The organism is Pseudomonas sp. MF09156 (genome assembly GCF_059862305.1).
In genome coordinates this window covers 111,967-167,301 of sequence record NZ_JCBCUR010000012.1, presented here as the reverse complement: position 1 = coordinate 167,301, position 55,335 = coordinate 111,967, and the positions used below count along the sequence as shown (strand labels likewise).

Genomic DNA, 55,335 nt, shown 5'->3' with positions numbered 1-55,335 from the left:
AGTGAAACGATGCATCGCCGATGGTAGTGTGGGGTTTCCCCATGTGAGAGTAGGTCATCGTCAAGATTAAATTCCGAAACCCCAATTGCGAAAGCAGTTGGGGTTTTGTTTTGGGCGGTCGAAAAGGTTCTGGCATAACACCATTGTTCATCCCGACAAATTTGCACAGTTATTTCCCAACCAGAACACTAGAATAGACGCCTGATCATTTTAGACTTAGAGCCCTATATGTCCGACCCGGTTGATACCACCCAGGTGTCCGACCTACCGCTGGAGGACCTGGTTGCCTGCCACGAGTGCGACTTGCTGATGCGCAAGCCAGAGCTTGCGCACGGTGAAAAGGCCCAATGCCCGCGCTGTGGTTATGAGATGTACGCCCACCGCTACAATGTCGTCGAGCGCAGCCTGGCCTTGGTGATCGCCGCGTTATTGCTGTACATCCCGGCGAACTTTTTACCCATCATGCAGCTCAATCTACTCGGGCAGTCTTCTGAAGACACGGTCTGGAGCGGTGTAGTCGCCCTGTTCAATACCGGGATGCAAGGCGTCGCAGTGGTGGTGTTCCTGTGCAGCATGGGCATCCCGTTGCTCAAGCTGCTGTGCCAACTGGCGGTGCTGCTGAGTATTCGCTGGAACATAGGCCGCAGCTACGGCCTGTTGCTCTACCGTATTTATCACCATATGCGCGATTGGGGGATGCTTGAGGTCTACCTGATGGGCGTGCTGGTGGCGATTGTAAAGCTGGCCGACATGGCTGCCCTCAGCGTAGGCCTGGGGCTGGCCTGCTTTGTCAGCCTGTTGATGGTTCAGGTGCTGCTGGAGGTGGTCATGTCACCGCACCAAATCTGGCAGGCATTGTCCGGGGAGGACGAACATGCGGGCGATTGATGCTGGCATTCTGATCTGTACCGAATGCCACGAACTGAACAGGCAGGACCCGGAGACCGACGAGCAGACCTGTACCCGTTGCGGTGCGTTGGTCCATGCCCGCCGCCCGAACAGCCTGATGCGCACCTGGGCTTTGCTGATTACTGCGGCAATTCTGTACATTCCGGCTAACCTGTTGCCAATCATGACGATCAACTCCCTGGGGCAGGGTGCGCCGAGCACTATCATGGCGGGCGTGATCGAACTGGTTCAGCACGGTATGTTCCCGATTGCCGCCGTGGTGTTTATTGCCAGTATCCTGGTGCCGACCTTCAAGCTGGTGGGCATCGCCCTGTTGCTATTCTCGGTGCAGCGTCACCAGCCGCTTTCCGCCCGACAACGCATTATCATGTACCGTTTTATCGAATTCATCGGTCGCTGGTCCATGCTGGATATCTTCGTGATCGCCATTCTGGTGGCGGTCGTTAACTTTGGGCGACTTGCCAGTATCGAGGCCAATCTCGGTGCCGTGGCGTTCGCCAGTGTGGTGATCTTGACGATGTTTGCCGCAGTAACTTTCGATCCCCGACTGATTTGGGATAACACGGAGTCGGACGACGACCATGACTGATTTGCCAAAGGCTAAAACCCGCCCCGCTTCGAACTGGTCGGCCATTTGGGTACTGCCGTTGATCGCCCTGGTGATTGGCGGCTGGCTCGGATGGCGTGCCTACACCCAGACGGGCATCGAGATCCAGGTTCGCTTTGAAAGCGGTGAAGGCATCCAGGCCAACAAGACCGAAGTGGTCTACAAAGGCATGCCCGTGGGCAAGGTCAAGACCCTGGCCCTGGATGACGAGGGCAGCAATCGCGGGGTGATTGCCACCATCGAGATGAACAAGGATGTCGAGCAATACCTCAAGGCCAATACGCGCTTCTGGCTGGTCAAGCCCAGCGTGAGCCTGGCCGGGATCACCGGCCTCGAAACCCTGGTCTCGGGCAATTACATCGCCGCGAGCCCAGGTGACGGCGAGCCTACGCGCAAATTCAAGGCGCTCTCCGAAGAGCCGCCATTATCCGACGCCAAGCCCGGCCTGCACCTGACCGTCAAGGCCGAGCGGCTCGGCTCGCTCGACCGTGGCAGCCCGGTCTTCTACAAACAGATCCAGGTCGGCCAGGTCAAAAGCTACCTGCTGTCAGCCGATCAAAACACCGTCGAGATAAAAGTCTATATCGAGCCGACCTACGCCAACCTGGTGCGCAAACATACGCGTTTCTGGAACGCCAGCGGCATCAGCATCGACGCCAACCTGTCCGGGGTCAAAGTGCGCAGCGAGTCCCTGGCCAGCATCGTCTCCGGGGGGATTGCCTTCGCCACGCCGGAAAACCGCAAGGACAGCCCGCCCACCGACCCAAGCCTGCCGTTCCGTCTGTACGAAGACTTCGACGCCGCCGCCGCGGGCATTCGCATCAAGGTCAAGCTCAGTGACTTCGAGGGCCTGCAAGCCGGGCGTACGCCGGTGATGTACAAAGGCATCCAGGTCGGCAGTCTCAAGGCCCTCAAGGTCGACTCCGACCTGTCCAGCGCCAGCGCCGACCTGACCCTCGACCCATTGGCCGAAGATTACCTGGTGGAAGGCACACAATTCTGGGTAGTCAAGCCGTCCATCTCCCTGGCCGGTATCACCGGCCTGGAAGCCCTGGTCAAGGGCAATTACATTGCCATCCGTCCCGGCGACAAAGGCGCCAGTCCCCAACGTGAGTTCGTCGCCCGGCCCAAGGCGCCACCGCTGGACCTGCGCTCCCCAGGCCTGCACCTGGTCCTGCTCACAGAAAACCTCGGCTCCCTGGAGGTTGGCAGCCCGATCCTCTACAAACAGGTCAAGGTCGGTTCGGTCCAGAGCTATCAGTTCTCGCGCAAGCGCAAGCAACTGGTGATCGGTGTGCATATCGAGAAGGAATACGAAGGCCTGGTCAACGGCTCGACGCGCTTCTGGAACGCCAGTGGCGTGACCCTGACCGGCGGCCTCACCGGCGGCATCCAGGTCAAAAGCGAATCCCTGCAGAGCCTGATGGCCGGTGGCATCGCCTTTGAGACCCCAGAGCCAAACGTACCGCTGAGAAATCGCATCCCGCGTTTCCGCCTGTTTGCCGATCACGAAGCCTCCACCCAGCGTGGCACCCTCATCACGATCAAGGTCGACCGCGCCGACGGCCTGCGCCCCGGTACGCCGATTCGCTTCAAAGGCCTGGACGTGGGCAAGATCGAAAGCGTCGACCTGAGCGCCGACATGCAGTCAGTGATGCTTAGTGCACGCATCACCGAAGTGCCTGAGCGGATCGCCCGCACCGGCAGCCAGTTCTGGGTGGTCAAGCCCGAGTTGGGCTTGATGAAGACCGCCAACCTGGAAACCCTGGTCACCGGCCAGTACATCGAAGTCTTGCCGGCGGTGAAAAGCACCGGGGCACAAAAGAACTTCGTGGCCCTGGCCCAACCGCCCGAGGCTAACGTGCAGGAAGCCGGCTTGAGCCTGGTTCTCAGCGCGGCTCGCCGCGGCTCGTTGAAAGTCGGCGTGCCGGTTACCTACCGCGAAGTCACGGTGGGCAAGGTCACCGGCTACGAGTTGGGCAAGACGGCCGACCGTGTGCTGATTCATGTGCTGATCGAGCCCAAGTACGCCCCGCTGGTGCGTGGCGGCAGCCGTTTCTGGAACAGCAGTGGCTTTGGCCTGGACTTTGGCCTGTTCAAGGGCGCGACAGTGCGTACCGAATCCCTGGAAACCCTGGTCCAGGGCGGCATCGCCTTTGCGACGCCGGATGGCGAGCGCATGGGCAACCCGGCACTGCCCGAGCAGACCTTCCCGTTGTTCGACAAGTTTGAAGACGAGTGGCTGATCTGGGCGCCGAAGATTCCCCTGGGTAAATAAATCCAGGAGTCACAAAAAAGGCCGCGATCCAAAAGATCGCGGCCTTTTTAATGCCCTGCTAGGCGCCGATCAGACCTCATCCAACTGCGGCTCATCCGCCTGCACATTGATCGTCGCCTTCACCACATCATGGCGGCGAATGTACTTCCAGTCCGCCTCATCGATGTAGATCCCGTTCGGCCCACTGCCGCCCTCCAGGTCGATCGCCACCTGGGCGGAAACCTGCGGCTTCACACTGGCCAGGATCGGCACAAAGCCCAGTTGCAGGCTGGTCTCCAGCAGTGCTGCCTGGTTTTTCTCGTCGATATCCGCCGCCTCGTCGAGGTAGTACGGCAGGCGCACGCGACCGGCCTGGTCGCGGTCCATCAAGTGCAGCAACAAGTACATGTTGGTCAGCGCCTTGATGGTCATGGTGGTGCCGTTGGACGCAGCGCCATCGATGTCGGTGTGAATGATCGGCTGGCCGTTGACCTTGGTAATCTCGAACGCCAGTTCGAACAGGTCCTTGAGCCCCAACTGGTTGTGGTTGGCGGCCACCAGGCGTGCCAGGTATTCCTTGGCCTCTTCGTTTTTGTTGTCCTGCTCGGCGCTTTGGCTGAGGTCGAACACCGAGAGGGTTTCGCCTTCCTCATACTGACCGGCACTGTGAATGATCTGGTCGATATGCTTGAGCGCTTCCTTGTTCGGCGCCAACACGATACGGAAGCTCTGCAGGTTGGATACCTGGCGCTTGTTGATCTCGCGGTTGAACAGGGCCAACTGGTGCTCGAGGCTGTCGTAGTCGCTGCGGATATTGCGCAAGGTCCGCGCGATATCAGTCACCGCCGCGCGGCGCGCCTTGCCCAGGGTCAGGGCTTCGTCGGTGCGGTGCGCGTAAGCATTGATCAACAGATGCAGGCGGCGCTCCATATCGTCTTCGCTGTCGAACTTGGCCACGCCCTTGAGGCGCACCTGGGCGTACAGCGCGTCGATCTGCCCGTCGGCGCGCAGCAACCCCTGCCAGCTGTCCTGATAGTCATTGAGCAGCGGTAGCAGGTTGTCCATGGAATCGTCGACCGGATCCATGAACGGCGTGCCAAACGGCAAGTCGGCCGGCAACAACTGGCGACGGCGCAGGGCGTCATCCAGGGTGCGCTGCTTGGCTTCCATATCGCCGATCTGGCGGCCGACCAGTTGCAGCTTGGCCGACAGCTGCTGCACACGTTCGGTAAACGCATCGCTGGAGCGCTTGAGTTCATCCTGGGCGGCTTCCATCTGCGCCAGGTTTTCCAGCTTCTCGCCTTCCTCGGCACTGAGGGTCTGGGCGCGACGGTAGTCTTCCAGGGCTTTCTGCGCATCGAGTACCTGCTGGTACAGCGCTTCGGTCTGGGTCTTGCTTGCCGCGCGGTCAGAGGCCACCGCCTGCTGGGTCTTGAGTTGCTTGAGTTCTTTTTCCAGGCGCTCCTTCTGGTCGCGCAAAGCCGCGCGATCCGCCAGGGCCTGCAAGGCAGGGGGCTCGATGTGCGAGATGTCGATGGACAGCCCCGGTACTTCAAAGCGCTCGCCCTTGAAGCCATCGAGGATCAGCTCCAGGGATTTGACCCACTGGCCGTCTTCATCGAGGGTGATGCCATGCTCGCCCAGCGGCAGGCTGAACAACGAACTGTTGAACAGACGCATCAGACGCTCGACGTCCTGCTGTGAGAATTCTTCCCGCAGCTTGGCGTAGCTGTTGTTGTCGGCGTGATCGAGTTGTTGCTTGACCGACTTCAGGCGCTTTTCCAGGTCGCGCAGGCGCTCATCCAGGTCCTCGGCGCTGAACTGTCGCGATTGCGCCAGGGCGCCGGCCAGTTCGTCGTGGGCATCCTTGGCCGCCAGCAGTTGCTGCTCCAGGACCTTGACGTCATCCACCAGGGCAAAGCGATGCTTGAGCACCGACAACTCGCCCAGCCAGCGCTGGATGCCGCTGATTTCCCGCTCCAGGCGCATCAGCTCCTGGGTGCCGCCGCGCTGATCGTTCTGCAGCGCGTCCTGCTCGTTGCGGTAGTGTTCGGCCTGGATTGTCAGCTCTTCCTTGCGCGCGCTGGCGTAGTCCGACCAGGTACCCAGCAGCGAATCGAGCAACGGCGACAGGCGATGCAGTTTGCCGCGCAGAATGTCGCGCTGTTTCACGCCATTGGCCAAGGCCTCGACCAATGGGCCGGCGGCTACCAGTGAGTTGTAGTCCTGCTCCATGCGTCGCACATCGCGGAACGCTTCTTCACACGCCGCAATGTAATCCACACTGCCCGAGCGCAGGCTGTGCTCGAACGCATCGAGGAACAACTGCTTGAGTTTGGCCGCGGTGATTTCGCGCATGTGCAGCAGGTTGATAAACAGTGCGCGGAAGGTCTTCAGGCTCTGCTCGCTGGTGGAGCGCAGCGGAATCAGGGTCAGGTCCAGCGGGATCGAGGTATGGCCACCCACCAGCAAGCGCCGCAGCTCGTCGGGCTTGAGCTCATAGGCCTTCAGGCCCTCGCGCTCAAGGTTGGTGAACAGCTCTTTCTGGCGCAGGCAGGTGTCGTTCTTCTGATAGTGGGCCAGGTCCAGCTTGCCGGCGTAGGCAAAGAACTGGTGACCGAAACCGCCCCCCGGGCCGCGCCCGACCACGCCAATCACGTGCGGGCCGTGGGGCAGGGAGACTTCGACGAGGATGTAGCTGGTGTCGGTGGCGAAGTAGAAGCGCCGCGACTGTTCCAGGGTGTACTTGCCGAAGCTCATGTCCGACATGCGCGCCAGGATCGGGAACTGCAAGGCGTTGATCGAAGCCGATTTACCGAGGTTGTTTGCGCCATACACCGACAGCGGCTCTTCCAGCGGGAACAGGCCCAGGCTGTAGCCGGCGGTGTTCAATAGGGCGAAGCGGCGAATGCCATAACGTTCCTTGCTCATGCATCGGTCTCCTGTTCTTCGGCAATGGCACGGGCGAGGGCATCTTCTTCGCTTTCAAACTCACTCAAGTCCAGCGGGTCATCGGTCTGCAGCAGCTTTTCATCACTGTCTTCGTCGATGATCACCGGCGCCGGCAACGGCAGCACACTGTGGACGCTGGCCGCCAGGTCGCGGTCGGCCTGGACCGACAGGCACACGTCGAGGAAACGGTGCATCGGTGGCAGGAAGCGGTAAACACCGTTGTCTTCACCGGCAAAGCCGAGCTGGGTCATGCGGCGCATGATTTTTTCTTCCAGCTCCTCAACGGTCTGTACTTCGGCCTGGATAAACAGGTCGCGGTACTTCTCCAGCAACGAGGGCAGCTCATCGCGGCCCAGGCTGCCACCGTCGAGCACGGCAATCGGGTCGCGGCCCTGGTCGGCCAGGTGCTCGACGATGATGAAGGTGAACAACGCCAGGCGCTGCGCGGTCTTGTTCACCTGCGCGGCGGCCACGGCGGTGTCCGGCACGAAGTAATAGAAGCCACGGGTGTCGCATACCAGCTCAAAGCCCAGGGCCTTGAACAGCGTGCGGTACTGGTCCTGGAAGTTCGACAATTGCGCGTACAGCTCCGGGTCGCGGCGGCTGACGTGGTAACCCTTGAACAGCTCGCGAAAGATCGGCGCCAGCTGGGACAGTTCGGATAGATCAAGATGCATAGGGTGTGCTCGCAGAATTCTCGGCTACGTCGGTGCTGGCCGGGAGCAGGGCGAATGAGCGCAGGCTGACCTGGTGCTCGTGAGTGTGGTAATCCCGGCGTTCCAGGCGCTCGCGCTTGAAACGCTTCTCCCGCGACAAACGCGAGAACCAGTACAGCAACTCGTCGGTGGCCCCGTCCGGTTCCTGTTCCAGCAGCCAGGTCATCAGGTCCGGCATCGGCAGCGCGTCTTCGCAACGCTCCAGCATCTCCTTGACCGTGCGTGGCGCACGCTGGGCTTGGCCCTTGTGGGATTTGTGGGCCTTGGGGAACCGCGCAGGCTTGGGTTCGAAGTTCGCCAGGGCATACACATAGGCTTCGACCTGGCTGGCACTACCGAGGAAGGTACTTTGTGGCCGGGTGAACATCGGCATCGCCGCTTGCGGCACCGCGTCCAGGCCCTTGCGCCGGATCGCCGAGAGGGCCAGCGCCGCGCCACGGGTCACGGCGTTGTGCCGGCGTGCCTCTTCGCGCAGCGGCAGCAGCAGCTCGCGGGCATGACGCAGGGTCAGTTGGGCGCTGGTCTGCATTTCGAGGATGCGCGCGTGGGTGCGCAGCAACATATCGTCATCCACCAGGTGGCCCAGGCGCTGCTGTTCGGTGAGCATGCGCAGCAGCACGTTCTCAACCTTGCGCACGCCTTGCTCGAAGGCACCGTCGGCGTTCACCAGTTGGATCATCGGCTCGACGTACTCGTCCCAGGTCGCCAGGACCTCGGCATAGCGCTGGCGCAACGGGATCTGCCGGTCGCTGGTCTTGGCGCGGTCGGCCACGGCCGCGAGGGCCTGTTCGTCATTGGCGAGTTTTTTCAGCACGTCGCGCACGCGCATGTCCAGCAGCCGCAGTTGGCGAGCCAGGTCATGGCCGTCGCGGATGTCGAAGGCGTCCTGGATATAACCGGCCAGGCGCTCGAGGTGGCGCAGGTAGGCTTCGATTTCCAGGCACAGGCCTAGCCGGTGCTCCTTGCGAAGATAGGCCAGGAAGTCATGGATCTGCGCGTTGAGCTCGAAACGGTTCGGGCTCTTGGCGACAGGCACCAGGATATCCAGGCGAATCCACACGTCCAGCAGGCTGGTGATGTCCTGTGGCGTGCTGTCCAGTTGTTGGGCGGCCAGTTGCGCGCGCAACTCGCCAAGGCTCAGGGTGCCTTGGTCGAAGTGTTCGCACAGTGGCTCAAGCAGGGCCCAGTGTTCGGCGAGGGCGCGCAAGACGCGCTTGGGTTCGATCATCGGAATGGCCGGCTGGTTGGCGAATTAAAAGCAGCGATTGTACTGCATCAGGCGCGGGATTTATCCACAGCCGGTCAGGGCGCGTTCGCGATGGGCGGTCAGCAATGCAGAGAAAATCATCAACGGTGGGCGATCGTCGTCGAAGGGCGGTAGAATCTGCGCTCTTTAGTTATCCACAAGTGGTCGCGCCTTGCTTATCGAGTCCCGACGTCGCGCTTACTTGACCGCCATGCAGGTGGTCAACTGGCTGCCGCGCACCGAATTGCCCTTTGCCGCCCCGTCGCGGCCCGAACTGCTGCAGCCGCTGGAACCGTTCGAGCCATTCGACGCCTCGGGCGAGGAAGCGGCGCCGCCGGTTGCGCTGGTAAAGCCTGTGGCCGAGGTGCCTGTGCGGCCATCGGAGCGGGTCAAGATCGAAGTGCCACGCCCTTCGGCGGCGCCCAAGCCCGCTGCAGTGGCCGACGCTGCCCCGGTGGCCAAGGCCCCGGTGGTGCCGCCACCGCGTTTTGCCTTGCAATTGCTGCGGGCCGGGCGCTGCCTGTTGCTGGTCGAGCTGCCCACCGGCGAACGTTTCCAGGCGCGTGACCCGGCCTACCTGCTGCTCAAGGACATGCTGCGCGCTGCCGGCCTGCCCGACAGCCCGCAGATCGTCGGCGAGCCGGTGCGCTGGCCGCTGCTGGTGCGCGGCAATATGGACCAGGGGCCGGACGCCGCGCGTGACTTCGTGCAGGGCTTTGTCTCGGCCCGCCTGGAAGATGAACCCTGTGTGTGCCTGTGGCTGATCGGCCTGCCGGCCGTGCGATTTGCCGGCGAAGCCAACGCCGAGGCCTGGTACCGCGAACTGCAGGTCGAAGGCCTGGGTTCGGTCTGGGCCTTGCCGGGCCTGGAATTATTAATGGAAGAGCCACAGCGTAAGGCTGATGTCTGGCAAGCCATGCGCCGGCTGATGGCGCGCTGGAAAACAACCGATGAGTGAGGCTTTATCCTTCCGCCCGATGACCGAGGCTGACCTCGACGCCGTGCTGAAAATCGAATATGCGGCGTTCAGCCACCCCTGGACCCGTGGCATCTTTCTCGACGGGCTGGGCAAGTACCAGATCTGGTTGATGTTCGAAGGCGAGCAGCAGGTGGGCCACGGCGTGGTGCAAATCATCCTCGATGAAGCGCATTTGCTGAACATCACCGTCAAACCTGAAAACCAGGGCCGTGGCCTGGGCCTGGCGCTGCTGGAGCACCTGATGTCCCGGGCCTATGCCGCCAGTGCGCGGGAATGCTTCCTGGAAGTGCGCGATAGCAATACCGGGGCATTCCGCCTGTATGAGCGCTACGGTTTCAACGAAATCGGCCGTCGCCGCGATTACTACCCGGCCGTCGGTGGTCGCGAAGACGCCGTCGTCATGGCCTGCACCCTGGTCGACTAAAACACACGATCCCGTGTGGGAGCAGTCTTATGTGGGAGCTGGCTTGCCTGCGATAGCGGTGGTGAATCCTGCGCCGCTATCGCAGGCAAGCCAGCTCCCGCACCGCCATGCTTCACCATAAGTCAGGCGCTGTGTCAGCGGTTACCGTCGACCGGATCAATGTCCGCCAACTCAGCCTCATCCAACCCATTACCGCCGCCAATCTCGTCCTCATCGACGATACTCAGGTCCCAATCCGCCTGCTCGCCTTCACCTTCTTCGCGGGCATCGCGCGCGCCATCTTCATGGATCAGGGTTTCGGGGCTCATATCATCATCCGTGGGCTCATGATCCGCCGTCGAAGCGCCGGTCATTCCGGCCTCGCGCACCCGCTCGTCGGGCATCAGGTGCTCGCGCTCTCCACGCGGGATCTCCTCGCCGATTTCCGCCGTTGGCTCTTGCTCGTCAAAATCCAGCTCGCGCATCGAGCCCATGCGATCTTCGTTGTCATCAATCGGTGCCGGCGTCGGGGCGCCGTAGGGACGTCGTGATTGCGTCATGGCCAATCCTCATACTGTGGGGCTTATAGTGTGTGGACAGGCCCGGCCTCCCAAAGATTCAAGCTAATTTGCGTGGGGCGTGACCTGGGCGAGAGGTTGTCAGTCACAAAACTGCGCATCATTCCTGAGGCTTTCCTGATGAACGAACTACAAGACCTGCTTGATAACAACGAACGCTGGGCGGATGCGATCAAACAGGAAGATCCCGAATTCTTCGCCAAGCTTGCCCGCCAGCAGACCCCGGAATACCTGTGGATCGGCTGTTCGGACGCCCGGGTACCGGCCAACGAGATCGTCGGCATGCTGCCGGGCGACCTGTTTGTGCACCGCAACGTGGCCAATGTGGTGCTGCACACCGACCTCAACTGCCTGTCGGTGATCCAGTACGCGGTGGATGTGCTCAAGGTCAAACATATCCTGGTCACCGGCCATTATGGCTGCGGCGGCGTGCGTGCTTCGATGCAGGACCGCCAGTTCGGCCTGATCGACGGCTGGCTGCGTACGATCCGTGACCTGTACTACGAGAACCGCGAAGTACTGGCCCAGTTGCCCACGGAAGAAGAACGCGTCGATCGCCTGTGTGAACTCAACGTCATCCAGCAAGTGGCCAATGTCGGTCACACCAGCATTGTGCAGAACGCCTGGCATCGTGGGCAGAGCCTGTCGATCCACGGTTGCATCTACGGGATCAAGGACGGCCGCTGGAAGAGCCTCAACGCCACCATCACCGGGTTCGAGCAACTGCCGCCGCAGTACCGCCTGCGCCCGATCGAGGCCATTTAATAGCGTTTGCGCTGGCGCCACTGTTCCATGAACAGTTGGCCCTCGGCGTTCAAGGGCTCTTTCATGCCGGTGATCCAGCCTCGGCAGTTGCCGGCGCCGCAACGGCACGGGAACTGCCGGAACAGCACGTCCTCGGTGCTGGCGTAATCCATGGTCAGCAGCGCGCCGGGGCGGATCGCCTGGATCGACCACAGCTCCAGTTCGCTGATATCGAGGAACACATTCGGGTCGCATGAATGCAGGAGCAAGCCGCTGAACCAGGGGTCGTACAAGTGGATGCGCGAAGACACCTGCAGCGTGTGCAAGCGCCGTTCGCTCAGGGCGTGCCCGGAAATCTTGGCGATACGCACTCGGCTGTCGAAGGCGACCTTGGCCTTGATCCCGGTTCCACGTCCGTTGCGGGTGCGCACCACCTCGAAGTCACGACGCGAGGGGTAACCTTTTTTCGCCAGCAGTGTTGCGAAGGGATACAGACAGTCACTCGCGGCCGCAGGTGCTTCTTCCATGACTTGGGTTTTCATAGGGCTCCTTGTCGGGCTGCATCGACCTCCTGATATTGATTAGACTGCCGGTCTTGCAGCAAATGGGCACCGTCCAAGATTTACGCAAAAAAACGCCGATAGCTACTGTCAAATCTGACAGTAGCTATCGGCGTTTTTTCGCGTAAGACAATGCTGATAAAGCCAGGAACCTACAGGGCCGGCGCCGGCACAGAGGCTTCTGGCATGGGGCTTTTCAGGCGCTTGAGCTGGGCCTTGATCGACGCGTTGCTACATTTTTCCTTGGCCTGCTCGGCGGGCAGCTCTCGCACCGAGGTATAGAACAATTCACAGGTCTGCTCCTTGCGCGTCACCTGCCAGGTATTCATGCAACCCTTGAGCAGCACATTGGGGTCGCTGGCGGGCTGCTGGCCCATTCCAGCCTGCCAGCAGGCGGCGCTCAAGTCCTGGCCCATGACTTTCAAGCCGGCCTCGTCGGCTTTCTGTTCGTCACCGCCGTAGCTGGCCGGGTCGGCGGCGTACCAGATGTAACTGGGGTGATTGGCCCCCAGTACGGCGACATAGCTGCCCTCGGCCGGGCTGATCTGCCCCAGGCCCAATACCCCGAGAGTTTGCCCGTACTGTTGCTGGATCCAACTGCGTACCGGTGCGCCGAAGGCGACCATGGGCAATGAGCCTGTGGGGTGCAGGCTCAACTCGCGGACTATCCGGGTCTGGTACTCGGTGAAGTAGCCATAGACCCCTTCCAGGTCCTTGCCAGCCGTGGAGGGCGCGGCAATCGGCGCAATATCGATGATGGTCTGGTATTCCGGGGTCTGGGCCGCCGCTATGCCATTGGCGGTCAATAACGTGGCCCAACGGTCGGTGGTGGCCGACTCCAGGTAGTCCTGGTAATGGGTCAGGGAGTAGTCGGGCGGGAAATGCATCAACTCGATGCTCTTGCGGTTCTCCAGGGCCATGCCCAGCGGCAGGAACAGGTACCAGCTAAATTGCCATTTGCCATCGCGGTTCAACTGGCTGGCGCCTTCATAGGCCAGGTCGGCGGTATGCAACAACGCGGTCAAGGGCTGGCCATAGCCATCGGGTACACCCGTAAAGTGCGCGCGCACCTGATCCTGCTGGGTTTTCACACTGACCCTGGCCCGACTGTAGCCATCACGTTGCAAACTCTGGGTCAGGTAGTGTTCAACTGTCTGTTCCAACGTCAGCGGCCGAAAGCAGATCACACTGCAATTGTTGGGGTAGGCGAACAATTGCCTGACCCGTTGCGCAGTGCCCAGGTCGAGTTCGACATCGGCTTGTACGACCGTGCTCACACTAAGTGCGACAAGGGTGAAGGACAGCCTGGTCAGTTTAAACATGCGTGTTTCCTTGTCAGCTAAAGCCCGTCTGCGCGGGATGAATGCCTACCCTCACACAGTAGCGGCTGACCGGGAAAATGCGTCGGCAAATGCGGTTTTTTTGTAGGGCTTGGCCGCCTCTCATATATCGTGACGTGCAACGCATTGCTTCGGTTATCCATGGGATTGCAATTAGACCCGAGGTAGTTGCAACACTTGTAAGTGTTCAATATGGGCTGCGAAGCCGGAATGCTTGCTGAGAAGTTAGCCTTTAAACGATACAACAGGCTTGAAAAGATTTTTGTTAGGGTTTGACTCTGCAAAGACTATTCTTCCCGCCGGTTGGCCGAAAGCCGATTTGAACTGTTTGAATTTTTTTAGCTGGGGGTTTTGCTGTTGGCTGGCTTCTTGGGTGTTGCCCGTTTGAGCACTGTTTTGAGAGGCAGGCATGGTAGTTGTAGGCGTGATATTCATGGGCGCTCCAGTTATAGCTCTAAATAATTTAGTGGTGGTCTCTTAGTTAAGTTGAAGATTGTCTGGTGCTACTAAAAGACACCATGTAGGTGGTTTTACAGTAGTGGTGGGTTCCCTCCTTGAAATGTTCAGTGAGGGAAAAAGGCGCTCAATGTCGGCCTGGCTGCACCCGCCACAACGACGGGCGCAACATCCAATGACTAAGGCATCACCGGCGGCATGTACTTCAAGGTCGTCCCCAGCGCCCACAGTAAAAACAGCACCAGCGGCGTGTGCACCAGCAGTTGCACAAACGAGAAACCAATCAAGTCCCGTGCCTTGAGTCCCAGTACGCCGAGTAATGGCAGCATGTAGAACGGGTTGATCAGGTTCGGCAGGGCCTCGGCGGCGTTGTAGATCTGCACGGCCCAGCCCAGGTGATATTGCAGGTCATTGGCCACCTGCATCACGTACGGCGCCTCGATGATCCATTTGCCGCCGCCCGATGGGATAAAGAACCCCAGCACCGCCGAATACACGCCCATCAGCAGCGCATAGGTGTCGTGGGAGGCGATGGAGGTGAAGAAGGTCGAGATATGGTGGGCCAGGGTCTGGCCGTCACCGCCCTTGACCACGGTCATCAGCGCCGCGATGGAGCCGTACAGCGGGAACTGGATCAGCACCCCGGTGGTGGTCGGCACCGCGCGGGCCACGGCGTCGAGGAAGCTGCGCGGGCGCCAGTGCAGCAAGGCGCCGGCCATGATGAACAGGAAGTTATAGGTGTTGAGCCCCGAGATCGCGCTGATCGCCGGCTTGGTCGAGAACTCATGGAACAGCCAGCCGGCAGCCAGCAGCGCCAGCAAAATGGTCAGCAGCGGGCTGTGTTCCAGCCATTCTCCCGGACGGCTTGGCGGTTGTGGCTTGGGCAGGTTGAATGCCGGGTCTACGCCACACGCCTTGGCGTCACGGGCCGAGTTGGGGCCCGGTGCGGTGACGTAGGCGATGATCAGCGACACCACGATCAGCGCCAGCAACAGCACCCCCGATTGCCACAAAAAGATGGTGTCGGTGAAGGGAATGGTCCCGGTGATCGCCAGGATCGAAGGCGGCAGGCTGGCCGGGTTGGCCTGCAATTGTGCGGCCGATGACGACAACCCCAGCGCCCACACGGCGCCCAGGCCTAGATAGGCCGCCGCGCCGGCCGCGCGATAGTCCATGCGCAAATCCGTGCGCCGGGCCAGGGCTCGCACCAGCAACCCGCCGAACACCAGGGACAGGCCCCAGTTGAGCAACGAGGCGACCATCGAGATCAATGCCACCCACGCCACGGCCGAGCGGCCGTTTTTCGGGATGCGCGCCAGGCGGTCAATCAACTTCACGGCGGGCGGCGAGCTGGCGACTACATAGCCGCCAATCACCACGAAGGCCATTTGCATGGTGAACGGGATCAGGCTCCAGAAACCATCGCCGAAGGCCCTGGCTGCTTCGGTGGGCGCGGCGCCCATGCCCAGGGTCGCCACGGTGACAATGATCACGGCGAGGGCGGCAAACACCCAGGAGTCAGGAAACCAGCGTTCGGCGAAATTCGAGCAACGCAGGGCGAAGCGGGCATAACGGCTATCTTCGATAGGATCGGCCACGTGGGATTACCTCTTGTAGTTATTTTGGCAAGGTATCGCCGCATCTTGGCCCACGGCCATTTATTTGGGAATGTTGTTATTTTCATGGATCAATGAGTAAACCCAATATATCCGCGGCGATTGCCAGGATCCGGTGCAGCTCATAACCTGCACGCCATTTTGTCTGTCTGCCGAGCTTCTTTCATGACTGCCAGCACTTATCCACAGGCGCAGCGTTTTTCCCGCTCCGACTACAAGACCCTAGGCCTGGCCGCCTTGGGCGGTGCCCTGGAAATCTACGACTTCATCATTTTCGTATTTTTCGCCCTGACCTTGAGCCAGCTGTTTTTCCCCCCGGAAATGCCCGAATGGCTGCGCCTGCTGCAAAGCTTCGGGATTTTCGTCACCGGCTACCTGGCGCGGCCATTGGGCGGGATCCTGATGGCGCACTTTGCCGATCACCTGGGGCGCAAGCGCGTGTTCAGCCTGAGCATTCTGATGATGGCCCTGCCGTGCCTGCTGATCGGGATCATGCCGACCTACGCACAGATCGGCTATTTCGCGCCGCTGATCCTACTGGCGCTGCGGGTCTTGCAGGGCGCGGCGGTGGGTGGTGAAGTGCCCAGCGCCTGGGTCTTCGTCGCCGAACACGCGCCGGCCAACCACCGCGGTTATGCCTTGGGTTTCCTGCAAGCCGGGCTGACCTTCGGTTACCTGCTGGGGGCATTGACGGCGACCTTGCTGGCGCAGATGTTCACCGCAGAACAAATCCTGGATTACGCCTGGCGCTTCCCGTTTCTGTTGGGTGGGGTGTTTGGCGTGATCGGTGTCTGGCTGCGGCGTTGGCTGAGTGAAACCCCGGTGTTTTTGGCCATGCAGGCGCGCCGCCAGGCCGACGCCGAACTACCGCTGCGCACGGTGTTGCGCGACCATCGCCAGGCGTTGCTGCCGGCCATGTTGCTGACCTGTGTGCTCACCTCGGCGGTGGTGGTGCTGGTGGTGATCACGCCGACCATGATGCAGAAAACCTTCGGCATGAGCCCCAGCCACACCTTCGCCCTGAGCGCACTGGGCATCGTCTTCCTGAACATCGGTTGCGTACTGGCCGGCCTGCTGGTGGACCGCATCGGCGCCTGGCGCGCGGTACTGGTCTACAGTCTGCTGTTGCCGGTGGGCATCGCCGTGCTCTACGCCAGCCTGATCGCCGGCGGCGTGTGGCTGGGCGCGGCCTATGCCATTGCGGGGTTGAGCTGCGGAGTGGTGGGCGCGGTGCCATCGGTGATGGTCAGCCTGTTTCCAGCGCAGATTCGTGTGTCGGGTATTTCCTTTACCTACAACATTGCCTACGCGCTGTGGGCGAGTACTACGCCTTTGATGCTGATTGCATTGATGCCCAGCAGCCCGTGGATCTGCGTTTTTTACTGTGGGGTGATGGGCGCGGTCGGCGTGGCCAGTGCATTGCGGTTTGGCCGGCGCCCGGTGTTTTAAAGCCGCCGCATTCCCCCTGTGGGAGCGGGCTTGCTCGCGAAAGCAGTGGGTCAGTCAACATCAATGTTTGCTGGGCCGACGTCTTCGCGAGCAAGCCCGCTCCCACAGGGGATCTGCGCTTAACTGACTGGCATTGGGGCTTGAGGGTGTACCGCTATCCCAGGCAAGCCAGCTCCCCCATGTGGTTAACACCCCGCTGGCAGCGTTATGACAATTGTGAAATCCATACCAAAGGTTTCCCCTTATCGCTCTATGATCAGCGCACATCCCCCCACGAGGAAACGCCATGAGTGCAGGACACAGCCACGCCACCGTACGCGCCGGCCACGAACGCAAGTTATGGCTAGCCCTGGGCCTGACCGGCAGTTTCATGATTGCCGAAGTGATCGGCGCCTTTGTCACCGGCAGCCTGGCGCTGTTGTCCGACGCCGCGCACATGATGACCGACACCCTGGCCCTGGCCATCTCCCTGGTAGCCATCCAGGTCGCCAAGCGCGCCGCTGACCGCAAGCGCACCTTCGGTTATGCGCGTTTCGAAATCCTCGCCGCCGCGTTCAACGCGTTGCTGCTGTTCGGGGTGGCGTTCTACATCCTCTACGAGGCTTACCTGCGCCTGCAGGCTCCGGCCGAGATCCAGTCCACTGGCATGCTGGTGATTGCGGTGCTGGGGCTGATCGTCAACCTGATCTCCATGCGCCTGCTCAGCGCGGCCAGTGGCGAGAGCCTGAACGTCAAGGGTGCCTACCTGGAGGTCTGGAGCGACATGCTCGGCTCCATCGGCGTGATCATTGCGGCCGTGGTGATCATGCTCACTGGCTGGGCCTGGGTCGACTCGGTGGTGGCCGCGGTGATTGGCTTCTGGGTCGTGCCCAGAACCTGGACCCTGCTCAAGGCCAGCATGAATGTGCTGCTGCAAGGCGTGCCGGACGGCATCGATATCGACGCGGTCGAGCAGGCCATCTGCGCGGTGCCTGGGGTCAAGGAGGTGCATGACTTGCATATCTGGGCCCTGACCAGCGGCAAGAACGTGCTCAGCAGCCATCTAGTGGTGGAGCCGGCGCTGGGCAGCGAGCAGCAGATCCTCGCCCAGGTGACCGAGTTACTGCACGAACAATTCGATATTTCCCACGTCACCATCCAGATCGAAGGCGAGGGTTTTCATCCGGAACCGATCGCGCACTGACCGCTATTCGCGGTCTTCCAGCACGTAGCCAACCCCGCGCAAGGTGTGGATCAACTTGCGCTCGAACGGGTCGTCGATCTTCGCCCGCAGGCGGCGGATCGAGACCTCGACCACGTTGGTGTCGCAATCGAAGTTCATGTCCCACACAAACGAGATGATTTGCGTGCGTGACAGCACCACGCCGCTCTGGCGCATCAGCAGGTGCAACAGGGCGAATTCCTTGGTGGTCAGGTCAATGCGCTGGTTGCCGCGAAAGGCCCGGTGGCGACCCTGGTCCAGTTCCAGGTCGGCCACCCGCAGCACGTCCGGCACCGCCGCCTCGACGCTGCGGCGCATCAGGGTGCGGACCCTGGCCAGCAGTTCGGGAAACTCGAAAGGCTTGACCAGGTAGTCGTCGGCGCCCAGTTCCAGGCCTTTGATTTTGTCGGCCAGGCGGCCTTGGGCGGTGAGCATCATGATTCGCGTGTTGCTGGTCTGGCGGATCCGCTGCAGCACATCCCACCCGTCCATGAGCGGTAGGTTCACATCCAGAATCACCAGGTCATAGGTGTGTTGCCGCGCCAGGTGTACGCCGTCGGCGCCGCTGGCCGCGCAATCGACCACATAGCCACTTTCGCTCAGTCCCTGATGCAAGTACTCGGCTGTTTTCAGTTCATCTTCGATAACCAGGATGCGCATGTCGAGGGTGCCTCGGTGCAAGGGAAAGTATCTGCAATCGCCGCGAAGGTTAAAGCAAAAGCCCGGACCAGAGCCTTTGCTAACGGATTTGTAATGTTTCGGCCACCCCTCTGATAAGTAGCGAAAGTTACATTGCCCCTGCTTGGATTTGTCCGCCAACTCATGGGTGTGGAACGCTTGTTATGCCAACGTTTTTAAGAACAATTGTGTGCTCCGTAGTGGGGGTCTTGGCGATGGCCCAAGTGGCAAGCGCCCAGACCCTGACCCTCGAATCGGCCCTGCAAAGTGCGTTTGCCGACAACCCGGACCTGGCCGCTGCGCAATGGGAAATCGACATCGCCCAGGGCGGTCGGCAGCAGGCCGGGCTGATCCCCAACCCGGTGGCCTCCTGGGACGCCGAAGACACCCGCCGCAGCACCCGCACCACCACCGTCAAGCTAAGCCAGACCCTGGAGCTGGGCGGTAAGCGCGGGGCGCGCATCGATGTGGCCTCGCGGGAACAAGATGCGGCGGCCCAGGAGCTGGAACAGCGGCGCAACCTGCTGCGGGCCGAGGTCATCGATGGCTTTTATGGCGCGCTGCGGGCCCAGGAACGCCTGGAGCTGGCGCAACGCTCAATGGCGCTGGCCGAGCGCGGCCTGGTGGTTGCCAATGGCCGGGTCACGGCGGGCAAGTCGTCGCCGGTCGAAGCCACTCGCGCCCAGGTGCAGGTCTCGGAAATCCGCCTGGAGCGCAGCCGCGCCGAGATCGGCGTGAGCGATGCCTATCGCCGCCTGGCCGCCATCACCGGCAGCGCCAACATCAGTTTTGAGCGTGTCGAGGCAGGTGCCGTGAATACGCCAGCGCTGCCTTCGGCCACCCAACTGCTGGCGCGCCTGGAGAGCACCGCCGAGCTGCGCCTGGCGCAGTTGCAAATCCAGCAACGGGAGGCCGGCCTGGGCCTGGAAAAGGCCCAGCGGATTCCCGACCTGGATATATCCATCGGCAGCCAGTACGACGCCAGCGTGCGCGAGCGGGTGAACCTGGTGGGCGTGTCGATGCCGATCCCGCTGTTCAATCGCAACCAGGGCAATGTGCTGGCCGCCAGCCGCCGAGCCGACCAGGCCCGGGACCTGCGCAACGCCACCGAGCTGCGCCTGCGCACCGAAACCCGCCAGGCCCTGGACCTGTGGGCGACGGCCAACAATGAGGTGAGTGCCTTTAATAAAGTGATCCTGCCCGCCGCCCAAAGCGCAGTGGACAGTGCCACCCGCGGCTTTGAGATGGGCAAGTTCAACTTCCTCGATGTACTCGACGCCCAGCGCACCCTGATCGCCGCCCGTACCCAATACCTCGCCGCACTCGCCCAGGCCACCGACGCCTGGGTGCGCATCGAACGGATTTACGGCGACCTCGCCCGCATTTGATCTTTCAGGAGTTCCCCATGAACAAACAACAAGGCCTGGCTTTGGCCGTCGCAGTGGCCATTGCCCTCGGGGCGATGGTGTTTTGGCCGGCCACCAGCGTGGCGCCCCAGGCACCGGTCGCAAGCGTCGAAGCGCCGGAGGAAGAAGAGGAAGAGGGTGTGCTGGTGCTCAACGAGCAGCAGATCCAGGCTGCCGGCATTCAATTGGCCAAGGCCCAGCCCCGGCAGATCAGCACACTGCTGTCGCTACCGGGCGAGGTGCGCTTCGACGAAGACCGCACCTCCCATATCGTGCCCCGTGCCGCGGGTGTGGTGGAGTCGGTCAAGGTCAACCTGGGCCAGAAGGTCAAGCAGGGTGAGCTGTTGGCCGTGATCGCCAGCCAGCAGATTTCCGATCAGCGCAGCGAGCTGGCGGCCAGCGAACGCCGGGTCGAACTGGCGCGCACTACGTTCCAGCGCGAGCGTCAGTTATGGCAGGACAAGATCTCTGCCGAACAGGATTACCTGCTGGCCCGCCAGACCCTGCAAGAAGCCGAGATCGCCCTGAACAACGCGCGGCAAAAGATGAACGCCCTGAGTGGCAGCACGGTCCTGGCCGGCGGCAATCGCTATGAATTGCGTGCGCCGTTTGCTGGCGTGGTGGTGGAAAAACACCTGGGCGTCGGCGAGGTGGTGAGTGAGACCAGTGCCGCCTTCACCCTGTCGGACCTGTCCCAGGTGTGGGTCACCTTTGGCGTGTTTCCCAAGGACTTGAACAAGGTCCAGGTGGGCCGGCCGGTCAAGGTCAGCTCCACGGAAATGGGCACCGACGTGATGGGCACCGTGGCCTATGTCGGCAATCTGCTGGGCGAGCAGACGCGCACCGCGACGGTGCGGGTCACCGTGGCCAACCCCGACGACTCCTGGCGCCCCGGGTTGTTCGTGGCGGTGCAGGTGGCGACGGATAGCTACTTGGCAGCGGTCAGCGTGCCGGTGGATGCGATCCAGACCGTGGAAGACAAACCCTCGCTGTTTGTGCGCACCGCCGAAGGCTTTGTCACCCGCCACGTTGAACTGGGTGTCAGCGAAAACGGCTTTGTCGAAGTGCGCCAGGGCCTGGAGGCCGGCGCCCAGGTGGCGACCGTTGGCAGCTTCGTCCTCAAGTCCGAGCTGGGCAAGGCCTCGGCCGAGCACGCCCATTGATCCTGCGAGTGATTCCCCATGTTTGAACGTCTGATTCAATTTGCCATCGAGCAGCGCATCATCGTGCTGCTGGCGGTGTTGTTGATGGCCGGTGTCGGCATCGCCAGCTACCAGAAACTGCCGATCGACGCAGTACCGGATATCACCAACGTCCAGGTGCAGATCAACTCGGCGGCGGCCGGCTTCTCTCCGCTGGAGACCGAGCAGCGCATCACCTTCCCCATCGAAACCGCCATGGCCGGCCTGCCGGGCTTGCAGCAGACCCGCTCGCTGTCGCGCTCGGGCTTGTCCCAGGTCACGGTGATCTTCAAGGACGGCACCGACCTGTTCTTCGCCCGCCAACTGGTCAACGAGCGCCTGCAAGTGGCCCGCGAGCAACTGCCGGACGGCATTGAAACAGCGATGGGGCCGATTTCCACGGGCCTGGGGGAAATTTTCCTGTGGACCGTAGAGGCTGAAGACGGCGCACGTAAGGAAGACGGCTCGGCCTACACCCCGACGGACTTGCGGGTGATCCAGGACTGGATCATCAAGCCGCAGTTGCGCAACGTGCCCGGCGTGGCCGAGATCAATACCATCGGCGGCTTTGCCAAGGAATACCAGATCGCCCCGGACCCCAAGCGCCTGGCGGCCTACAACCTGACCCTGAGTGACCTGGTGACGGCGCTTGAGCGTAACAACGCCAACGTCGGCGCCGGTTATATCGAGCGCAGCGGCGAGCAGTTGCTGATTCGCGCGCCGGGGCAGGTGGCGTCCATCGACGACATCGCCAATATCGTGATCAACACCGTGGACGGCACGCCGATCCGCGTGCGCAATGTGGCCCAGGTCGATATCGGCCGTGAGTTGCGTACCGGCGCGGCCACCGAAAATGGTCGCGAGGTGGTGCTTGGCACGGTGTTCATGTTGATCGGCGAAAACAGCCGCACCGTGTCCCAGGCGGTGGCGAAAAAACTCGAAGAGATCAACCGCTCCCTGCCCGAAGGCGTGGTCGCGGTCACGGTCTACGACCGCACCAACCTGGTGGAAAAAGCCATCGCCACGGTGAAGAAAAACCTCTTCGAAGGCGCGCTGCTGGTCATCGTGATTCTGTTTTTGTTCCTCGGCAACATCCGCGCGGCGTTGATTACCGCGATGGTGATCCCGCTGGCCATGTTGTTCACATTTACCGGGATGTTCACCAACAAAGTCAGCGCCAACCTGATGAGCCTGGGCGCACTGGACTTCGGGATTATCGTCGATGGTGCGGTGGTGATCGTCGAGAACGCCATCCGCCGCCTGGCCCATGCGCAGCAACGCCATGGCCGCCTGCTGACCCGCAGCGAACGCCTGCACGAAGTGTTCGCCGCCGCCAAGGAAGCGCGCCGCGCGCTGATCTTCGGGCAACTGATCATCATGGTGGTGTACCTGCCGATCTTCGCCCTGACGGGCGTTGCCGGGAAAATGTTCCACCCTATGGCATTCACCGTGGTCATGGCCTTGCTGGGCGCGATGATTTTGTCGGTGACCTTTGTCCCGGCGGCGATTGCGCTGTTCGTCACCGGCAAGGTCAAGGAAGACGAAAACTGGGTGATGCGCAATGCGCGCCGGGGTTATGCACCGGTGCTGGATTGGGTGATGGCACACCGTACCTGGGCGTTTGGCCTGGCGCTGTTGACCATCGTGGTGTCTGGCGCCGTGGCCAGTCGCATGGGCAGCGAGTTTATCCCCAGTCTCAGTGAAGGTGACTTCGCCCAGCAAGCCTTGCGCGTGCCGGGTACCAGCCTCACGCAGTCGGTGCAGATGCAGCAGCAACTGGAGAAAACCTTGATGGAACAGGTGCCGGAAATCCAGCGGGTGTTTGCCCGCACCGGCACCGCAGAAATCGCCTCCGACCCGATGCCGCCGAACATTTCCGACAGTTACCTGATGCTCAAGCCCAAGGACCAGTGGCCGGACCCGAAAAAATCCCGCGAGGCCCTGATCGCCGATATCCAGCGCGCCAGTGCGATTGTGCCGGGCAGCCAGTACGAGTTGTCGCAACCGATCCAGCTGCGCTTCAACGAGCTGATTTCCGGGGTGCGCAGTGACGTGGCGGTGAAGGTGTTTGGCGATGACCGGGACGTGCTGAACAAGACCGCCGGGGAAATTGCCGAAACCCTTCAGAAGCTCAATGGCGCCTCGGAAGTGAAAGTGGAACAGACCTCCGGCCTGCCGGTGCTGACCATCAATATCGACCGCGACAAGGCCGCGCGCTTTGGCCTGAACGTGGGCGACGTGCAAGACACCATCGCGGTGGCCGTGGGTGGGCGCCAGGCCGGCACGATGTATGAAGGCGACCGACGCTTTGACATGGTGGTGCGCTTGTCGGAAACCTTGCGTACCGATATCGAGGGCTTGTCGCGGCTGTTGATCCCGATCCCGGCGCTGGCCGGCAATACCACGGGGCAACTGGGCTTTATCGCCTTGTCGCAAGTGGCCAGCCTGGACCTGGTACTGGGCCCGAACCAGATCAGCCGCGAAAACGGCAAGCGCCTGGTGATCGTCAGCGCCAACGTGCGCGGGCGGGATATCGGCTCGTTTGTCGCAGAAGCCGAACGAGTGATGGCAGAGCAGGTGAAAATCCCTGCCGGCTACTGGACCACCTGGGGCGGCCAGTTCGAACAACTCAAGGAGGCGTCCGAGCGCTTGCGGGTGGTGGTGCCGGTGGCGTTGCTGCTGGTGTTCGGATTGCTGTTTATGATGTTCAACAACCTCAAGGATGGGCTGCTGGTGTTCACCGGGATTCCCTTCGCGTTGACCGGCGGGATCATGGCGCTGTGGCTGCGGGATATTCCGTTGTCGATTTCCGCCGGGGTGGGCTTTATCGCACTGTCGGGGGTGGCGGTGCTCAATGGCCTGGTGATGATCGCGTTTATCCGCAACCTGCGTGAGGAGGGGCGCTCGCTGTCGGTGGCGATCAACGAAGGCGCGCTGACCCGCTTGCGCCCGGTGTTGATGACCGCGTTGGTCGCGTCCCTCGGGTTTATCCCCATGGCCCTGGCCACCGGCACCGGCGCCGAAGTGCAGCGGCCGCTGGCGACGGTGGTGATTGGCGGGATTATTTCTTCGACGCTGCTGACGTTGCTGGTATTGCCTGCGCTTTACCACTGGGCCCATCGCCGCGATGAAGAGCAGGCAGCGTCTTGATCGCGGGGGCGCTAGGGGACTTGTGGGGTGGTCGGGCGGTTGGGAAATATCAGCCGGAACAGGGTCACCTCGCCCGGCACACTGCTGGCCTCGGCCTGGCCCTGGTGCAGGCTCATGATCGAACGCACGATCGCCAGCCCCAACCCGGTGCCACCTTCGGAGCGGGCGCGGCTGTTGTCGGCGCGGTAGAAACGCTCGAACAGGTGGGGCAGGTGTTGCGCTTCAATCCCCGGGCCCGGGTTGCTCACGGCCAGCGATATGCGCTGCTCGTGGCTGTCGACCTGCAGGGCGATACGCGAGCCGTGCGGGCTGTGGCGGATCGCGTTGGACAGCAGGTTGGAAATGGCCCGCTGAATCATCAACCGATCCCCCTGGACCCAGGCGTCGCCGGCCTGGGTCAACTTCAACCCTTTGTCTTCGGCGCTCAAGGCAAACAGCTCCATGACCCGCAGCGTTTCATCCCGCAGGTTCACCGTGGTAAACGAAGCCCGCGCCGCCGGATGGCTGACCTGCGCCAGAAACAGCATGTCGGCGACAATCCGGGCCAGGCGGTCCAGCTCTTCGGTGCTGGACTCCAGCGCCGACTTGTACTCGTGCGGCGCCCGGGCGCGGGACAGTGTGACCTGGGCCTTGCCCATCAGGTTGGTCAGGGGCGCGCGCAGTTCGTGGGCCAGGTCGTCGGAAAATTGCGACAACTGCTGCACGCCAGCGTCCAGCCGATCGAGCATCACGTTGATGCCCCGGGCCAGTTCGCTGAGTTCCCTGGGCAGGTTCTCGACGGACAGGCGATGGCTCAGGTCCTGGGTGGTGACTTTGCCGGCGACGCGACTGAATTGCTGCAACGGCGCGAGCCCGCGCTGCACCAGCCACCAGGCGCCCATGCCAATCAGGATCAGCAGCATCGGCAGGGCGATGACCGTGGATTGCAGGTAGGCACTGAGCAATGCCTGATCGTCGGAACGGTCCAGGGACAGCAACACCCGTACGTTTTCCCCGGTGTGCAGGCGCATCAGGCTCGACGCGCTGAGGATCTGGTTGTCGCGGCCATCGGTCCAGTTGAGAAAACCCAGGGTTTGCCCGGCGGCAAAGTCCAGCAGCAACGGTTCCTGGGGCCTGGCGCCGACGCTCAGCAGCACCGCGTTGGCGGGCGCCGGGCCGATGATGGTCAGGTAGAAGTTGTCATGGCCCATCACCAGGTCCAGCAGTGAATGGGGCCGGGCGCTGATGTCGCGGGTGTTGAGGTCCTGGAGCAGGCTGTGCTGGATCTGCTCCATCTTGCTTTCCAGGCCCTTGCGCGCGAGGTTTTCCAGCTCGTGGGTGAGGGCCAGGTACGCCAGGCTCGCCAGCAACACCACCAGGCCCGCGCCCATCAGGCTGACGGTGAGCCCCAGGCGCATGGATAGACTGCCGGATCTCATTGGCGTACTTCCAGCACGTAACCCACGCCACGAATGGTATGGATCAGCTTGACCTCGCTCTGGTCATCGACCTTGGCCCGCAGCCGGCTGATCGACACCTCCACCACGTTGGTGTCGCAGTCGAAGTTCATGTCCCACACCAGGGAAATGAGCTGCGTGCGCGTCAGCACCTCGCCACTCTGGCGCATCAATACCTGCAATAGCGCGAACTCTTTGGTGGTCAGGTCAATGCGCCGCGTGCCCCGGTAGGCGCGATGGCGACGCGGGTCCAGCTCCAGGTCCGCGACGCGGAAGATCTCCGGCATCGCAATTGGCTCACTGCGCCGCAGCAACGAGCGCACCCTGGCCAGCAACTCGGGAAACTCGAAGGGTTTGACCAGGTAATCATCGGCGCCCAGGTCCAGGCCCTTGATCTTGTCGGCCAGACGGCCGCGGGCGGTGAGCATCATCACCCGCAGGGTGCTGTCCCGGCGCAGTTGTTCGAGTACCTGCCAGCCGTCCTTGCCCGGCAGGTTGACGTCCAGGATCACCAGTTCATAGCGCTGCTGCCCGGCCAGGTGCAGGCCGTCGATGCCGCTGGCGGCGCGATCGACGACATAACCACTCTCGCTCAAGCCTTGATGCAAGTAGTCGGCAGTTTTTGGTTCGTCCTCAACCACAAGGATACGCATGCAGATTGACCTCTTACTGATAAGCAAACAGGCGACGGGAGCTACACCGAGTAGGGCTGTAGTCCCAAAAGTAGGAAAATTCTGAGCCTTGAAGTAGCTTCAGGGTCAAGGGCGGCGTTGGATGATATCGAGCGGGCAAAAAAAAGCGCCCGTGAGGGCGCTAAAAATTCATCTCCTTCCAAAGGAGCTCCACAAAAAAAGCTTCAAGAGATGAATGTGCACAGGGTGCGCCGCTCAGGTGGCCTTTGGGGCCGGCGTATCCGAGGGGGCTGGTGTTTGCTCGGTCACGGCTTGGCTGCCGTGGATCTGTTGCTGTTGCTGGCGAAACTCGACCAGCAACTGGCGGGATCGCTCACCGCCGTCGTCGGCCAGGGCAGCGGTGGATGCCGCGCTGATGACAGCGATGAATAAAATGTGCAGTGGCTTCATGAACGTTCTCCGCAAAAGACCCGTGCCGTTAGTTCGCGGTCGGTCGATGCAGGCAGTATATGAAGTGCAACTTAACGAGAACGTGAGGCGCATATTACAGTTCTGACAGGCTGCAAATTGTGAAGAAGTGCTAGTCAACGGCAAGTGAATGTAAGCACTTGCCGTTGAGTGTCATCAGAGGATGGCCAGCGGGTATTCCATGATCAGCCGGAATTCTTCCAGGTCCGACTCAAAGGCACTCGAGCGTACCGTCGCCTGGCGAATGCGCACCGACAGATCTTTCAGGCTGCCGCCCTGAAACACGTACTTGGCCTCGATGTCGCGCTCCCAGCGGCGCTGGTCAGTGAGCGGGTCACCCAAGGCGTCGCGGCGCATGTACACCGAGTTGGCGTTGCTGTAGTCAGCGCCCGTGCCCTTGCCATAGCGGGTCATGAACGACAGGCCGGGGATGCCCTGGGTCTGCATGTCGAGGTCATAACGCAGCGCCCACGAGCGCTCCTTGGGCGAGTTGAAGTCGCTGTACTGGATCGAGTTGTCGAGGAAGATCGAGTCTGACTGGCGCAGGTAGTCGAAGTCGTTGTTGCCATTGTTGCGCTGGTGGGACAGGGCCAGGCGATGGGCACCGACCTTTACCCCAAGCTTGGCGCTCCAGATATTGTTGTTGAGCTCGCCCAGCAATCGCTTGCCCTCGTCCTGGGCGTTGTAATAGTTGAAGCCGGCAAACATCGCCACCTCTTCGGTCAGCGGAAAATTGACCGCTGTACCGAAGTAGTACTGGTCCCATGCGTCCTTGAGGCGGCTGCTGTACAGGCTCAGGCTCCAATGTTCAGTGGCCTGGTAGTCGCCGCCGAAGTAGCCGACCCAGGGTGCATTCACATTACCTGCGTAAAACGTCGCAAAGCCCTCGCGCATGCCGCTTTGGGTGGGCTGGCTCATGGCGTGCAGGCGCCCACCTTGCAGGGTCAGGCCTTCCAGGCTGGTGTTTTCCAGGGTCACGCCCCGAAAGCTTTCCGGCAGCAGGCGTGAGTCACCGTAGTGCACCACCGGAGTTTGCGGGAAGACGTCGCCGACTTTGACCACTGTATCGAGCAGGCGCATTTTTACCGCGCCGCCGAGTTTGCTGTAGTCGTCTTCGGGGCGGTTGCCGCTGTCCACCGGCAGCATGCCGAATGAGCCCTTGCCGCCGCTGCGCCCGGTGCCGGAATCGAGCTTGAGACCGTACATCGCGAACGCATCCAGGCCAAACCCCACGGTGCCCTGGGTGAACCCGGACTCGAACTTGCCGATCAGGCCCTGGGCCCACGCTTCTGAATAGCCATTGCCGGTCGGGCTGGACTGGCCCTTGCGGTCATCGCGGTTGAAGTAAAAGTTGCGCGCCAGCACGTTCAGCGTACTGCCTTCGATAAACCCCTCGGGTTTGTCTTCGGCGGCCATGCCTGCCAGCGGTGCAGCGCCGGCCAGTGCCGCGATGATGGAAAGGGAAAGTGTGCGGTTAGTGCGCATGTATCGCTCCTCGGTGTTGGCAGCTATGAGCTTTTTTAGTCGCCTTGGGCGTTCTTATTGGAGAGCTATCCCTGATGCGGGGAGCCCGGCTCATAGTTGCAAACAGCGGATAACGCGGAGGTGGCACGCGCATTACAATTTTGCCAGTTCAGCGCTCTATTACGGATACGTAATGCGCCCGTGAAGCTGCTGACAGGAAGTGTTGGTTACCCTCGAGCCTGAACTTTCAACGACTTGAAATCAGACGAGGACACTTTAATGAAGCGTTTAACACGAGCCCTGGGTGTAGTGGTTTTTGCTCTGTCCATGGGGGCGATGGCCGAAGGGGGCGGGGATCGCGCCATCGCGCAAATGATGGAAAACAACCAGCAAGCCATGGCTCGCTACGCTGCCAACCAGGGCAAGCCGGCGCCTGAGGTGCAGGCCTATCGGTATGGGATGAAGCTGGATATCGCCCGGGTGGTGAGCGTCACGCCGCCGGTCCGTAGCTGCAAGGTGGTGCCCTCGCGCATGACGTATGAAGACTCCAGCGGCCAGCTCAAGACCCTTGAATATCAGGTCATGGGATTGTGCCGGAACAACGGCAGTTGAGGTGCTGAAAAAATAGTTGAGTCAGGGCCTCAAGCACTCTTCAGAAAATGCTGGATGCGCCGATGGTTAGACAATCCACTATTGACTGCCCTCCGGTGTTCCTATGTTCAATACCCGCTTGAAGCAGGAGCTGTCCGCTCTTCGCGAAGAACTGTCCAGCCTGCAGCAGGTCAAGGAAAGCCTGGAGAGCGAGATGCTGGCCCTGAGCCTCGACCCCGAGGGCCGGATCGAGTCGGTCAACCAGAACTTTCTCGAAGAAATGCTCTACAAGTCCAGCGACCTGCTGGGCCATGCCATCCATGGGTTTGTGCCCGAGCATGTGAAACGCGACGAGTTCCAGCAGCGCTTCAACAACGCCTTGAGCCGTGGCGAACATTTTGCCGGCACCGTGCGCCTGCTGCGCGGCAATGGCAAGGAAGCGTGGTTGCGCTCCATCGTGCAGCCGGTGCGGGGTGCGGATGGGCGTATCAAGCGGTTTTCGGTGTACTCCAGCGACCTGACCCGCACCATCGAGGCGTCGCGCGAGCACGAAAACCTGATCACTGCGCTGGTGCGTTCCACGGCGGTGATCGAGTTTGACCTCAATGGCAATGTGCTGGGCGCCAACGAGCGCTTCCTGCAGGGCATGGGTTACAGCCTGGCGCAGATCCAGGGCAAGCATCACCGCATGTTCTGTGAGCCCCAGGATTACAACAGCGCCGAGTACCAGGCGTTCTGGAAACGCTTGAACAGTGGTGAATTTGTCGCCGGGCGCTTCAAGCGCGTTGATGCCCATGGCCGCGAAGTCTGGCTGGAAGCGTCCTACAACCCGGTGCTGGATGCCAACGACCGACTGTACAAAGTGGTCAAGTTCGCCACGGTGATCACCGACCAGATCAATCAGGAACGCGCGGTGGCCGAGGCCGCCAACATTGCCTACAGCACCTCGTTGCACACCGACAGCAGCGCCCAGCGCGGTACCGCCGTGGTCACCCAGGCGGTGGAGGTGATGCGTGACCTAGCCAAGCACATGGAACAGGCCGGCGAGGGCATCGAGGCGCTCAATGCCCAGTCCCAGGTGATTGGCAGCATCGTCAAGACCATCAGCGCGATTGCCGAGCAAACCAACCTGCTGGCGCTCAACGCCGCCATTGAGGCCGCCCGTGCCGGCGAGCAGGGGCGCGGGTTTGCGGTGGTGGCCGATGAAGTGCGGCAGTTGGCCTCGCGTACCAGCAAAGCCACTGAAGAAATCGTCGGCGTGGTGCGTCAGAACCAGGACATGGCCCGCGATGCCGTGGCGCTGATGACCGATGGCCGGTTGCAGGCCGAGCAGGGATTGTCCCTGGCGGCAGAGGCGGGCACGGTGATCGTCGAGATCCAGGACGGCGCGCAGAAAGTGGTGAGTGCGGTTGGCCAGTTTGCCAATCAGTTATCTACCTAGATGCCTGGCTCAAGGCCGGGGCATGCACCTCGAACAGCAGCAGGTCGAACCACTGCCCATCGAGCAGGAACGCCTTGCGTGAATGCCCGTACTGGGTAAAGCCGCTGCGCTGCAACACCCGCAGCGAGCCCGGGTTCTCTGGGCGTACAGTGGCTTCGATGCGCTTGAGGGCGTGCTCGCCAAAGGCTTTCTGCAGGCCCAGTGCCACGGCCTGCCTTGCCAGGCCGCGGCCGGTGAACTCGGCCCCCATGCGATAGCCCAGGGACGCCGAGTGATAGTAGCGGCGGCGCACCTGGGTAAAGTTGATGCGCCCCACCAGCACGCCGTTTTCGCGGATCAGGTACTGATAGGCGCGGTCTTCACTGGCCTCCAGCAGTGCGTTTTCGATGGCGCGCTGTACCCCTTCGACGTTGTAGTACGCCTCGGGCCGGGCATTGATCCAACGTTCGAAAAAGGCCCGATTGGCCAGCTCGAACGCCAGCAGCTCGTTCACGTCATCCCACTGGGGGGGCGTCAATGTCAGGTTCATCCGTGGAAAACCTCGCGGTGGCGATAGCGCATCCTTTCTTCTCACACTCGGGGCGCCGGGTTCAAGTTCTGCTTACCATTGCGCCTGTGCCAAGGCATCGGCAAAGGCGATCAACTTCGGCGAATACTGGCGTGACGGTGGATACACCAGGGAAATTGCGCGGCTGCGCCCCGCAAAGTCCTGCAGCAATGGCACCAGGCGCCCGGCGGCGAGGTCGTCGCGCACGGCAAAATCCATCACCTGGGCAATTCCGAAGCCGCCCACCGCACCGTCCACCAGGGCATCGCCAAGATCGAAAATCAACCGCCCCTCCACATTCACATCGCGCACCTTGCCGTCGAGCATGAACTGCCAGTCCACCATCCGCCCGCTGCGCAGGTTGCGCACCGTGAGGCAGTTGTGGTCGCGCAGTTCTTCGACGGTTTGCGGCGTGCCAAAGCGGGCCAGGTAGGTGGGGGAGGCGACGGTTACCCAGCGCAAGGGCGTCAAGGCGCGGGCAATCAGGCGCTGGTCCTGGATCTCGCCGGTGCGCAGCAATGCATCGAAACCCTCGTCGACAATATCCACCAGGCGGTCGGTCATCACCGCTTCGATGCGCAACTCGGGGTAGCGCAAGGTCAGCTCACCGATCACGGGCATCACCACCTTGCGCCCGAACAACGACGGGGTGCTGATTTTCAGCAAACCGGAAGGTGTGCAGCGCCGATCGAGCATGAGCTTTTCGGCTTCGGCCAGCTCGGCCAGCAACGGTGCGCTGCGTTCATACAGCATTTGCCCATCCGGGGTCAGGCTGACGCTGCGGGTGTTGCGTTGCAGCAGGCGTACGCCCAGCTCGGCCTCCAGGCGCGAGATCGCGCGGGACAAGCCCGATTGCGTGAGCCCCAGGTCAGCAGCAGCGCGGGTGAAACTGCGGGTTTCGGCGACGCGTACCAGCAGGCGAACGGCGTTCAGGTCCATGATTAAAGTCATAACTGAAAGAGTGTTATGGCTATTTATCATCTGTTGGGCATGAAAGACACTGGCCGCACTCTTTTTTTGCACAGGATGTTGTGATGCCCGCCACTCCCTCAAGTCGCCCCTCGGGCTGGATGCTGATGTTGCTGGCTACTGCGCAACTGATCATCGCCCTGGACGCGACTATCGTGTTTGTTGCCTTGCCGCAGATCGGCAGCCACCTGGGCTTTTCTGCCCAGCAATTGCAGTGGGTGGTCAGTGCCTACACGGTGGCGTTTGGCGGTTTTCTATTGCTCGGTGGCCGGGCCACGGACTTGCTGGGCAAGCGCCGTTTGTACCGGGTGGGCCAGTCGTTGTACGCGCTGTCGTCGTTGGCGGCGGTACTGGGCGGTAGCGCGTTGCTGCTGGTGCTCGCGCGTGCGGTGCAGGGGGTGGGCGGCGCGCTGTTGTTTCCGGCGACCCTGGCCTTGATCAACACCCACTACGCCGAAGGGCCGCAGCGCAACCGGGCGTTTGCGGTCTGGAGCGCGGCATCCGCTGCCGGGCTGGCGTTGGGGGCGTTGCTGGGTGGCGTGCTGACTAAGTGGTGGGGCTGGGAGGCGGTGTTTCTGGTCAACGTGCCGTTGGCAGGTGGCTGTGCCCTGGCGGCGCGCTACTGGATCCCGGCCGACGGTGAGCGCAGCCGTGGTCGCAGTTTTGATCTGAGCGGTGCGTTGACCGTCACGGTCGGCGGCACGCTGCTGGTGTTCGCCCTGGTGCAGGGGCCGGAGTGGGGCTGGACGGCGCCCGCGACCCTGGGCTGCATGCTGCTGGCGCTGGTCTTGCTTGGGCTGTTCGCCTGGATTGAACACCGTGGCCGCGACCCATTGATGCCGCTGCGCCTGCTGGGCTACCGCGAGTTGCGCATGGCCATGGTGCTGACAGCGGTGTTTATGAGCAGCTTTGGCGTGCAGTACTACTTCCTCGCGCTGTACTACCAGCAGGTCTACGGCTACAGCGTGTTGCAGGCCGGGCTGGCGTTCTTGCCGGCGACGTTGGTGTGTACTTTGGGGATCTGGCTGGCGGAGCGCGCGCTGGTAAAAATCGGCTTGCGCAACACTCTGGTCAGCGGCCAGTTGGCGGGGGCGCTGGGGATTGCCCTGGTGTGCCTGGCGCTGCCCACCGGCGCGGGATTCTGGTGGTTGTTGCCTGGGATCTTTATCTTGAGCCTTGGTCAGGGCATGACCTGGACCGCGATGTGGGTGGCCGCAGGCCTGGGTGTCAAACCGGGGGAGCAGGGTGTGGCGGCGGGCATGGCCTCGACCACGCAGCAGATCGGCGGCGCGCTGGGGTTGGCGGTGCTGGTATCGCTGGCCAATGCCGGTGGGGCGACGGGGGCGGGTCAAGCCCAGGGCATCGAGTTGGCATTGTGGTGGAGCGCGGGGATTGCGCTGGCCGGGGCGGTGGTGGCGATGCGGCTGCGAGCTCCACGGCAGGAGGCGATAGCCGAAGCCACATAGGCTGCCCACCGTTGATCGGGTTTTAGCGGCCGAGCATCTTCACCCACCGCGACGGTGGTATGCCAAAGGTGCTGCGAAACTGTCGGGTCATGTGGCTCTGGTCGGTGAAGCCTGCGATCAGCGCTGCATCCACCAGTGACTGGCCCTGGCCCAGCAGATTACGCACCAGGTCGAGCCGGCGCATGGTCAGGTAGCGATAGGGACTGGTGCCGAACAACAGGCGAAAGTCCCGCGACAAGGCCCAGCGATCCCGCCCGCAGTGCGCGGCCATTTCATCCAGGGTGATGCTGCGCCCCAGGGCGCTGTGGATAAATTCCCGGGCGCGTTCGGCGGCCTGGTAATCAAACGTCTTGCGGCTGACGCTGATACCCGACGCGTTGTTCAGGGCATGGGCCAGGTCGAACAACGCGTCCTGCTCCTGCATTGGGTCCAGCGGGCAGTCGAGCTGCTGCACAAAGGCCTGGCAGGCCCGGTGCAGCCATGGGTCGTTGGACAGCCCGTTGTGGATAAACGGCAACGGCTTGCCGCCGAGAATCTGCTGGATCTGCGCCGGCTCCACATAAATCATCCGATACTTGAAGCCCTCGTCGCTGCCGGCCCAGCCATCGTGGACCTCATCCGGATGGATCACCATGGTCGTGCCCGGCAGGCTGTGAGTCTGGCTGCCGCGATAATGAAAGCTCTGCACACCGAACAGGGTATGGCCGATGGCGTAGGTATCGTGGCGATGAGGGTCGAAGCCGAACCCGGAGAAATACGCCTCGATTCGCTCCAGCCCGCTGGCATGGGGCGCCCGGTGCAGCCAGTCGATGTTTGCGGTGGGTTTGCCCATGGGATGTTTTTCGAAAGATGTCGGATGGAGTTACGTTAACTGAGTCTGGGGCGGCTGTCTGCCAGGGTCTTGTACGATTGTGCGCGGCTTCAATGGTGGCAAATTGCTGACCGCTCGTGGTAATAAGCCCTACATTTCCAATGTGAGGCAGGCTATGAGCAAGTTGCGGGTGGGTATTATTTTTGGCGGGCGTTCGGCCGAGCATGAAGTGTCCTTGCAGTCGGCCCGCAACATCGTCGACGCCCTCGATCGCACACGCTTCGAGCCGGTACTGATCGGCATCGACAAGGCCGGCCACTGGCACCTCAATGACACCTCGAACTTCCTGCTCAACCAGGAAAACCCGGCGTTGATCGCCCTCAACCAGTCCAACCGTGAACTGGCGGTGGTGCCGGGCAAGGCCAGCCAGCAATTGGTGGAAACCTCGGGCCAGGGCTTGCTGGAACATGTCGATGTGATCTTCCCCATCGTCCATGGCACCCTCGGCGAAGACGGCTGCCTGCAGGGGTTGCTGCGCATGGCGGACCTGCCGTTCGTGGGGGCCGACGTGCTGGGCTCGGCGGTGTGCATGGACAAGGACATCAGCAAGCGCCTGCTGCGCGATGCCGGTATCGCGGTGGCGCCCTTCATCACCCTCAACCGCGGCAACGCGGCACGCACCACCTTCGACCAGGCCCGGCAAAAGCTCGGTTTGCCGCTGTTCGTCAAACCGGCCAACCAAGGCTCCTCGGTGGGCGTGAGCAAGGTGGCTGACGAAGCCCAGTACCTGGCTGCAATTGAACTGGCCCTGGGTTTCGATGAAAAAGTGTTGGTGGAGTCTGCCGTCAAAGGCCGCGAAATCGAATGCGCGGTGCTGGGCAACGAGCGTCCCATCGCCAGCGGCTGTGGCGAGATCGTGGTACGTGACGGCTTCTATTCCTACGACAGCAAATACATCGACGACCAGGCCGCCCAAGTACTGGTGCCGGCGGATATCAGCGCCCAAGCCAGCGAACGCATTCGTGCCCTGGCCATTGAGGCCTTTGAAGTGCTGGGCTGCGCCGGGCTGGCGCGGGTCGATGTGTTTCTGTGCGAAGACGGTGAAGTCCTGATCAATGAGGTCAACTCACTGCCAGGGTTCACGCGCATCAGCATGTACCCCAAGTTATGGCAGGCGGCAGGGATGAGCTACAGCGAACTGGTCAGCCGCCTGATCGAACTGGCACTGGAGCGACATACGGCGCGCAAGGGGCTGAAGATCAGTCGCTAAGCTTCAACCGCCATCGCCGGCAAGCCGGCTTCTACAGGGTGTGGCGTATCCTGCCGTTAACCTTGTAGGAGCCGGCTTGCCGGCGATGAGGCCCGTAAAGGCGATACAACCCTGGGTCAATCCCCCAACGCTTCCCCCTCACGCCGCGGATCCGCGCCACCACTCCAGGTCGCCTTACCCTGGGCATCACGTACTCGCACGATGGCCTGGGTGCCGCTGGTCATCTCGATCTCGCTCAAGGTGTGCCCTCGCGCCTTGAGCGCCGCCTTCAATTGTTCGCTGAACAGCCCTTGCTCCAGCTCGGTCGCGCCGTTGCGGCTGCCGAAGTTGGGCAGGCTGATAGCGGCTTGCGGGTCGAGGTTCCAGTCGAGCATGCCCACCAGGGATTTGCTCACGTATTCGATGATTTGCGATCCGCCGGGAGAGCCGACCGTGGCCAGCAGCTCGCCGCTTTGGCGGTCGAAGACCAGGGTCGGCGCCATGGACGAACGGGGGCGTTTGCCCGGCTCGATGCGGTTGGCTACCGGCTGGCCGTTTTCCTCGGGGATAAAGGAAAAGTCAGTCATCTGATTGTTCAGCAGGAAGCCCTGGACCATCACGTGGGAACCGAACGCGGCTTCGATGGTGGTGGTCATCGACACCGCGCCGCCCTGGTCATCCACGGCCACCACTTGGGAGGTGGAAATACGCAGTGGCGAGCGATCCGGCGCGTAGGCCACCTGAACCCCCGCCGGTTGGCCGGGCGTGGCCACGCCCATGCTGCGCTCACCCACCAATGCGGCGCGGCTGGCCAGGTAGCCGGGGGCGACCAGCCCCGCGATCGGCACTGGGACGAAGTCGGTGTCGGCGATGTATTGGGCGCGGTCGGCGTAGGCCAGGCGATCGGCCTCGGCAATCAAATGCACGGCCTCGGGTACGGGTTCCAGGCCGGCGGCTGTTGCGGCCTGCACCGGCTTGAGCGGCGCCAGGGCCCAGCGTGGGTCGCGGGCTTCGAGGGCCTGCAAGGTGCCGAGGATCTGCGCAATGGCCACCCCGCCCGAAGAGGGTGGCGGCATGCCGCACACTTGCCAGCGCTTGTAGTCGGTACACAGCGGCGCGCGTTCCTTGGCACGGTAGCCCTGGAGATCGTTCAGCGCAAGGCGGCCAGTGTTGTGATGGCCCTGGACCTTGCGTGCAATCTCCTCGGCGATTGGACCGCTATAGAGTGCCTCGGGCCCCTCCTTGGCGATACGCTTGAATACATTGGCCAGCGCCGGGTTTTTCAACAGCGTGCCCGTGGCTTTCGGGCTGCCGTCGGCGTTGAGGAAGTACGCCGCCATGTCCGGTGACTGGCTGATGTAGCGGTCGGCGGCGATCAGGCTGTGCAGGCGCGCAGAAATCGCAAAGCCTTGTTCGGACAACTGGATCGCCGGTGCAAACAACTGCGCCCAGGGCAGGCGACCGCTGTGTTCGTGGGCCATTTTCAGCGCGCGCAGCACACCGGGGGTGGCAACCGAACGACCACCGATCTGCGCCTGGGCAAAGGCCATCGGTGTGCCGTCGGCATTCAACAGCATATCGGCCGTGGCGCTGGCCGGTGCGGTTTCACGGCCGTCATAGGCCCGTACCTGCTTGCCATCCCACAGCATGATAAAGGCGCCACCGCCGATCCCCGAGGACTGCGGCTCCACCAGGGTCAGCACCGCTTGCATGGCGATGGCCGCATCGATTGCCGAGCCGCCCAGGCGCAGGATCTTGCGCCCGGCTTCGGCCGCCAGCGGGTTGGCCGCCGCCGCCATATGGCGCTCGGCGTGGCGTACTTTCATGTCGGTGCGGTAACCCGAGCCCAGCTCCGGGGCGGGCGGCAGGTCGGGGGTGCTGGTGCTGTGGCAGGCGCCGAGGCTGATGGCGGCGGCGATCACCGAAAGGCTGGTGAGGCGCTGCAAGCGTAGGTTGAAAAGCACGCGCTGAACTCCGTTCATTTTGAGAATGATCTGTTGTCCCTGGGATGATGCTTTGCGGTAAATCGCACCTGGCAGATATCTGCGGGGAAGGAGGGCGGACACTAACAGCGGGGATGCAAGAGCGTCAAAAACCGATGGGTAACAGAATCGATCTTGCGCAAATCCCGTGCGGGCAAGACAATGCGATTAATTATCAATTGAATTATTGGTCTTTACCGCCCATGTCCGCTCCCGATCATGCTGCGCTGCACGTGTTGTACAGCGAACACAATGGCTGGCTCAAAGCCTGGCTGCGCGCGCGCATGGGCAATGCCAGCGATGCCGCGGACCTGGCGCAGGACACCTTCGTGCGCCTGTTGACCTCCCGGGACGTGGCACAGATTCGCGAGCCGCGGACCTACCTCAGTGCCATCGCCCGGGCGCTGATGATCGACAAGTTCCGCCGCCGTGCGCTCGAACAGGCTTATCTGGAGGCCCTGGCCCTGCGCCCGGAACCCCTGGAGATTTCCCCGGAAACCCGCCTGCTGATCTTTGAAACCCTGGTGGCGGTGGACACCTTGCTCGACGGCCTGGGCGAACGTACCCGGCAGATTTTCCTCGCGGTACAGCTGGAAGGCTTGAACTATGTGGCGACCGCCGAGCGTTACGGCGTGTCCGTCACCACGGTCAAAAAGCACTTGATCCGCGCCATGACCCGCTGCCTGCTGCTCACGGAAGATTGATGAGCACCGCCCTGGATATCCAGACCCTGGAAGCCGCGGCCACCTGGTACGTGCAACTCAAGGGGACGAACCCTTGCGATGCCGACCGCCAGGCCTGGCGCACCTGGCTGCAGGCAAGTCCCCAGCATGCGCGGGCGTGGGCCCGGGTGGAAAAACTGCACAGCCAATGGGCCGGCCTGCCGGCGGATGTGGCGTTGCCCACGCTCGCTGGTGGGCGCGCCCGGCGCCGGGAGGTGTTGAAGATCCTTGCGGTGTTGCTGGCGGTGGGCGGCAGCGGTTGGCTGGCCACCGAGACCGTGCCTTACCAGGCACTGATGGCCAATCAACGCACCGCTACCGGCCAGCGTCGCCATCTGCGTCTTTCAGATGGCAGCCAGGTCGACCTGAACACTGACAGCGCCATGGATATTGTCTTCAGCGGGCAACTGCGCGCGATCCATCTGCACCGTGGCGAGATTCTGGTGCAGACCGCCAGCGATGCCCTGGGCCGGCCGTTTGTGGTGCAGACGCCCCAGGGTACGGTGCGCGCCCTGGGCACGCGTTTCACCGTGCGCTGCGGGCCCGGTCACACCGATGTGTGTGTGATCGAACAGGCGGTGGAGTTGCGTCCCCTGGATAACCCCGCGCAGGTCTTGCGCCTCGATGCCGGGCAGCAGTCCGGTTTCAATCGCCAGCAGGTCGGCCCGATGACTGCGGCCCCGGCAGGCGCAGGCGCCTGGAGCCAGGGGATGTTGACGGTACTGGACTGGCGCCTGGCGGATTTCCTCGCCGAGTTGGGGCGCTATCGTGCCGGCGTGCTGCGCTGTGCGCCGGCGATTGCCGACCTGCGCCTGAGCGGGGCGTTTCGCATTGATGACACCGACACCGTCCTTGACAACCTGCGCCAATCCCTCGCGGTCAATGTGCGTTACGTGACGCGTTACTGGGTCACGGTGGAACCTGCCTGAGCGACCTTTGCTTTTTTTTGCGAATTATTCCCATTGGCGGTTGCTGATTTTCATTTTCGTTCGGCCATGTACCGAAAGCAGCGATTACGACTGTTGCTATGTTCTGCCAACGGAAGGAAACCCCCATGTCACGATTCTCTCTGCGGGCCGCCCGGCCGCTTGCCAAGGCGGTGCACCTGGCATTGGCCCTTGGTGCCTTTTCGGCCCTGAACCTGGCGCCAACCCAGGCCATGGCGCAAAGCCTGCCGGTGGTCTACCAGATCCAGCCGGGCGCCCTGGGCTCGGCGTTAAGCCTGTTTGCCACGGCCGCCAACGTCACTTTGTCGTTCAGCAGCGAGCAGACCCAAGGCATGACCACGCCGGGCCTGAGCGGTACTTATAGTGTCGAGGAAGGCCTGTCGCGCCTGCTCGCCGGCAGCGGCTTGCAGGCCCAGCGCCAGGGCAATGGCACTTACATCCTGGTGCCGGCGGTGCAGGGCGACACCCTGCAATTGGGCGCTACCACCATTTCCGGCCTGGGGACTACCAGCGAGGGCACGGGGTCCTACACTGTGGCGTCGACCCAGACCGCGACCAAGCTCAACCTTTCGCTGCGCGAAACCCCGCAGACCGTCAGCGTGATCACTCGCCAGCGTATCGATGACCAGAACCTGCGCAGCATCGGCCAGGTGCTGGAGCAGACGCCGGGGATCAACGTACAGAGCCCCGGCAGCGACCGCTTGTATGTATTTTCCCGTGGGTTGGCCATCGACAACTATCAGTACGATGGCATGCCGACCACATCCTTCGCGTTCAGTCAGGCATTGCCCCAGGCCTTGTCGGACATGGCCATCTACGACCGGATTGAAGTGCTGCGTGGCGCTTCGGGCCTGATGTCGGGCACCGGTGATCCGTCCGGCACGGTGAACCTGATCCGCAAGAAACCGACCGATACGTTCAAGGGCTACGTCAGTGCCGGGCTGGGTTCGTGGGACTTGTACCGCAGCGAAGTGGACGTGTCCGGGCCCTTGACCGAAACCGGTAACCTGCGTGGCCGGGCGGTAGCGGCGTATCAGCAGGGCAACAGCTTCACCGACCATTTGCAGCAGGAAAAGACCATTGTGTATGGCGTGGTCGAAGCCGATTTGAGTGAGACCACCCTGCTGACGGCGGGCGTGGAATACCTCGATAACGACCCCAAGGGCTTTTCCACCACCGGCCTGCCGCTGCTGGACAGCAATGGCAAGCGCCTGCACACCTCGCGCTCCGACAACCCGGCCAGCCGTGACAGCAGCAACCGCCAGGAGTCGGTCAACACCTTCGCCTCCATCGAGCAGAAACTGGCCTATGACTGGACCCTGAAAGTCTCCGCCAATGCCATGTATGGCACCCGCGACTACGACTCGATCATCGTCGGCACCACCACAGGCTTCGTGAATGCCCAGACCGGCAATGGCCTGAGCTATACCGCCACCAAGGGCGACAACACCCAGGAACAGAAAGGCCTGGATATCATGTTTTCCGGCCCGTTCCAGCTGATGGGGCGCGAGCATGAGCTGGTATTTGGCTTCAACTTCCAGGACTACGAAAACCGTCGTAACGGCTTCGGCAACCTGCTGGCCGACGGCACCAGCAACAACGGTGTCAGCGGCAAGCCGGTGAATATCTACAGCTGGAACAACTATGCACCGCATGCGTCCTACAACTTCAACCGCGAAGACGACAACATCGACCAGTGGCAGAACGGGGTTTACCTGGCCACGCGCCTAAAACCCAGTGATGAGCTGTCGGTGATCCTCGGGGCGCGGGTCAGCAACTATCGGTATGACGCCTCGCTGCATTACAACGTGGCGAACATGGTGCGCTTCAACACCGACGACAGCGTGCGGGTCAATGGTGAGGTCACGCCATATGCGGGCGTGGTCTATGACCTCACGCCCAACCACTCGCTGTACGCCAGCTACACGAGTATTTTCAAACCCCAGCCCTACCGTGACAGGAGCGGCAGGCTGCTGGACCCGCGTGAGGGCAACAACTACGAAATCGGCCTCAAGAGCGACTACTACGGTGGGCGCTTGAACACCTCTGTTGCCTTGTTCGAGGTCGACCTGGAGAACGACGCCGTGGCCGATGGCATGGTCGCCGGCAGTGACACCCTGACCGCCTATGCGGCGAGAAAAACCAAGACCCGGGGGGTGGATATGGAAGTCAGCGGCGAGCTGCTGCCCGACTGGAACCTTGCCGCTAGCTACAGCCACAGTGTGGTCAAGGATGAGCAGCACGAACGCGTCAAAAGCAGCATCCCCGCCGACCTGGTCAAGGTCTGGACCACCTACCACCTGCCCGGCGAACTGGAGCGCCTGACCCTTGGCGGCGGGGTGAACTGGCAAAGCGCGATCAACCTGACGGTGGACTCCTGGCGCTTCAGCCAGCCCGCCAAGGTCAAGCAGGGCGACTACGCCACTGTCAACCTGATGGCCCGCTACCAACTGACGCCACAATGGTCCGCGACCGCCACGCTCAACAACCTGTTGGACAAGAAGTACATCAGCTCCCTGGATGGCAACTTCTACAGCGGTTCCTACGGCGAGCCGCGAAACTTCATGCTGAGCACCAAATACGCTTTCTGATGGCATTGCTGCCCCGCAACGGTCCTGATTCAGGCCATTGCGGGGCGGCGAGCAGGGCATTAATTCGAATTTTTAGTAAATACTTTAACGTTGCAAAATATCCTCTGATTGACGATTTAATCGGCTTTTAGCTGTATTTAGCAGAAAATAAATCTATTTGAAATGTATGGAATTGTGTCGACATTGTCATAAATGCTTTTCTAAATGATAAAGATTTGCATTACACTCCGCGACCTTTAGTGCTCCGTCTTGGTGCATATCGGCTCAACAAGGACTGTTTGCAATGAATAATCCCCCCTACCTGTTCAGCTCTCTTTTCCTGGCCGTCGGCATGCTGATCGCCGCCCCGGCGTTGCAAGCAGAAGAGATTGGTGAGGTCGATAAACACGCCGTCACCGAACTCGACACCTCGTTCGTCACCGCCACCGGCGGCGCCACGGACCTGCGCGATGCACCCGCGAGCGTCAGCGTGATTACCCGCGAAGAAATCGAGCGCCAGCCGGTGTATGACCTCAACACTCTGCTGCGGCGTGTGCCCGGCGTTACCGGTGGCTTCGGCCCGGTGGGCGAGCAATCGAAAATCAAACTGCGTGGCCTGGACGACAAGTACACCTTGATCCTGGTGGACGGCAAACGCCTCGGCGGTTCCGGGGATTTGAGCTATCGCCGCGACCTGGCGCGCCAGGACCTGAACTGGATCACCCCGAACATGATTGAGCGCATCGAGATCGTGCGCGGCCCCATGTCTTCGCTGTACGGCTCGGATGCCATGGGCGGGGTGATCAACATCATCACCCGCAAGGTCTCGAGCACCTGGAGTGGTTCGGCCAACATCAACACCACGATTCCCGAAGACTCCGATCGGGGCCAGACCACCCAGACCAGCCTCAACCTGTCCGGGCCATTGACTGAGTCGGTGGGCCTGCGCCTGGGCGCCAACCTGACCCGGCGGGCCGCCGATGAGGTCACGGCGCGCCTGGATAAGGATGGCGAGTTCATGTACGGCGACGGCGCTGGCGGCGCCAAGGACCACAGTGTCAACGCCTTGCTCGACTGGAAGATCAACGATGAGCAGAGCCTGTCGTTCGAGGCCGTGCATGGTGTGGAGCGGTCCTGGTCGAGTAAAAAGACCTTTGGTGACTGGGGCGAAACCATTGGTGGCAGCTTTGGTCCTGGCCGTTTGATTCGTGACAGCTACTCCGTTTCCCACAGCGGGGACTGGAGTTTCGGCACCTCGAAGGTCGACCTGTACCTGAACAAATTCAAGAACGATATCGACTGGGGCAAATCCAGCGCCGAAGAAAAAATCGCCGAAGGCAGCCTGAACATTCCGTTTGAATTGCTCCTCAGCCAGCGCATGACCGTGGGCGGGCAGTGGAAGCGTGAAGAGCTGACCAACAGCGACACCCTGGGCACGGTGCCCGTGGACTATCAGGGCGCTGCGGTTTCCGGCTCGTCGCTCAAGGGTGACTACTCGGCTGCGTTTATCGAAGATGAATTGTACCTGCTCGACAACCTGGCCCTGACCCTGGGCAACCGTTTCGACCACAGTCAAGACTACGGCAACCACAACAGCCCACGGGCGTACCTGGTCTACCATCCGCACCCGGACTGGACCGTGCGCGGTGGTGTGTCCAAGGGCTTCCGTGCGCCAAGCCTGAAAGAGGGCAGCGCCGGTGCCGCCACCGAGTCCGGCGGTCGCGGTTGCGGCTCGTTGAAACCCCTGGGTTATGTGAGCGGCAGTTGCTGGATGGCCGGTAACCCGAACCTATCGCCAGAGACCAGCGTCAACAAGGAAATGGGCGTGTCCTTCGACCGTGATGGTTGGGAAGCCAGCCTGACGTACTTCCATACCGACTTCGAAGACAAGATCGAATATGCGCCACTGGGCCAATTCCAGGGTCGCTGGTGGACCATGCTGGAAAACGTCGAAAAAGCGCGCACCCGCGGCTGGGAAGGCTCGGTTCGCGTGCCGCTGACCGACTCCCTGGACTGGCGCACCAACGCCACCTACATGCTGGAAAGCAAAAACCTGTCCACCGGCGAAGACCTGATCAGCGCGCCCAAGTTGTCTGCTTTCAGTGCAATCAACTGGCAGGCCACCGACAAGCTCAACACCGAACTGTCGGCGCAGCATGTGGGTAAACAGCGCGGAGTGGGCAATGACTTCGTCAAGTCCTACACCACCTACGACCTGACGGCGAACCTGGCCGTGACCAAGTGGCTGACGCTCAATGGCGGCGTGCAGAACCTGCTGGACGAAGATGCGCGGGATGGTTCGACGACGTTCTATGTGCCGGGCCGGGCGTTTTTTGCCGGGGCGACGACTTACTTCTAAGGTGTAGACATGGCCCGTGAGCTATAGCTGCTCGCGGGCTTGCTCTCCAGGATTTCTGCGGGCAAAAAAAAACGGCCTACCTTTCGGTAAGCCGTTTTTAGTACTTGGTGGCTACACAGGGACTTGAACCCCGGACCCCAGCATTATGAATGCTATGCTCTAACCAACTGAGCTATGTAGCCAAGTGGCGCGCATTATTCGCGGAGAACGGGAATGCGTCAAGCGCTTTTTTTGAAAATTTATCTACGCTATCAACTGTTTAAGCAAAAACATCGGGTGAGGCGACCAGTGGCTGGGGATTTGTGCGGTTCCTCAGGTCGCGAAAATCAAAGTGTGGGAGCGGGCGTGCTCGCGATGACGGTGGGCCAGCCAATACAGGAGTTGACTGACCCACCGCCATCGCGGGCAAGCCCGCTCCCACCTTTGATGTGGGGTGTTCTTACCAGGTACAAGGCCGAAGGATTCTCTAGGAAATGTCCCTCAAATTAGACGGATCCATCTTGTTGGCCCTTTACAACCCATGAGCGCTGCATCGATTCACCTACTCGTTAGCCTGCTAACGGGATAGCCTTCTTGCCCCGAAAAATGGCACATTGTCGCACCTGCACCTGTGCATCCATCTGCTGTACGGAAACGTTCCTCATGGCTCTTACCAATTCCCAGCCTTCAGTGGCTACGACGCCGGCCGCGGCGCAATCCAGCCCGTTGGTCATGCGTATCATCGGCGCCGTGGCGCTGGCGCACTTGATCAATGACTTGATCCAGGCGGTGTTGCCGTCGATCTACCCGATGCTCAAGCAAAGTTATGGCCTGACGTTTACCCAGGTCGGCCTGATTACCCTGACGTTCCAGCTCACGGCCTCGCTGCTGCAGCCGTGGGTGGGGTATTACACCGACCGCCATCCCAAGCCGTTCCTGTTGCCCTGCGGGATGATCTGTACGCTGGTGGGGATTTTGATGATGTCCCAGGTCGGCAGTTTCCCGCTGATCCTACTGGCGGCGGCGTTGATCGGCATTGGTTCCTCGACCTTTCACCCGGAGGCGTCCCGCGTGGCGCGCCTGGCCTCGGGTGGGCGCTATGGCCTGGCGCAGTCGACCTTCCAGGTTGGCGGTAACGCAGGTTCGGCGTTTGGCCCGTTGCTGGCGGCGGCGATCATCATTCCGTATGGCCAGGGCAATGTGGCGTGGTTCGGCTTGTTCGCGGTATTCGCCCTGGGTGTGCTGTATGCGATCAGCCGCTGGTACCGCAACCATTTGAACCTGTTCAAGCTCAAGCAGGGCCAGGCCGCTACCCACGGCCTGTCGAAAAACCGCGTGCTCGGTGCGTTGGTGGTGCTGGGGCTGTTGGTGTTTTCCAAGTACTTCTACATGGCCAGCTTCACCAGTTACTTCACCTTTTACCTGATCGAGAAGTTCGACCTGTCGGTGGCCAGCTCGCAGTTGCATCTGTTCCTGTTCCTGGGGGCGGTGGCGGCGGGCACGTTCTTTGGCGGGCCGATTGGCGACAAGATCGGCCGCAAGGCGGTGATCTGGTTCTCGATCCTGGGTGTGGCGCCTTTTACCCTGCTGTTGCCCCATGTCGACCTGTTCTGGACCAGCGTGCTCAGTGTGGTGATCGGCTTTATCCTGGCTTCGGCGTTCTCGGCGATTGTGGTTTACGCGCAGGAATTGGTACCGGGCAATGTGGGAATGATCGCCGGGGTGTTCTTCGGCCTGATGTTCGGGTTTGGCGGGATTGGTGCGGCGTTGCTGGGCTACCTGGCAGACATCCACGGCATCGAGTACGTGTACACGCTGTGCTCGTTCCTGCCGTTGCTCGGGGTGCTGGCGATTCTGTTGCCACGTTCGAAGAAGGCTTGAAGCCGGGGGAGGGCCCTATCCATGGGCATTCCCTCTCCTATTGGAATGGATGAGATTTTGTCGCGCGTTTGAGCTGTTCCCGTGCCCGGGACAGGCGGGAACGGACGGTACCAATCGGGATCGCCAGGGCATCGGCGGTGTCCTGGTAGCTACCGTCGGTTTCCAGTGAGGCATACAAGGTGTTGCGCATTTCCAGGGGCAGGTTCTGGATTGCGCTGAGGGTGTTTTCCAGCCGGCGGTTGATCTCGAATTGGCGCGCCAGGTCCTGCTCTTCGTTATGTCCATGGGACAGCGACTCATCGAACTCGCAATGTACCGGCTTGGCATAGAGGCGGCGGAAGTGATTGCGGATCAGATTCAGCGCGATCCCGCACATCCACGTGCTTAATGATGCCTGCGCGCTGAAGTGATGGCGGTTACGCCAGGCCTCCAGGTACGTCAGTTGCAGGATGTCGTCCGCATCCTCCGGGTTCAAAACGCGTTTATGAATGAACCGGCGCAGGCGTTTGTGGTGGTCGTCGGACAGATCTTGGATGGATTGGCCAGGGTCACGGGGAAGATTAACTAAAACACTGATAGGGATATCCATGATTTTTCCTCAGGGTATAAGCAGTCGAAATGGCTTCGACGAGAACCCTGTTAGCACCGCTTGTGCCAATCGGAAATTGTCTGTATCTAATTGATATATATAGCGAAATATCTTGTTTTAGGTGTTTTTCATGCAAGAGCTTGCGCAAGCCGCCGTGGGTTTGTGCGGGTATTTTCATTGCTGATGCAAAGCGGATGAGGATGGAACCGTATGGGCTGTCCCAGCCACACAAGGATACGAATCTCTTGTGCTGGCACTCCCATGAAAGTCGATCCCAATCTTGAAGTGCAAACCCCCGCGCCCCTGAATCAACCGGCCCCGGCACGGATTGAGGGTGGGCTGCCGGTTCCGATAAACGCTCCGGTTGCTGACGATCTGAGTGTGCTGTTCACCCAGGAGGTCGAATTCAATGGCCGGGCGCTGGGCCAGCGCCAACTGGGCCTGCGGGCCCCAGCGGCCGAGCAGTTGACGCAGCTCTATGATCAACTGGGGCACCCGGCGCAGACGACAATGGCGACCGTTGCCCGTAACGTCAGGGTGCAACTGCTGGTCGGCGCCAAGGTCGGCAAGTTGATGGATATCACGGGCAACGACCCGGCGCGCGCGTATGTGGTGCTCAAGCACGTGGCGCTGCAGGCGGACGCCGAGGGGCGTACCGCCGAGGCGAGCCTGGCGCGCAGTTCGCTGGTTGACCTTGAGGCCCACTACAAACCACAGATCCAGGCGGGCCTGAACACCGCACTGGCATTGCAGGCCGGCAGTGATGACCCGCAGCTGCGCCAGGCGGTGCGCAGCCTGTATTACACCAGCGTGGTCACGACCCAATCGCTGGCGACCATTATGCAGTCGCTGCTGGGGCTGTTCGGGGGCGGGGACTTTGAGTCCGGGCTCAAGCTGATCCGCCGCGCCCTGGCCGACGATATTGCCGCGCAGACCTCTTCGGTAGACCGGGGCCAGTTGCGCACCCTGTTGCTGGGCTTGAATGACTGCCGCCGCCTGAGTGGTGTGCTCGCCCGCTGCAAGGATCTGATCGGCAAGTTCCTTCTGTTGTACCCCGAACTGCCCCTGGACGCGGTGGGCCTGTTGCAGCGCTTGCTGGGGTATGCGGCCAGCGGTCTTGCGCCCCACGAAATCAAGCACCTGGCCCGGGACCTGGGGGGCGATCAGTGGGCTCACCAATTACAGTCGCTGAGCACCTTTTTCCCGGAGCTCAAGGCCTTGCCGCTGGCCTGGTGGTGTGATGCAAGACGGCGCGAGGAGGCACTGAACAGCTACAAGCAGGTCCTGCTGGAGTACGCCACCCAGGAGCGAGGCACGCGGCATACCCACACGTGGCCGGAATTGAAGGCATGAGTGCTTTGCGGGCCATCAACGGCGTGCTGTTGAAGGTTGCACAACGCGCCGAGGTGCTGGGCGCGGTGGTGGTCATGGCCATTGTGTTTATCTTTATCGTGCCGCTGCCCACCTGGCTGGTGGATATCCTGATCGCCCTCAATATCTGTATTTCTTGCCTGTTGATCGTGCTGGCGCTGTACCTGCCGGGGCCGCTGGCGTTTTCATCGTTCCCGTCGATCCTGCTGCTGACCACGATGTTTCGCCTGGCGCTGTCGATTGCCACCACGCGCCTGATCCTGCTGGAGCAGGACGCCGGCGACATTGTCGAGGCGTTCGGCAACTTTGTGGTGGGCGGCAACCTCGCGGTGGGCCTGGTGATCTTCATGATCCTGACCCTGGTTAACTTCCTGGTGATCACCAAGGGTTCGGAGCGGGTTGCGGAAGTGGCGGCGCGTTTCAGCCTGGACGCGATGCCCGGCAAGCAAATGTCCATCGACAGCGACCTGCGCGCCGGCCTGATCGACGGCAACCAGGCCCGGGACAAACGTGAGCAACTGTCACGCGAAAGCCAGTTGTTCGGGGCCATGGACGGGGCCATGAAGTTCGTCAAGGGCGACGCCATCGCGGGGCTGATCATTGTCGTGATCAACTTGCTGGGCGGTTTCGCCACCGGCATGTTCCAGCATGGTATGAGTGCCGGCGAATCCATGGCTTTGTACTCGGTACTGACCATCGGTGACGGTCTGATCGCGCAGATTCCGGCCCTGCTGATCTCGTTGACCGCCGGCATGATCATCACCCGTGTAGCGCCTTCCGGGCGCAATAAAGGCAGCAACAACATGGGCGCCGAGATTGCCCGGCAAATGACCAGCGAGCCCAAGAGTTGGATGATTGCCTCGGTGGGCATGCTCGCCTTCGCCACGCTGCCGGGGATGCCCACGGTGGTGTTCATCCTGATTTCGTTGATGACCGGCAGCCTCGGCTATTTCCTGATGCGCCGCCGCCAGCGTGAGGAACAGTCGCAGGAACCGGCCACCGATACCGTCCCCCCAGAGCAGAACGGGGTGGAGGATCTGCGCGGCTTTGACCCGTCGCGGCCGTACCTGTTGCAGTTTCCGCTGGCCTTGCAGGAGAGCCCGTTGGTATCGGATGTGATCCACGGGGTGCGCCAGAGCCGCAATAGCCTGGTGACCCAGATTGGCTTGACCCTACCGCCGTTTGAAGTCGAGTTCGCCCCGGCATTGGCCGACGATGAGTTTCGTTTCTGCGTGCATGAAGTGCCGATATTGAAGGCCACGCTGGGACATTGGGTGGGCGTGGAAATGGCGGCATTTGCGGGCGAGCCCGCAAGTGGCAGCAGGGGCCTGGCGGAGCGCGACGAACAGGATTGGATGTGGTTTGCCCCCGATGACCCGCTGCTGGCGGACGAGCATCTGGCGCGCTCGACGGCCTACAGCCTGCTCCAGGAGCGCATGACGCGAGCGATGCTGCTCAGCGGCCCGCAGTTTCTCGGCATCCAGGAGAGCAAGGCGATTCTCAGTTGGCTGGAGTTCAACCAGCCGGAATTGGTGCAGGAGCTGCAGCGGATCATGCCGTTGTCGCGTTTTTCGTCGGTGTTGCAGCGCCTGGCCGGCGAGGGCGTACCGTTACGGGCGGTGCGCCTGATTGTCGAGGCGTTGATCGAGCACGGCCAGCATGAACGTGAGCCGGATGCCCTGGCCGACTATGCGCGTATTGCCCTCAAGTCGCAGATCCTGCACCAGTACAGCGAAACCGATGGCCTGCATGCCTGGCTGTTGTCACCGCACACCGAAAACGTGTTGCGCGACGCCCTGCGCCAGACCCAGACCGGGGTGTTCTTTTCTTTGGATAACGAAAGCAGTGCGGCGCTGGTCAGCTTGCTCAAGCAGGCCTTCTCCGTGCGCCCCAAGAGCAAAAGCGTGCTGCTGGTTGCGCAGGATCTGCGCAGCCCCTTGCGCACCTTGTTGCTGGAGGAGTTCAACCATGTGCCGGTGCTGTCGTTTGCTGAGTTGAGTGCATCGTCCAAGGTCAAGGTGCTGGGGCGTTTTGATCTGGCCCAGGAGAATCTGTTTCGAGAGGAAGTGGCATGAGGCCTGGCGATGTTTGAGCTACGAGTGCTGGATGGTTCGCGCCAGGGGGCGGCGTTGCCGCTGTTTGGCGGGCAATGGAGTATTGGTGCCCATCCGGAGGCTGACCTTTCGCTATATGACGAGGGGATTGCCGAGCGCCATGTGGTGCTGCGCTATATCGAGCAGTGCTGGTCGGTACAGGCCCAGGAGGGACTGGTGCGCGCCAATGACGGTCGGCTCCTGGCACAGATTGCCGACCTGGCACTGGATGTGCCGTTTTCGATTGGCAATATTCGACTGTGTGTGACCCTGGCTGATCAGCCGTGGCCGCAAGCTCCGGCTGCCGCGCCTGTTCCGTCACCCGCCAGGCCGGTCAAGGAGGCGGCTGCGGGGCTGACGTTGTCGTCGATCTCCGGCTCGCAGCAAAAGCGGTTGATCAGCCTGGCGGTGGTGGTCGCAGCCATCATCATGGCGGTGGGTCTGGCTACAACGGGAGAGCACGAGGCCCAGGCATCGTTGATGCCGGTACAGAACCAGAAAAGCGCGCTGGACTCACCCTACGAAGTCCGTCAGCAACTGCTGAAAATGCTCGTCGAGCGGGAGTTGAGCCAGCGCGTCAGCCTACAGGTGGTGAATGGCCAGGTGGCGCTCGACGGTGATGTTTCCCAGGAGGATGTGGGGGTGGTATCACGCATGCTCAGTCGTTTTGGCGAGCAGTTCGAGACGCCTGTACCGGTGATCAGCCGGGTCAAGGAGCGCAGCTCGGTGTTCCCGTTCAAGATTCTGCAGATCGTCGGCGGGCCCAATGGCCATGTGGTCCTGGATGAAGGCAGCCGCCTGTTTGTCGGGGATGAAGTAGATGGCTTGCGCCTGGTGCTGATCGACAACAGCAAAGTGGTGTTCGACGGCGTACAGCGCTATGAGGTGCGCTGGTGAGTGCCGAATTGCAGGCACGCCTGGCCGCCTGGCAGCAGGACCGATCACAGGCACTGGCCAATTTCGCACCGGTCTCGGTGCGTGGGCGGATCCAGCGGGTCAATGGCATGTTGCTGCAATGCCGCTTGCCTCATGCGCGTATCGGCGATTTGTGCCAGGTGGAAAAGGCCACGGGCGACTACATGCTGGCCGAGATCATTGGCTTCGATCAGCAGGATGCGGTGCTCAGCGCCTTGGGCAATCTTGAAGGCGTGCGGGTGGGCGCCAGTGTCGAGCAGTTGGGCGTCTCCCATCGGGTGCGTGTCAGCGATCAGCTGTTGGGCCAGGTACTGGACGGCTTTGGGCGCCCGATCACGGGGCAGGGCGCCAGCGCATTTGTCGAGGCGCAGGCCGAAGACACCAGCCTGGTGTTGTGCGAGGCGCCGTTGCCCACCGAGCGGCCGCGGATTCATCGGGCGTTGTCCACCGGGGTCCGTTCGATCGATGGCCTGCTGACCCTGGGCGAAGGCCAGCGCGTCGGCCTGTTTGCGGGCGCCGGTTGTGGCAAGACCACCTTGCTCGCAGAGATCGCGCGCAACGTTGACTGTGATGTGATTGTGTTTGGCCTGATTGGCGAGCGTGGCCGCGAGCTGCGCGAGTTCCTCGATCACGAACTCGATGACCAGCTGCGGGCCAAGGCGGTGTTGGTGTGTGCGACGTCCGACCGCTCGAGCATGGAACGCGCCCGGGCCGCCTTCACCGCCACTGCATTGGCCGAAGGTTATCGACGCAAGGGCAAGCGGGTGCTGTTGCTGATCGACTCCCTGACCCGTTTTGCCCGGGCCCAACGTGAAATCGGCCTGGCTGCCGGTGAGCCGCTGGGGCGTGGCGGCCTGCCGCCGTCGGTGTACAGCTTGCTGCCGCGCCTGGTGGAGCGTGCCGGGCTGACCCGCGAGGGGGTGATCACGGCGATCTATACCGTGCTGATCGAGCAGGACTCCATGAGCGATCCGGTGGCCGATGAAGTGCGCTCGCTGCTCGATGGCCATATCGTCTTGTCACGCAAATTGGCCGAGCGCGGCCACTATCCGGCGGTGGATGTGCTGGCCAGCCTGTCACGGATTTTGAGCAACGTCGCCGAGCCCGTGCATATCCAGGCCGGGACGGCACTGCGCCGCTTGTTGTCGGCGTACCAGCAGATCGAGTTGATGCTCAAGCTGGGGGAGTACCAGCCCGGCAACGATGCCCTGACTGACCTGGCCGTGGACAGTCGCCAGGCGGTGGATGGCTTCCTGCGCCAGGACTTGCGCGAACCGGCATCGATGTCGATGACCCTCGATCAATTGATGAGCCTGACGACCCATGTCCCTTTCTGAAATCGACACGTTGCGGCGCCTGCGCAGGCATCGGGCCGACCGTGCCGAGCGGGCGCTGCGTGAGGCCAAGCGGCACCAGCAAGCCTTGCTGGCGCAAATCCAGCAGGCGCAAGACGCACTTGAGCAAACCCGCCTGGAGGAAATCCAGAAGTCCGCGCAGTTGTTGAATCAGCATCAAGGGCAGGTGCTCTCACTGCAGCAACTCAAGGCCTGGAGTACCCAGGAGCGCTCATTGGCTGCCGGAACCCAGCGCGAAGAAGGGCAGTTGCAGGCACTACAGGGCCGGCGCGAGGAACAGGTGGTTCACGTCGCCACTGCGCAAAAGCAGGTCACCCAATGCCTGCGCGAGGTTGAGAAGCTCCAGGAGTTGTCCGTTTTATTGACCGAGGAAGAGGTACAGGAAGAGCTATGACGCAAGTTCCAGCAAGCAAGCCTGAACGACCGCGCCCCCGTGAGCCACGCGCGGAACAGGAGCCTGCGCTGTCGGGTGTGGTGCATTGGGAGCAAGGACTGTTGTTTGCCCAACTGCTGGGCGGTGATGCGGAGGGTGCAGGTTACGGCACCTCGGCATCGGCAGCCGGAGTGTCAGCCGATGCCTTGATGATCGAGGCGATGACGGCGCAATTGACTCCCCGGATTCACGGGAGCGCGCAATGGCCTCTGCACGCGGTGCTTTACCTGCCGCGCCTGGGGCGGATCAACGCCAGCGTGCGCCGTGAACAGGGGGGCTGGAGCATCGAGCTGGCGGCAGAGCAGGAACTTGCCGCGCGCTGGCTGACCGGCGTGCGGCAGGGCTGCCAGGAGCGCCTGGCCGAGGTGCTGGGCCAGCCCGTCGATTTGCATCTGGTCAATGTGGGCGCGGCATGATCATGCCTGCTTTAGCGCTGCCGCAGGTCAAGAGCGCCACGGTTGCGGCACGCCTGCGACTGGGGCGAGGCCTGCGCATGCCGTTCCAGGTGACAGGCCAGCACGGAGAGCTGCTGCTCGAGCCTGGGCGTGCGCCCAGGAGTGCTGCCGCACTGTACTTCGAAAGTGCCTGTGGGCTATTGGCCTTCAGCGAGCCAGGGCCAATGTTCAGCCTGCTGGGGGAGTGCCCGGTGACGCTGGCAGAGGCCGGCAATGATCCGGACTCCTGGTTCTGGGAGTTATTCCAGCATCACTTGAGCCCTCAAGTGCGAGCGCTGTTCGGTTACCTGCGGCTGCGCACGGCCCCTGGAAAACTGAACTTCGGTTGCCGGCTCACGGTGACGCTGGGGCCCTCCAGGGTGGTGGGGTATCTGTTGCTGGCCCCCGAGAGCTTGCTGGCGCTGTGTGAGACCGGGCGCTGGCAGCCGACGGCCTTGCCATTACCGCCCTCGTTTCAGTTGGCGATTGCCGTGACGCTGGGGCGCTTGCTACTGCCCGTGACGCAGGTGCGCAGCCTGCGGGCCGGCGACGTGCTGATGCTCGAACAAGCCTTTTTTGATGTGCGGGGCAATGGCCAGGTGCGCGCTGGCAAGCATCGCTTGCGCGGGTGCATTGACGATGAATCCGGGCCTGTGTGCCTGACACTTACATCTATCGAGGAAACGTCCGTGGACGAGGATCTTTCAGCACAACACTACTCGGAGTATGAAGACAATGATCTTGATGAACCGGTGGTGGATGTCTTTGGCCATGAGCCTTTCGACGAGTTGAGCATGGCCCTGAATGTACGCTGTGGCACCCTGAACCTGACCCTTGGCGAGCTGCGCAACCTGGCCCCCGGCGCGGTATTGAGTATCGCCGGCTACGCCCCCGGCATGGCTGGCCTGTACTACGGCGACCGGCCGATTGGCCAGGGCCAGTTGGTCGAGATGGATGGACGCCTGGGCTTGCAGTTGTCCCGTGTGATTTTCGCGCGATGACGCTGCAGGGGGTTGAACCCCTTATCCTGGCGCTGTTCATCGGGGCATTGGCCTTGATGCCGATGCTGTTGATCGTGTGCACGTCCTTTCTGAAAATCATCATTGTGCTGATGATCACCCGTAACGCCATCGGCGTGCAGCAAGTGCCCCCGAGCATGGCGCTCAACGGCATCGCGCTGGCGGCAACGTTGTTCATCATGGCGCCGGTGGGCTATGCGATCGTCCAGAACGTCAAGGACGCCCCGGTAGACCTGAGCAGTGTGCAACGGCTCCAGGAGACGGGGCTGGTGGCCATCGAGCCGCTGCGCCTGTTCATGACCCGCAACACCGACCCCGACATCCTGACCCACCTGGTGGAAAACACCGCCCGCATGTGGCCCCCGGAAATGGCGCAAAACGCCCACCGTGACGATCTCATGTTGCTGATCCCGGCCTATGTGATCTCGCAATTGCAGGCCGGGTTCGAGATCGGCTTCTTGATCTACATCCCGTTCATCGTCATCGACCTGATTGTCTCCAACCTGCTGCTGGCCCTGGGCATGCAGATGGTCTCGCCGATGACCATTTCCCTGCCTCTGAAATTGCTCCTGTTCGTGCTGGTTTCCGGGTGGTCGCGGCTGCTCGACAGCCTGTTCCTTTCTTATCTGTGAGTGATCTATGGAACCGATCGTGCTGTTCAAGCAGGGCATGCTGCTGGTGGTGGTGCTCTCGGCGCCGCCGCTGATCGTCGCGGTGATTGTCGGGGTGATGACGTCCCTGGTGCAGGCCCTGATGCAGGTGCAGGACCAGACCTTGCCCTTTGGGGTCAAGCTGGTTGCCGTCGGCATAACCCTGATATTGACCGGGCGCTGGATCGGCGTGGAGTTGATTCAACTGATCAATATGACCTTCGACATGATTGCCCGCTCGGCACTGAACTGAGGAACAGCCTTTGCTCCTTTATCTGGAATTTTTGCCCAGCCTGCTGATCAGCATGGCCCGCATCTACCCGTGCATGTTCCTGGTGCCGGCGTTTTGTTTCCAGCATGTGCGCGGCATGACCCGGCATACGATTGTGATGGTGCTGGCCTTGTTCCCCACGCCCGGCATCCATGCCGCGTTGATGGGCAAGGATTACTCGGCGCTGCTGCTTGCCGGGCTGGTGCTCAAGGAAGCGGCCCTGGGCCTGTTGCTGGGGGTGTTGCTGTTCATGCCGTTCTGGA

The 55,335-nt window shown here is 61.8% G+C and carries 48 protein-coding genes, 1 tRNA gene and 1 pseudogene (1 of these 50 only partly in view); 31 read left to right on the top strand and 19 right to left on the bottom strand.

Annotated features, from left to right (window positions below; all coding sequences use genetic code 11):
- The first annotated feature begins 228 nt into the window (after nt 1-228).
- Genes AC19YY_RS22740 through AC19YY_RS22730 form a run of 3 tightly spaced genes read left to right on the top strand, consistent with a single transcriptional unit; the run spans nt 229 to nt 3,794 of the window.
- Nucleotides 229-888, top strand: coding sequence for a paraquat-inducible protein A (locus AC19YY_RS22740; protein WP_169954800.1), 660 nt, complete (start codon nt 229-231; stop codon nt 886-888).
- The gene (locus AC19YY_RS22735; RefSeq protein ID WP_169954801.1) at nt 875-1,498 is read left to right on the top strand and encodes a paraquat-inducible protein A; all 624 of its coding nucleotides are present in this window, start codon (nt 875-877) and stop codon (nt 1,496-1,498) included. The genes AC19YY_RS22740 and AC19YY_RS22735 overlap by 14 nt, the downstream gene beginning before the upstream one ends.
- Complete coding sequence (locus AC19YY_RS22730; RefSeq protein ID WP_170043062.1) at nt 1,491-3,794, top strand: PqiB family protein; 2,304 nt, start codon at nt 1,491-1,493, stop codon at nt 3,792-3,794. Before AC19YY_RS22735 ends, AC19YY_RS22730 begins: the two co-directional genes overlap by 8 nt.
- A 69-nt stretch (nt 3,795-3,863) precedes the next feature.
- On the opposite strand, the gene mksF is transcribed toward AC19YY_RS22730, so the two are convergent.
- Genes mksF through mksB form a run of 3 tightly spaced genes read right to left on the bottom strand, consistent with a single transcriptional unit; the run spans nt 3,864 to nt 8,669 of the window.
- Nucleotides 3,864-6,704, bottom strand: coding sequence for an Mks condensin complex protein MksF (gene mksF / locus AC19YY_RS22725; RefSeq protein WP_172313538.1), 2,841 nt, complete (start codon nt 6,702-6,704; stop codon nt 3,864-3,866).
- On the bottom strand, nt 6,701-7,402 hold the full coding sequence (gene mksE, locus AC19YY_RS22720) for an Mks condensin complex protein MksE (RefSeq protein ID WP_169954804.1): 702 nt from the start codon (nt 7,400-7,402) through the stop codon (nt 6,701-6,703). Before mksE ends, mksF begins: the two co-directional genes overlap by 4 nt.
- Entirely contained in the window at nt 7,392-8,669 is a 1,278-nt protein-coding gene (gene mksB / locus AC19YY_RS22715) for an Mks condensin complex protein MksB (protein WP_169954805.1), read from the bottom strand. Before mksB ends, mksE begins: the two co-directional genes overlap by 11 nt.
- A gap of 229 nt (nt 8,670-8,898) precedes the next feature.
- On the opposite strand from mksB, the gene AC19YY_RS22710 reads away from it, so the two are divergent.
- Both AC19YY_RS22710 and rimI read left to right on the top strand, forming a co-directional pair.
- Nucleotides 8,899-9,645: an energy transducer TonB gene (locus AC19YY_RS22710; protein WP_169954932.1), complete on the top strand. Its 747-nt coding sequence runs from the start codon at nt 8,899-8,901 to the stop codon at nt 9,643-9,645.
- Nucleotides 9,638-10,090: a ribosomal protein S18-alanine N-acetyltransferase gene (gene rimI / locus AC19YY_RS22705; RefSeq protein ID WP_005784514.1), complete on the top strand. Its 453-nt coding sequence runs from the start codon at nt 9,638-9,640 to the stop codon at nt 10,088-10,090. The genes AC19YY_RS22710 and rimI overlap by 8 nt, the downstream gene beginning before the upstream one ends.
- 134 nt (nt 10,091-10,224) lie before the next feature.
- Here the strand turns inward: rimI and AC19YY_RS22700 are convergent, their stop codons facing one another.
- Nucleotides 10,225-10,629: a serine kinase/phosphatase gene (locus AC19YY_RS22700; protein WP_172313536.1), complete on the bottom strand. Its 405-nt coding sequence runs from the start codon at nt 10,627-10,629 to the stop codon at nt 10,225-10,227.
- 138 nt (nt 10,630-10,767) lie between these two features.
- On the opposite strand from AC19YY_RS22700, the gene can reads away from it, so the two are divergent.
- The gene (gene can / locus AC19YY_RS22695; protein ID WP_169954807.1) at nt 10,768-11,412 is read left to right on the top strand and encodes a carbonate dehydratase; all 645 of its coding nucleotides are present in this window, start codon (nt 10,768-10,770) and stop codon (nt 11,410-11,412) included.
- On the opposite strand, the gene AC19YY_RS22690 is transcribed toward can, so the two are convergent.
- The 4 genes from AC19YY_RS22690 to AC19YY_RS22675 all read right to left on the bottom strand — a co-directional run bounded on the left by AC19YY_RS22690 (nt 11,409) and on the right by AC19YY_RS22675 (nt 15,345).
- A complete protein-coding gene (locus AC19YY_RS22690) occupies nt 11,409-11,933 on the bottom strand; it encodes an SET domain-containing protein (protein WP_169954808.1) in 525 nt (174 codons plus the stop codon). The genes can and AC19YY_RS22690 overlap by 4 nt on opposite strands.
- A gap of 170 nt (nt 11,934-12,103) precedes the next feature.
- Complete coding sequence (locus AC19YY_RS22685; RefSeq protein WP_432755031.1) at nt 12,104-13,273, bottom strand: hypothetical protein; 1,170 nt, start codon at nt 13,271-13,273, stop codon at nt 12,104-12,106.
- 243 nt (nt 13,274-13,516) lie between these two features.
- Nucleotides 13,517-13,726: a hypothetical protein gene (locus tag AC19YY_RS22680; protein WP_170058604.1), complete on the bottom strand. Its 210-nt coding sequence runs from the start codon at nt 13,724-13,726 to the stop codon at nt 13,517-13,519.
- Between the two features lie 200 nt (nt 13,727-13,926).
- On the bottom strand, nt 13,927-15,345 hold the full coding sequence (locus AC19YY_RS22675; RefSeq protein ID WP_169954810.1) for a TIGR00366 family protein: 1,419 nt from the start codon (nt 15,343-15,345) through the stop codon (nt 13,927-13,929).
- 183 nt (nt 15,346-15,528) lie between these two features.
- Here AC19YY_RS22675 and AC19YY_RS22670 point away from each other — a divergent pair, with 183 nt between their 5' ends.
- On the top strand, nt 15,529-16,812 hold the full coding sequence (locus tag AC19YY_RS22670) for an MFS transporter (RefSeq protein ID WP_500604914.1): 1,284 nt from the start codon (nt 15,529-15,531) through the stop codon (nt 16,810-16,812).
- Nucleotides 16,813-17,098: 286 nt separating this feature from the next.
- Nucleotides 17,099-17,995, top strand: coding sequence for a cation diffusion facilitator family transporter (locus AC19YY_RS22665; RefSeq protein ID WP_169954812.1), 897 nt, complete (start codon nt 17,099-17,101; stop codon nt 17,993-17,995).
- A 3-nt stretch (nt 17,996-17,998) separates the two neighbouring features.
- On the opposite strand, the gene AC19YY_RS22660 is transcribed toward AC19YY_RS22665, so the two are convergent.
- The gene (locus AC19YY_RS22660; protein ID WP_169954813.1) at nt 17,999-18,673 is read right to left on the bottom strand and encodes a heavy metal response regulator transcription factor; all 675 of its coding nucleotides are present in this window, start codon (nt 18,671-18,673) and stop codon (nt 17,999-18,001) included.
- A gap of 182 nt (nt 18,674-18,855) precedes the next feature.
- Between AC19YY_RS22660 and AC19YY_RS22655 the strand changes: the two genes are divergently transcribed.
- Genes AC19YY_RS22655 through AC19YY_RS22645 form a run of 3 tightly spaced genes read left to right on the top strand, consistent with a single transcriptional unit; the run spans nt 18,856 to nt 24,428 of the window.
- Nucleotides 18,856-20,079 (top strand): TolC family protein, encoded by a 1,224-nt coding sequence (locus AC19YY_RS22655; RefSeq protein ID WP_500604913.1) that lies wholly within the window; start codon nt 18,856-18,858, stop codon nt 20,077-20,079.
- A 17-nt stretch (nt 20,080-20,096) separates the two neighbouring features.
- Nucleotides 20,097-21,260: an efflux RND transporter periplasmic adaptor subunit gene (locus AC19YY_RS22650; protein WP_169954815.1), complete on the top strand. Its 1,164-nt coding sequence runs from the start codon at nt 20,097-20,099 to the stop codon at nt 21,258-21,260.
- Nucleotides 21,261-21,278: 18 nt separating this feature from the next.
- Nucleotides 21,279-24,428: a CusA/CzcA family heavy metal efflux RND transporter gene (locus AC19YY_RS22645; protein ID WP_500604912.1), complete on the top strand. Its 3,150-nt coding sequence runs from the start codon at nt 21,279-21,281 to the stop codon at nt 24,426-24,428.
- Between the two features lie 11 nt (nt 24,429-24,439).
- Here the strand turns inward: AC19YY_RS22645 and AC19YY_RS22640 are convergent, their stop codons facing one another.
- From AC19YY_RS22640 to AC19YY_RS22625, 4 genes are all read right to left on the bottom strand, one after another.
- Nucleotides 24,440-25,846: a heavy metal sensor histidine kinase gene (locus AC19YY_RS22640; RefSeq protein ID WP_500604911.1), complete on the bottom strand. Its 1,407-nt coding sequence runs from the start codon at nt 25,844-25,846 to the stop codon at nt 24,440-24,442.
- Nucleotides 25,843-26,517, bottom strand: a complete 675-nt coding sequence (locus tag AC19YY_RS22635; protein ID WP_169954818.1) for a heavy metal response regulator transcription factor — start codon at nt 26,515-26,517, stop codon at nt 25,843-25,845. The genes AC19YY_RS22640 and AC19YY_RS22635 overlap by 4 nt, the downstream gene beginning before the upstream one ends.
- 234 nt (nt 26,518-26,751) lie before the next feature.
- Nucleotides 26,752-26,946, bottom strand: a complete 195-nt coding sequence (locus AC19YY_RS22630; protein ID WP_170058600.1) for a hypothetical protein — start codon at nt 26,944-26,946, stop codon at nt 26,752-26,754.
- A 174-nt stretch (nt 26,947-27,120) separates the two neighbouring features.
- The gene (locus AC19YY_RS22625) at nt 27,121-28,449 is read right to left on the bottom strand and encodes an OprD family porin (RefSeq protein ID WP_500604910.1); all 1,329 of its coding nucleotides are present in this window, start codon (nt 28,447-28,449) and stop codon (nt 27,121-27,123) included.
- Between the two features lie 258 nt (nt 28,450-28,707).
- Here AC19YY_RS22625 and AC19YY_RS22620 point away from each other — a divergent pair, with 258 nt between their 5' ends.
- The 3 genes and pseudogenes from AC19YY_RS22620 (at nt 28,708) to AC19YY_RS22610 (ending at nt 30,460) form a co-directional block, all read left to right on the top strand.
- The gene (locus tag AC19YY_RS22620) at nt 28,708-29,040 is read left to right on the top strand and encodes a DUF2790 domain-containing protein (RefSeq protein ID WP_169954821.1); all 333 of its coding nucleotides are present in this window, start codon (nt 28,708-28,710) and stop codon (nt 29,038-29,040) included.
- A gap of 103 nt (nt 29,041-29,143) precedes the next feature.
- Nucleotides 29,144-29,920: pseudogene (locus AC19YY_RS22615) on the top strand (PAS domain-containing protein); the annotation flags it as partial.
- Between the two features lie 108 nt (nt 29,921-30,028).
- Entirely contained in the window at nt 30,029-30,460 is a 432-nt protein-coding gene (locus tag AC19YY_RS22610; protein WP_463671619.1) for a methyl-accepting chemotaxis protein, read from the top strand.
- Here AC19YY_RS22610 and AC19YY_RS22605 read toward each other — a convergent pair.
- Nucleotides 30,453-30,989 carry a GNAT family N-acetyltransferase gene (locus AC19YY_RS22605; RefSeq protein ID WP_170043053.1) on the bottom strand — a complete coding sequence of 179 codons (537 nt, stop codon included), beginning with the start codon at nt 30,987-30,989 and terminating at the stop codon, nt 30,453-30,455. The two genes, AC19YY_RS22610 and AC19YY_RS22605, sit on opposite strands and share 8 nt — an antisense overlap.
- Before the next feature lie 72 nt (nt 30,990-31,061).
- Nucleotides 31,062-31,946, bottom strand: coding sequence for a LysR family transcriptional regulator (locus AC19YY_RS22600; protein ID WP_170043052.1), 885 nt, complete (start codon nt 31,944-31,946; stop codon nt 31,062-31,064).
- A gap of 95 nt (nt 31,947-32,041) precedes the next feature.
- Here AC19YY_RS22600 and AC19YY_RS22595 point away from each other — a divergent pair, with 95 nt between their 5' ends.
- The gene (locus tag AC19YY_RS22595) at nt 32,042-33,442 is read left to right on the top strand and encodes an MFS transporter (RefSeq protein ID WP_500604909.1); all 1,401 of its coding nucleotides are present in this window, start codon (nt 32,042-32,044) and stop codon (nt 33,440-33,442) included.
- Between the two features lie 22 nt (nt 33,443-33,464).
- On the opposite strand, the gene AC19YY_RS22590 is transcribed toward AC19YY_RS22595, so the two are convergent.
- Entirely contained in the window at nt 33,465-34,274 is an 810-nt protein-coding gene (locus tag AC19YY_RS22590; protein WP_169954826.1) for an AraC family transcriptional regulator, read from the bottom strand.
- A 154-nt stretch (nt 34,275-34,428) separates the two neighbouring features.
- Between AC19YY_RS22590 and ddlA the strand changes: the two genes are divergently transcribed.
- The gene (ddlA, locus tag AC19YY_RS22585) at nt 34,429-35,523 is read left to right on the top strand and encodes a D-alanine--D-alanine ligase (protein ID WP_500604908.1); all 1,095 of its coding nucleotides are present in this window, start codon (nt 34,429-34,431) and stop codon (nt 35,521-35,523) included.
- 116 nt (nt 35,524-35,639) lie between these two features.
- On the opposite strand, the gene ggt is transcribed toward ddlA, so the two are convergent.
- Nucleotides 35,640-37,484, bottom strand: coding sequence for a gamma-glutamyltransferase (gene ggt / locus AC19YY_RS22580; protein WP_500604907.1), 1,845 nt, complete (start codon nt 37,482-37,484; stop codon nt 35,640-35,642).
- Between the two features lie 203 nt (nt 37,485-37,687).
- On the opposite strand from ggt, the gene AC19YY_RS22575 reads away from it, so the two are divergent.
- The 4 genes from AC19YY_RS22575 (at nt 37,688) to AC19YY_RS22560 (ending at nt 44,082) form a co-directional block, all read left to right on the top strand.
- On the top strand, nt 37,688-38,188 hold the full coding sequence (locus AC19YY_RS22575; protein ID WP_169954829.1) for a sigma-70 family RNA polymerase sigma factor: 501 nt from the start codon (nt 37,688-37,690) through the stop codon (nt 38,186-38,188).
- A complete protein-coding gene (locus AC19YY_RS22570) occupies nt 38,188-39,135 on the top strand; it encodes a FecR domain-containing protein (protein ID WP_500604906.1) in 948 nt (315 codons plus the stop codon). Before AC19YY_RS22575 ends, AC19YY_RS22570 begins: the two co-directional genes overlap by 1 nt.
- A gap of 125 nt (nt 39,136-39,260) precedes the next feature.
- A complete protein-coding gene (locus tag AC19YY_RS22565; RefSeq protein WP_500604905.1) occupies nt 39,261-41,744 on the top strand; it encodes a TonB-dependent siderophore receptor in 2,484 nt (827 codons plus the stop codon).
- A 283-nt stretch (nt 41,745-42,027) separates the two neighbouring features.
- A complete protein-coding gene (locus tag AC19YY_RS22560) occupies nt 42,028-44,082 on the top strand; it encodes a TonB-dependent receptor domain-containing protein (protein ID WP_172313512.1) in 2,055 nt (684 codons plus the stop codon).
- 105 nt (nt 44,083-44,187) lie between these two features.
- On the opposite strand, the gene AC19YY_RS22555 is transcribed toward AC19YY_RS22560, so the two are convergent.
- Nucleotides 44,188-44,264: transfer RNA gene (locus AC19YY_RS22555), tRNA-Met, on the bottom strand.
- Between the two features lie 460 nt (nt 44,265-44,724).
- Here AC19YY_RS22555 and AC19YY_RS22550 point away from each other — a divergent pair.
- Nucleotides 44,725-45,942 carry an MFS transporter gene (locus AC19YY_RS22550; protein ID WP_169954832.1) on the top strand — a complete coding sequence of 406 codons (1,218 nt, stop codon included), beginning with the start codon at nt 44,725-44,727 and terminating at the stop codon, nt 45,940-45,942.
- A 37-nt stretch (nt 45,943-45,979) separates the two neighbouring features.
- Here the strand turns inward: AC19YY_RS22550 and AC19YY_RS22545 are convergent, their stop codons facing one another.
- A complete protein-coding gene (locus AC19YY_RS22545) occupies nt 45,980-46,531 on the bottom strand; it encodes an RNA polymerase sigma factor (RefSeq protein WP_169954833.1) in 552 nt (183 codons plus the stop codon).
- A gap of 261 nt (nt 46,532-46,792) precedes the next feature.
- Here AC19YY_RS22545 and sctW point away from each other — a divergent pair, with 261 nt between their 5' ends.
- The 10 genes in view from sctW to sctT are tightly spaced (at most 10 nt apart) and all read left to right on the top strand, a layout consistent with a single transcriptional unit that may run on beyond the window.
- The gene (gene sctW, locus AC19YY_RS22540) at nt 46,793-47,884 is read left to right on the top strand and encodes a type III secretion system gatekeeper subunit SctW (RefSeq protein ID WP_500604904.1); all 1,092 of its coding nucleotides are present in this window, start codon (nt 46,793-46,795) and stop codon (nt 47,882-47,884) included.
- On the top strand, nt 47,881-49,977 hold the full coding sequence (gene sctV, locus AC19YY_RS22535; RefSeq protein WP_170058594.1) for a type III secretion system export apparatus subunit SctV: 2,097 nt from the start codon (nt 47,881-47,883) through the stop codon (nt 49,975-49,977). The genes sctW and sctV overlap by 4 nt, the downstream gene beginning before the upstream one ends.
- A 9-nt stretch (nt 49,978-49,986) precedes the next feature.
- On the top strand, nt 49,987-50,892 hold the full coding sequence (locus AC19YY_RS22530) for an FHA domain-containing protein (protein WP_500604903.1): 906 nt from the start codon (nt 49,987-49,989) through the stop codon (nt 50,890-50,892).
- Nucleotides 50,889-52,247, top strand: a complete 1,359-nt coding sequence (locus tag AC19YY_RS22525; RefSeq protein ID WP_169954837.1) for a FliI/YscN family ATPase — start codon at nt 50,889-50,891, stop codon at nt 52,245-52,247. Before AC19YY_RS22530 ends, AC19YY_RS22525 begins: the two co-directional genes overlap by 4 nt.
- On the top strand, nt 52,234-52,659 hold the full coding sequence (gene sctO / locus AC19YY_RS22520) for a type III secretion system stalk subunit SctO (protein WP_170058592.1): 426 nt from the start codon (nt 52,234-52,236) through the stop codon (nt 52,657-52,659). The genes AC19YY_RS22525 and sctO overlap by 14 nt, the downstream gene beginning before the upstream one ends.
- Nucleotides 52,656-53,114, top strand: a complete 459-nt coding sequence (locus tag AC19YY_RS22515; protein ID WP_500604902.1) for a type III secretion system HrpP C-terminal domain-containing protein — start codon at nt 52,656-52,658, stop codon at nt 53,112-53,114. Before sctO ends, AC19YY_RS22515 begins: the two co-directional genes overlap by 4 nt.
- Entirely contained in the window at nt 53,111-54,133 is a 1,023-nt protein-coding gene (locus AC19YY_RS22510) for a FliM/FliN family flagellar motor switch protein (RefSeq protein ID WP_169954840.1), read from the top strand. Before AC19YY_RS22515 ends, AC19YY_RS22510 begins: the two co-directional genes overlap by 4 nt.
- Nucleotides 54,130-54,783, top strand: a complete 654-nt coding sequence (sctR, locus tag AC19YY_RS22505; protein ID WP_169954841.1) for a type III secretion system export apparatus subunit SctR — start codon at nt 54,130-54,132, stop codon at nt 54,781-54,783. Before AC19YY_RS22510 ends, sctR begins: the two co-directional genes overlap by 4 nt.
- Nucleotides 54,784-54,790: 7 nt before the next feature.
- Nucleotides 54,791-55,054, top strand: a complete 264-nt coding sequence (gene sctS, locus AC19YY_RS22500; protein WP_169954842.1) for a type III secretion system export apparatus subunit SctS — start codon at nt 54,791-54,793, stop codon at nt 55,052-55,054.
- Between the two features lie 10 nt (nt 55,055-55,064).
- A protein-coding gene (gene sctT, locus AC19YY_RS22495; protein WP_500604901.1) for a type III secretion system export apparatus subunit SctT crosses the window boundary here: on the top strand, nt 55,065-55,335 show its 5' portion. 518 nt of this gene lie beyond the right edge of the window; 271 of the gene's 789 nt are visible here — the first part of the coding sequence; it begins with the start codon at nt 55,065-55,067; its stop codon lies off the right edge, out of view.

Coding starts and splice junctions, on each gene's coding strand:
- AC19YY_RS22740 (WP_169954800.1), top strand. CDS start 229: ATGTCCGACCCGGTTGATACCACCCAGGTGTCCGACCTACCGCTGGAG.
- AC19YY_RS22735 (WP_169954801.1), top strand. CDS start 875: ATGCGGGCGATTGATGCTGGCATTCTGATCTGTACCGAATGCCACGAA.
- AC19YY_RS22730 (WP_170043062.1), top strand. CDS start 1,491: ATGACTGATTTGCCAAAGGCTAAAACCCGCCCCGCTTCGAACTGGTCG.
- mksF (WP_172313538.1), bottom strand. CDS start 6,704: ATGAGCAAGGAACGTTATGGCATTCGCCGCTTCGCCCTATTGAACACC.
- mksE (WP_169954804.1), bottom strand. CDS start 7,402: ATGCATCTTGATCTATCCGAACTGTCCCAGCTGGCGCCGATCTTTCGC.
- mksB (WP_169954805.1), bottom strand. CDS start 8,669: ATGATCGAACCCAAGCGCGTCTTGCGCGCCCTCGCCGAACACTGGGCC.
- AC19YY_RS22710 (WP_169954932.1), top strand. CDS start 8,899: ATGCAGGTGGTCAACTGGCTGCCGCGCACCGAATTGCCCTTTGCCGCC.
- rimI (WP_005784514.1), top strand. CDS start 9,638: ATGAGTGAGGCTTTATCCTTCCGCCCGATGACCGAGGCTGACCTCGAC.
- AC19YY_RS22700 (WP_172313536.1), bottom strand. CDS start 10,629: ATGACGCAATCACGACGTCCCTACGGCGCCCCGACGCCGGCACCGATT.
- can (WP_169954807.1), top strand. CDS start 10,768: ATGAACGAACTACAAGACCTGCTTGATAACAACGAACGCTGGGCGGAT.
- AC19YY_RS22690 (WP_169954808.1), bottom strand. CDS start 11,933: ATGAAAACCCAAGTCATGGAAGAAGCACCTGCGGCCGCGAGTGACTGT.
- AC19YY_RS22685 (WP_432755031.1), bottom strand. CDS start 13,273: ATGTTTAAACTGACCAGGCTGTCCTTCACCCTTGTCGCACTTAGTGTG.
- AC19YY_RS22680 (WP_170058604.1), bottom strand. CDS start 13,726: ATGAATATCACGCCTACAACTACCATGCCTGCCTCTCAAAACAGTGCT.
- AC19YY_RS22670 (WP_500604914.1), top strand. CDS start 15,529: ATGACTGCCAGCACTTATCCACAGGCGCAGCGTTTTTCCCGCTCCGAC.
- AC19YY_RS22665 (WP_169954812.1), top strand. CDS start 17,099: ATGAGTGCAGGACACAGCCACGCCACCGTACGCGCCGGCCACGAACGC.
- AC19YY_RS22660 (WP_169954813.1), bottom strand. CDS start 18,673: ATGCGCATCCTGGTTATCGAAGATGAACTGAAAACAGCCGAGTACTTG.
- AC19YY_RS22655 (WP_500604913.1), top strand. CDS start 18,856: ATGCCAACGTTTTTAAGAACAATTGTGTGCTCCGTAGTGGGGGTCTTG.
- AC19YY_RS22650 (WP_169954815.1), top strand. CDS start 20,097: ATGAACAAACAACAAGGCCTGGCTTTGGCCGTCGCAGTGGCCATTGCC.
- AC19YY_RS22645 (WP_500604912.1), top strand. CDS start 21,279: ATGTTTGAACGTCTGATTCAATTTGCCATCGAGCAGCGCATCATCGTG.
- AC19YY_RS22640 (WP_500604911.1), bottom strand. CDS start 25,846: ATGAGATCCGGCAGTCTATCCATGCGCCTGGGGCTCACCGTCAGCCTG.
- AC19YY_RS22635 (WP_169954818.1), bottom strand. CDS start 26,517: ATGCGTATCCTTGTGGTTGAGGACGAACCAAAAACTGCCGACTACTTG.
- AC19YY_RS22630 (WP_170058600.1), bottom strand. CDS start 26,946: ATGAAGCCACTGCACATTTTATTCATCGCTGTCATCAGCGCGGCATCC.
- AC19YY_RS22625 (WP_500604910.1), bottom strand. CDS start 28,449: ATGCGCACTAACCGCACACTTTCCCTTTCCATCATCGCGGCACTGGCC.
- AC19YY_RS22620 (WP_169954821.1), top strand. CDS start 28,708: ATGAAGCGTTTAACACGAGCCCTGGGTGTAGTGGTTTTTGCTCTGTCC.
- AC19YY_RS22610 (WP_463671619.1), top strand. CDS start 30,029: ATGCGTGACCTAGCCAAGCACATGGAACAGGCCGGCGAGGGCATCGAG.
- AC19YY_RS22605 (WP_170043053.1), bottom strand. CDS start 30,989: ATGAACCTGACATTGACGCCCCCCCAGTGGGATGACGTGAACGAGCTG.
- AC19YY_RS22600 (WP_170043052.1), bottom strand. CDS start 31,946: ATGGACCTGAACGCCGTTCGCCTGCTGGTACGCGTCGCCGAAACCCGC.
- AC19YY_RS22595 (WP_500604909.1), top strand. CDS start 32,042: ATGCCCGCCACTCCCTCAAGTCGCCCCTCGGGCTGGATGCTGATGTTG.
- AC19YY_RS22590 (WP_169954826.1), bottom strand. CDS start 34,274: ATGGGCAAACCCACCGCAAACATCGACTGGCTGCACCGGGCGCCCCAT.
- ddlA (WP_500604908.1), top strand. CDS start 34,429: ATGAGCAAGTTGCGGGTGGGTATTATTTTTGGCGGGCGTTCGGCCGAG.
- ggt (WP_500604907.1), bottom strand. CDS start 37,484: ATGAACGGAGTTCAGCGCGTGCTTTTCAACCTACGCTTGCAGCGCCTC.
- AC19YY_RS22575 (WP_169954829.1), top strand. CDS start 37,688: ATGTCCGCTCCCGATCATGCTGCGCTGCACGTGTTGTACAGCGAACAC.
- AC19YY_RS22570 (WP_500604906.1), top strand. CDS start 38,188: ATGAGCACCGCCCTGGATATCCAGACCCTGGAAGCCGCGGCCACCTGG.
- AC19YY_RS22565 (WP_500604905.1), top strand. CDS start 39,261: ATGTCACGATTCTCTCTGCGGGCCGCCCGGCCGCTTGCCAAGGCGGTG.
- AC19YY_RS22560 (WP_172313512.1), top strand. CDS start 42,028: ATGAATAATCCCCCCTACCTGTTCAGCTCTCTTTTCCTGGCCGTCGGC.
- AC19YY_RS22550 (WP_169954832.1), top strand. CDS start 44,725: ATGGCTCTTACCAATTCCCAGCCTTCAGTGGCTACGACGCCGGCCGCG.
- AC19YY_RS22545 (WP_169954833.1), bottom strand. CDS start 46,531: ATGGATATCCCTATCAGTGTTTTAGTTAATCTTCCCCGTGACCCTGGC.
- sctW (WP_500604904.1), top strand. CDS start 46,793: ATGAAAGTCGATCCCAATCTTGAAGTGCAAACCCCCGCGCCCCTGAAT.
- sctV (WP_170058594.1), top strand. CDS start 47,881: ATGAGTGCTTTGCGGGCCATCAACGGCGTGCTGTTGAAGGTTGCACAA.
- AC19YY_RS22530 (WP_500604903.1), top strand. CDS start 49,987: ATGTTTGAGCTACGAGTGCTGGATGGTTCGCGCCAGGGGGCGGCGTTG.
- sctO (WP_170058592.1), top strand. CDS start 52,234: ATGTCCCTTTCTGAAATCGACACGTTGCGGCGCCTGCGCAGGCATCGG.
- AC19YY_RS22515 (WP_500604902.1), top strand. CDS start 52,656: ATGACGCAAGTTCCAGCAAGCAAGCCTGAACGACCGCGCCCCCGTGAG.
- AC19YY_RS22510 (WP_169954840.1), top strand. CDS start 53,111: ATGATCATGCCTGCTTTAGCGCTGCCGCAGGTCAAGAGCGCCACGGTT.
- sctR (WP_169954841.1), top strand. CDS start 54,130: ATGACGCTGCAGGGGGTTGAACCCCTTATCCTGGCGCTGTTCATCGGG.
- sctS (WP_169954842.1), top strand. CDS start 54,791: ATGGAACCGATCGTGCTGTTCAAGCAGGGCATGCTGCTGGTGGTGGTG.